Origin of the sequence: uncultured Capnocytophaga sp. (assembly GCF_938029845.1) — a bacterium.
In the GTDB taxonomy this organism is placed as follows: Bacteria; Bacteroidota; Bacteroidia; order Flavobacteriales; family Flavobacteriaceae; genus Capnocytophaga.
Genome location: NZ_CALHGG010000175.1, coordinates 1 through 52023, shown reverse-complemented (window position 1 = coordinate 52023; position 52023 = coordinate 1). Strand labels below are relative to the sequence as shown.

Genomic DNA, 52023 nt, shown 5'->3' with positions numbered 1-52023 from the left:
GCAATAAATTGTATCTATACACTAAGACGCAATAAATTGTATCTATACACTAAGACGCAATAAATTGTATCTATACACTAAGATGCAATAAATTATATTTCTACACTAAGACGTAATAAATTGCGTCTCTACACAAATACTGACTAAGATTGTTGTTTTTCACCATTGATTGACAAATCGACAAATTGACAAATCAGCAAATTGGCAAATCGACAAATCAGCAAATCGGCAAATCAAAACTCTCTTATAGGCAGTATTTTCTTAGGATTATTCTTCTCTGCTACATTTACTTTCGCATCCGTGGGGGCAAATAGCACATAATAAGCCTCGTAATAGTCTTTCTGGGTAGATGACCAATAAGCGGCTACGGGAAGCCTCAAGAGATTGCGATTATGTGCAATATTGGACAGCTCAACCATACTAGGAATAAACCAGTCGTCCTTATTGGCAGCACGGAAATGATGCCTTACATAATAGCTGGCAGAGGTATCGGAACAATCGTTAGCAATAAGAGTGGTATTGTCCCGCCCTGTGCCAAGGGAAGGACTCGTACTGTTTTGCGGCAGTGCACATCCCCAAACGTAGCCTTCTGTAGGCAAGTCGGTTATATTAGGAATAAGGTAACCATGTAACTGCCCTGCTACAAAACCTTCGTCCATAGGAGTAAACAGATAGGCTACTATACCGCCCTCGTGGGTATCACCTACACTAAGAATAGGCGTGGTCAACGACTGAGGATCTGAATAGGTAGTACCACGCTCATTGGTAGCAAAAGCCCTTACATAGTAAGTTTTATTTCGCTGCAATTGAGTGAGTTCCATAGAGAAATGACCTAAAATATTTTCTCCAAGAGAAACCTGTCCTGTATTATTTTCCAAAGTAGGTGTGGTATGATGCTGGCTATATACAAAGCCATATTGGAGTATCTTACCTCCTCCATTGGAAGTTATATTCCCTGTCAGCTTTACTCTGGTAGAGAATATCTCCCCTTGTGCAAAGGAAGCAAGCGTTGGCAAGGAAACATTCTGAGTATGTAGGGTAAGCGATTCACTATAAGAAGTACCGCGCTCGTTGGTAGCAAAGGCACGTACATAGTAACGTGTATCTACCGAAAGCCTACGAAGGGTAACTGAGAAATTACCTGCCCCATTACCTACCTCTACCCAGCTATCGTCCAAAGTAGGTTGAGGCTTCTCTTTGCTATAAACAAATCCTCGACGAGAGATACTACCGCCACCGTCCTCTCTCACTAAGGCACTAAGTGATATCTCACTCACTGAAGGAATGGCATAGATAATCTGCAAGGCGGAAGGAGTACCCATATCCTCAGTGGTAAAGGTCGCCACCTCCTCACTATAAGCAACACCAAATTGATTCTTAGCATAAGCCCTCACATAATACTGGGTACGTGGAGTAAGCCCCTGTATGGTAGTGGAGAAATTGCCTGCCCCTCCCTGAAGTCTCACTACTTGGGCAGCCTCTTGGGTAAGGCGTTCGCTAGAGGTATCATACACGAAACCTCTCTCGGTGATTACTCCTCCATCAGCAGCAGAGGCAACACTCCCATAGAGAGATACAGAGCGTTGTTGCAAATCCTTATAAATGACAAAATGTACTCCCTCAGGAGCCTCAGTAGGCAAGGTATGTAGCAGCAACTGCTCACTATAAACAGTACCTGCGGCATTGGTTACAAAGGCTCTCAAGAAGTAACGCTTGGCTGGAGCGAGACCTGTAAGTTCATGGAAGAATTTTCTTTCTATAGTATTCACCCCCAATACTTTGGTAGCTCCATTTTCCAAAGAAGGCATCTCTTGAGTACTACTATAAACAAATCCAGTTTGGTAGGTTGCCGCCCCTCCTATATGAGCCACTTTTGCCTTGACAAGAGCAGAGGTGTTGGTAATATGGGTAGGTGCTTCTATCTCTACTCCCAAGGCAGGAACCTCCCGAGAGGTGTTGAACTTGAGTACTTCTCCCAAGGCTTTGCCCTTCTGAGTCACCACATAAGCACGTACATAGTAGGACGTATTGGCTACAAAAGTCTGTAATGATAGTGTGAAGGTATCATTTCTATAAGAAGGGGTTGTTTTGGATACTACTCCATCGGCAGCCGAAGGTTGTTGATTGACCGTAGAATAGTAGAAACCATATTCGGTTATAGGGTAACCGCCTGTATCGAGTATGGCCCCTTTGAAGGTGATCTGGTAGTCTTTCACTTCTGGTTCTAGCGTACTAATGATAGCTGCTGTGCCCTTGAGAGTGGTAAACGATTGTATTTCAGCCAAAGCGGTACCCTGTCCATTGGTTGCAAAGGCTTGGTAGTAGTAAGTGGTTTCGGGGATCAGGTGCTTGAGCTGTACTGTATAGCTCCCTGTCCCAAAGGACGGATCCGTAGCCACTCTGCGTTCTCTAATATTGGCTAAGGCTTCTTTGGAAGTAGCATAGTAAAAGCCTCTTTTGCTAACCATGCTGTTATAGTCCTGCACTAGTGTTATACTAAGTGTGGCAGCGCTTTTGGTAACCTCCATTTCCTTTTGGTCTTTGAAGGCAGGAGCAAATACTTGCTTGAAATTATACTTTTCCTTGCTGCAAGCCACACAGACCAGCAAACATAATAGATATCTTTTCATAATTGTTCAGTTCATTGTTAGTGATTAGTGGCTGACGAGAGACCACTGTTTAAGGTTTATTGTAATTCCAAAAGTATATTCAGGGGCGTATAGTCGTTCTGTAAAGGCAATATAGGACATACCTCCTACTATATTAATCAGCTTAGTAATCCGAAATGTAGCTCCCCAATAACCAGGGATATAGCTCTTCCGCTCCAAAGTCTGCTCATGGGCATACTCATTGACAAAAGGGTAATGATGCCAACCTATGCCTCCTCCTACATTGAGATAAGCCCAATGGGTTAGCCTCAAGGAAGCTCCCCCTACAAACTCGGTTTTGTTGGCTGGGAAATCTTCTCTGGCATATTGTTCCAATTTGGAAGCCCTTCTAAGGGAGGAGCGAAAATTAAGGAAAGCACCTATGCGCTTATCACTCCCTCCTAATTCCCCTCGGATACCAAAGGGTGCAATCGTACCCCCTTCATAACCTACCGAGAAGAACCGCCCCCAATAGGCTGCACGCTCCGCACGCCGAGCCGCTCTATCCTGCTGCACATCAATGTCCTCTTGCTGAGCAAGAACAGGTAGCGTACAGAGCAACAGTAAGGTAAAGATATGTGGTTTCATCATTTCACTGATTTTATATAATCACGACAAAAGTATAAAATTTTTTTTAAAGAAATCGTAGTTCCTTGGAAATTAACAATATAATATATGAGCAAATTAAAAAATTTGCCAATTGATAATTAATTCTTATCTTTGCCCTGAAAAATATCAAATCAAAAAATATGAGTTTCTTTAGACATCTTTTAAATCTGCATGACGGAGAGGAAAAAAAGGAAAAGGTAATAGAAGATATTATCAGTAATATTTCCTTTCGTGGAGCCAACTTATGGATTCTAGCTTGTGCCATTCTCATTGCCTCTATTGGACTGAATGTCAATTCTACGGCAGTAATTATCGGAGCTATGCTCATCTCTCCCCTTATGGGGCCTATTGTGGGTGCAGGATTTGCCTTAGCTACCTATGACTTCGATCTGTTTAAGAAGACCGGACGCAGCCTATTGATAGCGACTATCGTCAGCCTATTGGTATCCTTTATCTACTTCTATATCAGCCCGTTCAAGGACGCCCAATCAGAACTGCTGGCACGTACCTCCCCCACTATCTATGATGTACTGATTGCCTTCTTTGGTGGTGTGGTAGGAGCTATCTCCCTTACCCGTCAGGAGAAAGGAAACCCTATCCCAGGGGTGGCCATCGCCACCGCCCTTATGCCTCCCCTATGTACCGCAGGCTTCGGCTTGGCAACAGGTAATTTAAGCTACTTCTTAGGGGCTTTCTATCTTTATAGCATCAACTGTTTCTTTATAGGAATTGCTACTTTTTTGATTATCAAATACCTAAAATATACGCCTAAAAATACAGGCAACGAGAAACTGAACAAACGTCTGCGCTATGTGATCACCTCATTGGTTATACTCATTGTTACCCCTAGCCTTTACTTGGCATATACCCTCTTCCAAGAAAAGCGTTTTCACGAGAATGTAGCCCACTATATCACCACTGAGTTTGAAAACAATGGTTATACAATCATCTACAAACGTATCCGCTACAATACTTCTCCTAAAACAATTGAATTGGCTTTCTTAGACAAAAAATTCAGCGAAGAGGAGGAAAAGAGCCTACAAAACAACCTCAAAAACTTCAATATCTCCAATACAGAACTTATTATCCGCCAAAAAGAATCGGATATAAGTCAAGAAATACTCTCTGAAATCAACAAGAATAAAGCTTCACTCTCCAGCAAAGACGTAAAGATAAAGCAACTTACCGAGGAGTTAGAAAAGTACAAGATAGAGGATTCCGATTTTGCCAAGGAAGTGAAGATTCTGTTTCCTAATATCAAGGATTTCTCTTTTGGTCGCCTAAATAGCTTTGTTTCTGACAGCCTTTCCACCACTACGCTGATGCTCTATACCCCTGTAAGGGAACAAGTCAAAGGCAAAGAAGTGGATAAAGAGGTGGATATAGCACGTCTCCAGCAGTGGCTTTCCCAAAAGTTTGCTGACAAAAATATCAAGATTATAAAGGAATAGCTCCTTTCTACCTATAAAGCCTACTGTTGTAGCCATGCCTCATCGGTATGACCACGGCGGTAGGCTTTTCCATGCTCATCTATCACAGCATGCCACTCCTGACAAGTCTCTAAGGAAACATCAGCCACCAAAGGCATACACTCTGCTCGCAGTGCCTTGTAGGTAGTTGCGGTGGTAAGCCCTAAGCGCGTAAAGAGACGAAGGGCATATTGGTCAGCAATAAACACATTCCTACGAAAAATATATAACAACATCGCATCGGCAGTCTCCTCTCCTACCCCCTTGATAGAAAGGAGTTTCATACGAAGCTCATCAGTGGCAATAGCTGCAAATTTGTCCAAAGAAGCTCCATGGGATACATACCAAGCCATCAATGCCTTGATATAGCTACTCTTCTGTTTGTAGAAACCTGCAGGACGAATAAGGGTTTGTAATTCTTCCTCTCCCATGGCATGTAGTACTTCCACTGAGAGTTTGCCTTCAAGGTTTGCCAAAGCTCGCTCTACATTGAGTTGGGTGGTTTGCTGAATGAGAATCATAGAAACCCAATCAACCAACCGATTGGAGTGGTTCCACCAATTCTGCTTGCCATAGTGAGTAAGGAGTTTATTTAGAACTGCACGTTTAGCTTGCATTCACTTAGGATTTTATATCCGCTTGGGGATTGTATTTTTTAATAATATCCTGCAAATGAGGATACACCCTCCCAGTCATACTGGTCATAAACCATTTGGGATGTTTTATCAGAACCGTTCTATTGTCTCCTTTGGACGACCAAGAACGCATTTTTTCTACTCGCTTAGGGTCTATTTCTCTGATAGTGAAAAAAGTAAAAAAAATACAATTTGTCTTTACACAGTATAAAAAAGGGAAAGTATTTTCTTAGCCAAGATAAATTCTTCTGTACCTTGAACAGATACTCAAAATCCTTATCACTCATCTCCTCTAAAAGCAGATGTTGCGCTTTGGCATTTCTCTTCACTACAGAGCTTAGTAAGTAATAGCCCCAAAAGAGAAATATAAGAGGAGACAATGCCCAAGAAGCTACCTGCATAAGCATCCAACCTTTCAGAATATCTAAGGCAATAAGATAACCAAGAGGGATTATAAATACAAGAGCAAAGAAAATAGCAAGTCCATTACAGATATAGCGCTTGTATTTTTCTACTTTTTCCAAGTATTGCTTACGCTCCACTCTTATCGCATGATAAGGTATATAGCGGGCTACACGCTGTTCAAATTCATTCTTGTGAAAGGCTGCAAAGTAGAGCAATGCTCCCATTAGCGCATAGTGGAAAACGCTTATCAAAAAGAAAATATCTATATCCATGATATTTTAGCTATTAATATTTTTTGTATCTTTGCTAGACTTTAGTATCCTTACCTTGTATTAAGATAGTACATACTTTTTAATCTTCATATCCTATGAAATTTCTCCTATTCCTCATATCATTATTGCCTTTATCTGTCAAGGCACAGCTATTTGAACCCTTGGACAAATGGGGATCACGTGTCGCTTATACTCATACCAATGGCAACCATAATTTCATTTTTTGGGGTATTTCACTCAATAGTATTGACGTAGATCCCAGCGGTCTGGCGGCTATTGGAGCTAAGGTATATGCAGGCTCCCACATAGGAAAACCTGACCACTGGCAACTCCTGCCTGAAATAGGAGCCGATGCTTTCTTTATCTTACCCATAGGTGCTGGTGTCTCCGCAAATACAGAGGCCATAACACCCCGAATAGGTCTTTCATTGGTCAATGCCTTTGAATTTTACTGGGGATATTCCTTCCCCTTCAAGGAAGGAACTAGCTTCAAAGGAAGTACTTTTTCATTTATTATCAACATATACGAGTTCTAATAACAAAGGCATTTCACACATAGCTCTCTTATATTCTTGAGTGCTAAAGCTCCCTAAAGTAGTAGCATGGCTTATAGCAGTTTCAAGATGAGGTTTTAGTTGCTTGTAAATGGCAAATGATCTCTTACTTTCAGAAGCAAGTCAAAGTCTTCATCACTCATTTGTTCTAAAAGCATGTACTGGGCTTTTTTTATTGTACTTGAGTACATAGTTGACGAGATAATATACCACAATAACAAGTACAAAAGTAAGCCGTATAATCATCTTCATGTCATTAAAGATAGCTACATATATTTTGCACATTTCCTCAATATCTCCTTTAAACATTAATAAAATTAGAATAATCAGAGGAAGATAAAATATCACCAAAAGTATGCTACTATCATACTAAGGAATTGATAAGTTACTACATATTTAGAGTTCAGGGATTAATTCTTAGAATCTAAGAACTAACCCCTGACAAATTGATCATTAACTCACTACATTGATAATCCTATTAGGTACTACAATGATTTTTTTAGGAGCTTTGCCTTGTAGTTGTTCTGCCGTTTGAGGATCGGCAAGAATAGCTTGTTCTATTTCAGCAATTGGCATATTGGTAGGGAAAGCGCGTTTGAAGCGTACTTTGCCGTTGAACGATACAGGATATTCCTTGCTATCCTCTTGCAAATACTTTTCTTCGTGGATAGGATAGGCCGCATAAGTTATACTTTCAGCATTTCCAAGCCTTTTCCAGAGCTCTTCAGCAATATGGGGAGCAAAAGGTGCTACAAGGACTGCCAAAGGTTCCAAAATAGCCTTGTGGTGACACTTAAGCGAAGATAGCTCATTGACACATATCATAAATTGACTCACCGAGGTATTGAACGAGAAATTCTCAATATCTTCATTTACCTTTTTAATCGTTTTATGCAGTGCTTTAAGCATTTCAGCCGTTGGAGCCTCGTCAGTTACTTGCCAACCGTTATCTGAGAAATACAAGCGCCATAACTTGCGCAAGAAATTATAAACCCCCGAAATACCTGCTGTGTTCCAAGGTTTAGCTTGTTCCAAAGGACCTAAGAACATTTCGTAGAGGCGCAAGGTATCCGCTCCATATTGCTCACAAATATCATCAGGATTTACCACATTGTATTTAGATTTCGACATCTTTTCTACTTCACGTCCTGTAATATACTTGCCGTCTTCTTCTAAAATAAACTCAGCATCGGCAAATTCTTTGCGCCACGCCTTAAATCTCTCAATGTCTAACTCATCGGAAGTATCTTTTAAGAGAGAAACATCTACGTGAATAGGTTGGATAATAGTATTAATTATTTTTCCTGAGAGTTTTTTCATAAACTCCACCCATTGAGGATATTTAGGGAAAATCTTCTCTAATAAAACAATCGCCAACTTATCATCCTTGAATTTCTTTGAAACAAATATAGGAGGAAAGTTATTAGATGAAAGCTCTTTTACTTCAACTAAATTCACTTCATTACCTTGCTCATCTTTCACTTCCCATAACACTCGGTATGCAAAGGCACTCATTCCCAATATCATACCCTGATTAATCAGTTTTTTGAAAGGCTCTTCGGTAGGGGCAAAGCCTCTATCCTTAAGGAACTTATTCCAAAAGCGTGAGTACAAAAGGTGTCCTGTGGCATGTTCGCTACCACCTACATACAGATCTACATTTTGCCAATAGTTGGTTACGGTTTTAGTAGGAAAGTCCACACGTTCCTCTTTTTCCATCATATACTCCAACCAATACCATGAAGAGCCTGCCCAACCTGGCATGGTGTTAAGTTCCAATGGGAATACGGTTTGGTTATCAATAAGCTCATTGCTCACTACCTTATGATTGGTAGTATCCCATGCCCAAATAGTAGCATTGCCCAATGGCGGATTACCCTCTTCAGTAGGGAGGTATTTCTCTACTTCGGGTAAGAGGATGGGTAAGTAAGTTTCCTCAATCATCTGTGGCAACCCATTTTTGTAATAGACAGGGAAAGGTTCCCCCCAATAGCGCTGACGAGAGAATACCGCATCACGTAGGCGGTAATTCACTTTGGAATTGCCTACTCCCTTCGCCTCCAAAGCTGCCAATACTTTAGGGAAAGCCTCCTTAAAAGAAGTACAACCGTCTAAGAAGTCTGAGTTTTGGTAGATCATGCCTTCCTTATCGGTAAAGGCATTTTCTGAAATATCTTTGTCAAAGATGTTAATCACTTCGGGCATTCCCTTAGCACCCTTAAAGTGCTTGGCAAAGGCATAATCACGTTCGTCTCCCGCAGGTACTGCCATCACAGCTCCTGTTCCATAACTAGCCAATACATAGTCTCCTATCCAAATAGGGATTTGCTTGCCTGTGAGTGGGTGTAGAGCATACGCTCCTGTAAAAGCCCCTGATACGGTTTTAGTATCTGCCATACGGTCACGCTCGGAACGCTTGGCAGTAGCTGCCATATAGGCTTCTACCTCAGCGCGTTGCTCCTCAGTAGTGATAAGGGGTACTAAGGCGTGTTCAGGAGCTAAAGTAAGGTAAGTAACCCCAAAGAGGGTGTCAGGACGTGTAGTGAAGACGGTAATCCCCCGTTCCCCCGAAGGGGGACAAACTTGAACTCCCCTTGTCCCAATAGTCTCTGATGATTGTTCTGCTTTATTTAATTCTTTGATATTAGGTAACAAAGAGAGTTTTTCCTCTATTTGATTAACAACTTCGTCAAGATTTCCTAATACTTCCTCATTAGTAAAACGAATTACTTCAAAACCTAGATGATTTAATATCTTTGTTCTCTGCTCATCTAAACTTTGTTGTGTATCATCATTATGGTAACCTCCATCTACCTCAATAATTAATCGTTTTGGAAGACAAACAAAGTCAGCAATAAAATCACCAATGACATGCTGCCTTCTAAATTTATCTCCTATATTTTTAGCTCCAAGTACCTCCCAAAGAAGTTTTTCAGCATCAGTCATATTATTTCTCATTTCTTTTGCTTTTTCTATTAGTAAATGAGAATTATTCCCTCCTGTCATATATCCAAATTTCCCATCTGAAATAACTTCTGAAATAATATCTATAGGATTATCCACTTCCCTTGAGGTTTGTCCCCCTTCAAGAGAACAATCATTCACTCCACTTGAGGTTTGTCCCCCTTCGGGGGAACGGGGGATAACTGCAAAATCAATAGACGCTCCTATTGACTTTCCTATCCAATTGCGTTGGCTTTCCTTAATACTCTCACTCCAATCGATGGTATCTAAGCCCTGCAAAAGGCGTTCGGCATAGGCGGTAATGCGCATACTCCATTGGGTCATCTTCTTACGGATCACAGGGTGACCACCACGTTCGGATACACCGTTTACAATCTCATCATTAGCGAGTACAGTACCCAAGGCAGGACACCAGTTTACTTCTGTCTCTGCCAAGTAGGTAAGTCGGTACTTAAGTAAGATTCGCTGCTTGTCAGCCTCAGAAAAGGCTTTCCACTCTTCAGCAATGAAGGAGGGGGTATCATCATCACAGGCAGCATTTATCTTGGCATTGCCTTCTTTTTCAAAGAGAGCAATGAGTGTGTCAATAGGTTCTGCCTTATCAGTTTCGTTGTTATACCACGAATTGAAAAGTTGAATAAATATCCATTGGGTATGGCGGTAGTAGGCAGGGTCTGAAGTTTTGACCTCACGACTCCAATCAAAGGAAAAACCTATCTTGTCCAACTGCTCACGGTAGCGGGCGATATTCTGTGCCGTGGTAAGGGCAGGGTGTTGCCCTGTCTGGATAGCATACTGTTCAGCAGGCAAGCCGAAGCTGTCGTACCCTTGTGGGTGTAATACATTGAACCCCTTATGTCGCTTGTAGCGCGCCACAATATCGCTGGCTATATAGCCCAGTGGGTGCCCTACATGCAAGCCCGCTCCTGAGGGGTAAGGGAACATATCAAGCACATAGTACTTAGGTTTGTTATAGTCATTTACTGACTTATAGGTTTGGTGCTCAGCCCAATAAGCCTGCCAATAGGCTTCTATTTCTTTGTGATTATAGGTCATAGGTATTAATTTATTGATTTGTCAATTAGCAAATTTGCCAATTATTTTGCAAAGATAGAAATAATTTGTCAATCCGCCAATGAGATAATTAGCAAATTTATAGAAATAAGCATTTTTTCTTATTTCTAATTGCTTATTTTCACTCATCGGCAAATTAACCCATTATCTCATTGTCAAATTGTCTTTTTTTCGTAAATTTGTAGTCAAGAAACACAAAAAATCTAATGACTAAGAATCTTTCTTCCTCCCAGCGGCTTTCTATCAAGAACTGGGCGGATAGTGATCGCCCACGAGAGAAGATGATTGCTCAAGGAAAAACAGTACTTACCAATGCGGAACTACTGGCTATTCTTATTGGTTCGGGCAATGCTACCGAAAGTGCCGTGGCACTGAGCCAACGTATCTTGGCATCGGTTAATAATAGCCTTACCACACTAGGCAAACAAAGTCTTCAGCAACTGCTCTCCTTCAAGGGAATAGGCACCGCCAAGGCCATCACTATCCTAGCTGCTACCGAACTGGGGCGTAGGCGTAGCGCAGAAACGCCTGAGCCTCTGCCTAAGATTGAGAGTGCCGAGGATGTTTTTGCTCTCATGCAACCTCTTATCGGAGAACTCCCTCATGAGGAGTTTTGGGCATTATATCTCAGTAGTGCTGCCCGTGTGATCCATAAGGTGCGACTCTCGGTAGGAGGTATTACTCATACAGTAGTGGATATTCGCTTGCTCCTGAAAATAGCCTTAGAACAAGGAGCTGTCTCCCTAATACTATCTCATAACCATCCTTCGGGGAGTACTATCCCTAGCAAAGAGGACTTACAGCTTACTCAGCGAGTAAGAGAGGCGGGGCAGCTATTGGATATACGCCTCTTAGATCATGTGATCATCACCGAAAAACAGTATAAGAGCTTAGCGGAAGAGGGCTTATGCTAATCCATCAATCGCAATACCATAGCAACATTACTACCTCCAAAGCCTGAGGCAGTCTTCAATAGGTGCTTTACAGTAGCCTCTTGCGTATGGGTAATGATATTCAGCGGCTGAGAAACACCTAAGGTATCAAAGCCCTCACACCTAAGAAGTTTTCCTTCTTGGGCAAGTGCCAAACTTACTACCGTCTCCAAAAGTCCCGAAGCACCCAAAGTATGTCCAAAATACCCTTTGTAGCTATTGAGGGGTACCTCTTGTAACCCTGCTCGAGAAAAAGCAATAGCTTCCATCTCATCATTATAGAGAGTACCCGTACCATGAGCATTGATAAAATCTATCTGGGAAGGAGTAAGTCCAGCTTCTTCCAAGGCTTTGGTAATACTCAGGTAAAGCCCCTCTCCTGTACGAGAGGGTGCTGAGATATGGTTAGCATCATTGATACTGCTACTGCCTAAGATCTCGGCTTGTGCCAAAAAATCTTCTTGAGTAAGAAAAACCGCCGCTGTAGCCTCACCAAGAGTAATGCCATCGCGTGCTTTATCATAAGGACGACAGGGACGACTACTCATTGCCTGAAAGGATTGAAAGCCAGAGATAACAAACTCAGAAATTTCATCACCTGCCAAGACCAGAGCATTGTCATAAACATCACTTTGTAACAGTCGGTCAGCTACCGAAAGAGCTACCACTCCCGATACACAAGCATTGGACACTACAATAGGCTCGGTAGTAATACCCAAGAATTTGGCTATCTTCTTGGCTATGAGGGTGAGGTATGGCAGGCTACCCCCTGCTTGCAGTTGGGATATATTCCCTTTGGTAGTGGAGAGTACCAAGGCGGTACGCTCCCCTATCTGCATCATAGGCAAAAGGGGTACCACAGCCAAAAGAAGCATCTTCTCTAGCCATGTAAGTTCCATATTAGTACTTACAAAGGGAAAACACGCCTCCGCCTGCTCTGGAGATACTTTGCCCAAATATACATCGGATATATGTCCAAAATGGGAAAAGTATTGTATCCCTGTGTGCCCTTGCAATAGGGCATCTATGTGATCTTGTATGGTAACTCCTAAGGGAGTCACACAATTGTAGGAACGAATGTAAGACAACTTAAATAATGATTAATGATTAATATAGGCGAATGGCAATTCGCCCCTACTACTGACGTGATTTAATTTCAATAAATTCAATAGAGGTAAGCTCTATATTACGCTCACGGAAAGCATTATAGATATTCTTAATCAGGTCAGACTTGATAATATACATATTCTGTGGCTCAAAAGTAACCGCATTGATCTCATAGGTAGCATTCAGCTCATTGAGCGATATGTGGTATATATAAGGAGTAATCTTGTCTGTTACGCCCTTAGTGGCTTGAGCAGCGGCAATAAGGGTAGCATCTACATCCTCCAAGCGAGCATCATAGCGTACTTTCACTTGAGTGGTAACCACCAGACCAGTGGTACGGCCTATGGAAGAAAAATTCATAGTGGAACAGGAGAGTATCATGGAGTTAGGGACGGTAACCTCTTCGTTATTAATCGTCTTCAGGCGAGTAACTAAGCTATCCCTATGTATAACCATACCTATATAATCCCCTACCTTGATCCAATCATTCTCCCGAAAAGCACGCATATAGGTGATAAAAATCCCTGCCATTCCATTGGAAATAGTGGAGGACGAACCCAAGGAAATCAGTAGCCCCAAGAAAATAGATACTCCCTGAAAGGCCGAAGAACCTGACCCAGGTAAGTAAGGGAAAGACACAATAAAAATAAAACAGAGAAACAAGATTCTCAAAATATTATAAGTAGGCTTTGCCCACTCCTTATAGAAGCCTTTTATCTTAAGCGCTCCCCGCTCTATCTCATAGAGAAAATACCGCATAAGCTTCAGTACCATACGTGCAATAAGAGCAATTATTCCTATGATAACAAGGTTAGGCAAGTAATCCATTATGGCATTGCCTATCTGGCTAAGAGGATCTAAAATGAGTTTCAAAAGCTTCTCCGCCCACATTTGTGTAGAGGGGAAAAGTTTCAAAGCAAAAGGAATACTTACGAAAATGATGATAAAAAAGATAACCAACTTCAGTAGAAAAAGTGTTTTACCAAGGATATACTTCATATTATCCTTGTTAAGCATTTGGTAGTTCTTGATTTTTACCCCTTTTTTGAAGAAAGATTGCTTGAGAAGTTGCCGTTCCAGTTTTCTAAAAAGAAGATTCAGTAGGTAGAAGAGTGTAACAATAGCTACAACAAATAGAAATAATTCCCCTATGCGCAACACACGCTTTTGCATACTGTGTTCCTCTCTATACTGGGTTACCGCCCGCAAAATATCCCTTTGTAAGGATTCAGCCAATTCCTCTTGAGAGAGATGTGCCAGAATAGCATCTTCCTCACTTATGGCCTGTATCCATTCTCCTTGGTAGGTTATCATAAGGAGATCGTTTTGAGATTTTATCTTAAGGGAATCCTGTTTAAAAATAGGTAATTCTACTAATTTGCGTAACTTTTTGAGGGTATATTCAGTTCGTTCCAAGGGAGAATAAAGCCCCAAACTAGCATGAACTGTATAGAGGGTATCATTCTCGAAGACTAGTGGAGATCCATTGGCTTTGGAATAAATACGTTTGATCTCTTCTTGTCGCTGTGCTTTGTAGATTGAATCTTTCTCCGTCTCTACACGGCGTGTATCCAAAAGCAATAAGGATTGTAATTCCTCACTAAGCACATTCACTTTTAGGGAATCTTGACTGCGTTGTATTCTCAGTTCCCTTATTTGTTGCTGTAATACTTGTAATAAGCTATCCTGAGCTTGTCCAAAAGCTGCTGCAGAGAAGAGCCCTCCCAAGAGAAAAAATAAACGTAAGTTCATAGTTTATTTGGTTTGAAAGGCAAAAGTACGAAAATTAATAAAAAATGACAAGCAACAAATGACAAATTATTAAACGAACTCACTCCAATACAAATTTTTTCTAACTTAGGAAGGAGCAGATAGGGCATAAAAAAATTGCCCCAATAATGAGGCAATTCCTTTTTTAACCAATAAATTCCAATATTATGAAACAGTGCAAAGGTACGTTTTTATTTGCAATTCATATATTATTTAATATATATTTAACTTTTACTTACAAGTAGTTGCAAAATTGACCTTGGACTTTCCTTCATTGTCCACATCTGTTTTTATATTATTTGCCCTACCCTTAAGCTTAGTAACTTGTGAAAATTCTGCTTTTACACAAGTAAGTTTGGGATTACCTGTAATATTGATATTATCTATAAGTTTAGGTGCTCTAGAAATATCCAAAGTCATAAGTCTGTTATTACTCAAGTTGATTTCTGTCAAAAGAGGTGCATTGAGAACAGCTATTGCAATTTTATTACCTGAAAAATCCGCTTGTTTTAAGCTAGTCATTTTTGACAATACGTCAAGGTTGGTAATACTCTTACCTGTGGCTACAAGAGTTTCTATTTGTGCCAATTCCCTATCCTGCAAAGTTCCATCATTATTCTTGTCATATCCATTTTTAAGAAGGTATTCGCTTAAGGTCAGCTCAGTAGCATTATCATCACTGGAAGCATTATCCCTTATCTTATCATAGTCTTTATTTTTAACTGTATTGGCTATCTTAGATTTATCACAGCTAAGCAAACACATAAGGCTAAGACCTAGTAAAAAAACTCTTTTCATATTTTCTCTATTTTCTTGTTAGTAAATTCACGGGGCAAAGTAAATCATTTTTTTTGATAAAATAATAGGTTTTAACACTTATTATTTTGTTAAAGTAAAAAGAGCGAGGAGTAAAAAATAAACAGTGAATAAAGCGCTCTATTATTCACTTTCTACTTTAAAAATTTGTTGATAACTCTACAACAAAAAACAGTAAAAAAATAGTCTTTTCTGAAAAAGTTGATTATATGCAAAACGCAACCAGAAAAACAATTTTATTTCTTAGAACTTATCAACCATTACGTAGCTAAAAATGGGGATTATTTTTTCGTTTTTTTATTCCATTTCATTTTAATAACAAAGAAATAAGAATGGTGAATAACCCTAATTATTATTTATATATCAATCTATTAGCTTTCCCATTAATTGTTGATAAGCGTTGATAAACTCTTTTACAAATACAAGTCAATGTTTTTCGCTTATTTTTCTACCAAAATTCACCGCATATTATCATCATCATTTTTTTTATATAAAAAAGAATATTTATTTTTTATGTATGAGTTGAATGTTGAAAATTTAGCGATGCGTCAATTTTTCAAAGACAATTGGAGACAAGGTAGTATTTTTGCTTTCTAAAAGTAGAGTGGTATAGTTCCAATTATTACAGCACAAAGGTACAGAAAAACCAAAAAAGAATCAAACGAAAAAAAGATTTATCTTTTTCAAAAATGTGTTTGCTAATACATTATTAGTTAATTGGCAAATTAATTTGTAACTTTGCGCGCTGACTGATAATGATGTATGACAAACTCACAAATCAAACAAAAATGAGTAAGAAAAAAATCAAACAAAAAAAGAAAAAAAACAAAGACTTTAGTAGGGATATTTTAGTCATTCTACAAAAGAATAGTAGTAAGAGTTTCTCTTGGAAACAGATAGCTGAAAAACTAAAAGCTACCTCTACGGAGATGCGGAATGATATTATTGCTTCTTTGGCCAAATTGGTTAAACAATCTCATATCAATGAGACCAGTCAAGGTCACTTCCAAGCGCAGAGCGCTACCTATTATCATCAGGGCGTAGTGGATATGGCTTCCAATGGTAATGCTTATGTGGTATGTGAGGACTTGGATCAGGATGTGTTTGTACCTAACAATCTGCTTAACAAGGCCTTACATGGCGATGTAGTGGAGGTGTATGTATTTCCTCGCCGTCGTGAGAAGCTTGAAGGGGAGATTACTCAGATTATAGAGCGCAAGCGTACAACTTTTGTGGGGATAGTGCAGATGCAGAAGAATTTTGCTTTTGTGATACCTACTGACCGACGTATGTATACGGATATTTTTGTTCCTAAAGCTGATTGCAATGGTGCTGAAGATGGGGATAAGGTATTGGTACGTATTGCTCAATGGACATCTCGTGCTAATTCTCCCTATGGAGTAGTAGAGAAAGTTCTTGGTAAGCCTGGGGAACATCATACGGAGATGCATGCTATCTTGGCCGAATATGGATTACCTCATGAGTTTCCTGCAGAGGTAGAGGCGTATGCACAAGGATTGGATACAACGATTAAGCAGGAGGAAATAGCACGCCGTAGGGATATGCGAGGGGTGCTTACTTTTACTATTGATCCACGTGATGCTAAGGACTTTGACGACGCACTTTCTTTCCAAGTGCTTGAGAATGGGAATTTTGAGATAGGAGTTCATATAGCTGATGTCTCTCATTATGTACAACCCAATACGATTTTGGACGATGAGGCTTATCAGCGGGCTACTTCAGTATACTTAGTCGATAGAGTGGTGCCTATGCTTCCTGAAGTATTGTCCAACTTTGCTTGTTCGCTACGTCCTGAGGAGGAGAAATATACTTTTTCAGCCATCTTTGAACTTTCTCCTAAGGCGGAGATACTTCATACTTGGCTAGGTCGTACAGTAATCCGTTCCGATGCACGTTTTGCTTATGAGGAGGCACAGGCAGTGATTGAAGCTTTTAGTACAGCTTCTGAAGCTACTGATTTTACAATGCCAGAGGAAATCTCTATTCGCCCAGAGGGAAGCTATACAGTTTCTAAGGAAATTGTGGAGGCAATTCTTTCGCTGAATGCCTTGGCAGCAATTCTCCGTGACAGGCGAATGAGAGCAGGGGCTATTTCTTTTGATAAGTTGGAAGTAAAATTTGTACTGGACGAGAATAATAATCCGTTGGGTGTCTATACTAAGGAAAGCAAGGAAGCCAACAAACTCATTGAGGAGTTTATGCTGTTGGCTAACCGAAAAGTAGCTGAATATGCTTCTAAGTTGCACAAGACTTTTGTGTATCGTATTCACGATGTGCCTGATGACGAAAAATTGTTACAGATGCAGGGTGTTATCTCTCGCTTTGGTTACAAGCTCAATCTCAAGGACAAAAAGAACATTGCCCATTCTATTAATCACTTATTGGAAGAGGTACATGGTAAGAAAGAACAGAACTTGGTAGATACTTTGGCTATTCGCAGTATGAGCAAGGCCGCTTACTCCACACACAACATAGGACATTATGGTTTGGCTTTTGATGATTATACCCACTTCACTTCCCCTATTCGTCGTTATCCTGATGTGATGGTACATCGCTTGCTCCAACGTTACTTGGATACAGAGGCTTCAGCCAATGAAGCAGAATACGAAGAAAAATGTAAGCATTCTTCCCAAATGGAGAACTTGGCTACTTCGGCTGAGCGTGATTCTATCAAGTACATGCAGATTAAGTACATGGAAGAGCACAAGGATCAGGAGTTTTTAGGAGTGATTTCAGGGGTTACCGAATTTGGTATTTATGTAGAAATCATTGAAAACAAGTGTGAGGGTATGGTACGTGCTCGTGAAATGAAGGATGATTATTATGTATTTGACGAAAAGGCATACGCGCTTGTAGGTGAAGTAAGCAAGCAACGCTATACCTTGGGCGATGAGGTGATGATACGTGTCAAAAGTACTGACTTGGTCAAGCGCTATCTAGATTTTGAATTAGTGAACTAACTAAAAAAACTCCGAACGAAAAAGTTCGGAGTTTTTTATATAAGCTATTTTCTACTATTTATTTTTGTTTGGTATATACTTTATAGTTGTTTTCAGTGTCATAATTATGGTAGATGGTCAGTTGGGTATTGTTATTTTCAAGAGTAATTTTTTGATGCATCATATAGGTTTTTCCTTTTACTTCTATTTCTAAGTAGAGTTTGTTTTCCTCTTTTTTGTATTCATAAGTAGGATATACCTCTTTTTTACTTCTACATTCTAAATTATTATTGTAAGGGTTGAATTTTCCCTTTTCGTAACTTTCATTAATAGCTTCTTTCTCTTGGAAGACAAAAGTTTCATTGGCATCACAATCGCTATAGAGTTCTTTTATTTCACCATTTACTACTTTTTTAGTAATCTTCCAAGTACCTAAAAGTACCGATTTAGGTGTATCATTCTTTTCTTCTTTTTTGCAGTTACAATCATTATTTTTACTGCAAGATAATGCCAAGTAGGCGGCTGCAAAGAGTAAAATAATTTTTTTCATATTGCTAGTATTTTAAATTCGTGACAAAGGTAATAAAAATATTTGTTTTCCTACTATTTTTTATTAATTTTGTTGCTTATTATTAGCTATTTAATTTGTTCCACGTGGAACAATTAAGTGAGAAGTTAATAGTGAATAATGAAAAACTGATTGATACTATTTACCCCAATGCTCAGCTTTAAGTATTCACTATCTTTTTTTTCACTTTAAATTTTTAACTTATTATGGTTCCTCCTATAACTGATAACTTACTATTGGGCAGGCAGTTGCGTTGTCCTGAAGGAGCACTCGCTAAGGAAATGGGTGCTTATATCTTTGCCTCCAACCGAAATATGATAGAGCGTACTATAGACTGCTTACCTCTTTTGCAGACGAAGCAGCTATTAGAAATAGGCTTTGGCAATGGAGCACATCTCCCCTACCTCTTTGCTAAGGCTCCTTATATACACTATACAGGAGTGGAACGCTCCAAGCAAATGACTATGGATGCTACAGATCTTAATCATGAGCTTGTAGCACAAGGAAAGGCTGTTTTTTTGTATACTCCTACTGAAAGTCTACCTCCCCTACCCTATGAGAGTTTTGAGGTATGTTTTTCGGTTAATACGTACTATTTTATTACAGACCTTAAGGCTTATTTTCATGAAATCTATTCCCTACTTAGGCAGGGAGGTAGCTTTGTTTTGGGTGCTATAAGCAAAGAATTTGGTGAGCGTATGCCTTTTACCAAGGAGGTATTTACTTTCTATACTCCTGAGCAGCTTCGAGAACTGTTGCTTCTGGTAGGTTTTACAGCTTTTGACTTACAGACTTTTACGGAAGAGATTCCCACTAAGCATGGAACATTGCTCACACGACCTTTTGAAGTAATAACAGTGAGAAAATAAAGTTTTTGTTTTTCTTTTATAGTTTCTATTTTTTCAGTATATTTGCTTTTTCTTTTAGCAATGATAGAAACTATTTTTATAGCAATTTCCTTAGGGGTTATTTTAGCTTTCACTATAGGTCCTGTATTTTTTATTTTGATAGAAACGAGTATTACCAAGGGAATACGTTCAGCTTTAGCTTTTGATATAGGAGCTATTTCTGGAGATATATTTTTTATAGTTTTGGCTTATTGGGGCACAAGTAAGTTGTCTGCTTATATAGAGAACAACCCTAATTTGTTCCTATATGGAGGCTTACTCATCATAGTATATGGTTTGTTTTCTTTTTTCAAGGAACGCCGTGATTTTCGGTTAAATCCTCCACAGGCTCGGATAGTAGCTATTAAGGAGGGAAATTATTTTACTTTTTTCTACAAAGGTTTTTTTCTCAATGTGATTAATGTAGGAGTATTTTTCTATTGGTTGGCTACTATTGCTACCTTTTCTGCTCGCCCTGGTATGACTCCAACACGTGTATTATTTTTCTTAGCTACTATATTACTGACTTACCTCTTGACCGATATAGTAAAGATTCTTATAGCCAAGCGCTTACGTCATCGCCTCACCCCTACTAATATTCATAAGATAAAGCAAGGTATCAATATATTTTTGGTTATTTTTGGAGTGTTTTTGCTTCTCAATGGCTTCTTTCCAAACCTTATTATAAGTAGAAAATAAAAAGTAAAAGGTAAAACAGTATCCTTGTTTTACCTTTTACTTTTTGTCTTTTTATAAAAAAGTGTTCCACGTGGAACACTTTTTTAATCAAATAATAAATAAACTTAAACAACGAGTAAAGTAATAATTACTTTTTTTCATTGAGAGCTTTCACTATATCAGCAGTGATATCTTTGTCTGCTTTTCCATAGTGTACACTACCGCCGTCGTTAGCACCCAAAATGAAGTCATAATCATGTTGTTTGCCATAATCTTTGATGAAGTTTTTTACCTTTTTCAGTAGAGTATCCATCTTGGTACGGCTTTCTTCTTGGATAGCTTGTTCTTCTACCATGAGTTGTTGTTGTAGAAGTTGGCTTTCTTGTGCCAGTTGGCTGTATCTTTGTTGTGCTACTGCAGGGGCTAAGCTCTTAGCTTGTGCTTCGAAAGCCTGTGCTTTCACTTGGAAGGCTTGTGAGATACTATCACGCTTAAGCTGGTACTTGTTGATTTTTCCTTTGAGCAATTCTTCCAAATCCTTTTTCTCTTGATATTCATCTAAGAGCTTGCTGTTATCTACATAAGCGATTTTTTGACCTTGCTGACAAGCAGCTAGACTCAATACGAATGCGACACCTAAGATAACTTTATTCATAACTATATGGTTTTTTCTTTATTTTTCAAATACAGGCACAAATGTACGAAAGATAATGAAGATTCTATTCTTTTTTAACAAAATAAATAGGAAATGAATGGATATTTAACTTTTCACGAAGTTTGATAGAGCAAAAAACAATCTAAAGTTAAAAACTCAACTAACAAATACTTTGAAATTGGATATCTGAGTGAAGAATGAAAACTTGTAGATTAGGTATATAAGTTTTTACTTTTTTCTAGATTTACTCTGAAATTTTTGATTTCATAAATATATCAAATTTCTATTTTCTTTTTATTTTAATATAAATACTCATTAGGTAATAAAATCATTTAAATTTTACTATTTAAATTCATTTTTCTATTTAAGAACAAGAATTTGAAGTGAAAAATTGTAGTTAAACAGAAATAGTTTATAAAAATGAGTGTTAGTAGGGTTGTATTAGGATTTACTCTTCAAAAGGAGTAATCTTAATTATATTTTCTATTTGTATTTTAAGTATGAAAAGATAAAAGTGTTCCACGTGGAACACTTTTATCTTATGTTGAGTTATATACTTATTAGCTTTACTTTTTACCTTTTACTTTTTACTTTTAAAATGTATATGAGTGATGAGTATTCTCCTGTTCGTAGGGCAGAGAGATTAGAACGTAATCCATGATAAAATCCTTTGAGAAAATTCATTTTTCCTGATTTATATTTTTCAGATAATAGACTTACATAGAAAGCATCAAAAGGCATAGGTTTTACTCCTATAAGCTCAAATCCTTTTTCCTCGAAAAGCAAGCGAATGCTCTCTTGTGAGAAATGCCATAGGTGTCTGGGAACATCATAGGCAGCCCAGTAGGAACCATAATGTTGGGCATCTTTACTCCGATAGTTAGGTACTGCAATAATCAAAACTCCTTCATTTTCTAAGTGATTTTTCAGGAAAAGGATTTGTTCTTCTAACTGAGGGATATGTTCTAGAACATGCCAGAGAGTGATAGCATCATATTTTTCAGTAACTTTGTTTTGGTTTTCATATAGGAAAATACCCTTCTCCCCTGCCCTATCGCGAGCTTTTGCTTCGGGTTCTACTCCTGTAGCATACCAATCTTTTTTCTTTGCAGTACGTACAAAATCCCCCGTTCCTGCTCCTATATCAAGGAGTTTTCCTTGAGATACATACTGCTCCACAAGGTTCATTTTCTTACGTAGTGTATAGTGTTTTACCCATTGGTATAGTTTTTCAAAGAAACCTTTTCTCCCATCAGTATGGGAAATATAGGCTTCACTTTGGTAGTATCTACCTAAGTCTTCAGGGATAGGAGTGGTACGATATAGTTTGTAGTGAGTATCATATTCCAGTACGAACTCTTCCCCACTTACACTATGGTCAATTACTTTCATAAGAATTATAAGGTTATACAAATAAAGAGTTACACTTTTTGTTCAATTGTTCCACGTGAAACATTTTTTATGTTTCAATAATCATATTAGTGATTATTGATATATTCTGTAACAAGTAAAAAAGAATATATAATAGTTGTACTTACAAGTTTCATTATATTTTTATATCATTACTAATAAGCCTTCCCTACTTCATATTGTGAGAAGGAATATGAATTGGATATCTTTACACCAACTACAACGTATTTTTTTGATATAGTAAGTATTTTAATGAAAAAGAATAAAAAATCAGATTTCAGAAACCTATCAAATTTCTATTTTCTTTTTATTTTAATATAAATCCTTATTAGGTAATAAAATCGTTTAAAATTACTTATTTAAAATCGTTTTTTATTCTTTACTCTTAGTTTTTACTCAATTGTTCCACGTGAAACAGTTAAGTGAGTAATGAATAGTGATTAGTAAATAATGAAAGTACATGTTAGCTTTATTTTTTATTTTCACTGTTCATTCTTTGCTATATAAAATTCTTTGAGGTAGAAAGGTTCAAAATAGGCTATGTCTTCAAACTGTCTCTTTTCATATAAGCTCATGGCAAGCTTACCCATCTGCCCAGCAGATGGGTATTGGTCAGTTACAAATACAGCATTAGCGTGAGAGCAAATAGTGGCAAACTTACTGGCTCCATCTCCTAAAAAGAGTGTTTTCCCTTGATCAAGATAGGAAGTAAAGGATGTCTCTGTAAGAATCTCAGCATGGGCAGCTACCTCGGTGGTAAAATCGCTACGATAGATAGAGGTGAATACTTCCATTCTACGAGCGTCAATCATAGGAATAATATACTGAATATCAGTAAGATAATCGGATGCTCTCTCAGCTAAAATGCGTAAAGTAGGTACAGCTATCAGTGGTATATCCCAGCCATAACATAACCCTTTGGCTGTGGCAGTACCTATACGCAAACCCGTATAAGAACCAGGTCCCGCACTAATGGCTATAGCCTTGATAGCCTTAGGCTGGAGGTTGCTTTCCTTGAGTACTTGCTCTATGAAAACATGTAGGTTTTCCGAATGTGAAAATTGTTCTGTATGCACCTCTCGAATGCTTACCAATTGTAGACCTTCAAAGAGTGCTACCGAACAGTTCTTCCCAGAAGTTTCTATACATAACAGCATTATAGTTTTGAGTTTTAAGTTCTAAATTTTAAGTTGCTAATTATATGGTTATCTTAGCCAGTGCTTAGGTAGAGACGCAATTTATTGCGTCTTTATTATTTATTCTTCACTAGCATCATCCCGCAAAAGTACAAAAAAAACAGCAAGTAGGTTATACTTACTGTGATTTTTTATCTTTAGAATTGATTGTTCCACGTGAAACAATTAACGAATAGTGAAAAGCGACTAATGAAGTCAACGACTACTCTTTTTACTTTCCAAGAATGTCATCAAAGAACAATAACATGTGTTTGGTATAGTATTTTCCGTATTTGTTGAAGGTTTCTTGGGTTTCTTCATCGGGTTTCCAATCAAGGAAAGCATGGTCAGCACCCCCTACTTGTAAGTATTCTACCCTTTGTCCTGCTTTGATAAGGGCTTTAGCATAGTTCTCTACCTCTTCGTTTTTGATAAGTTTGTCCTCTGAACCGCGTAGTAAGAAATGAGGTACTGCCCTATCCTCTGGAATGTAGTTGATAGGAGCTACTTCACTTAGAAAAGGATAATCAGTAAAGCGCTGGCTAAGCATCTCAGCACTGAATACCCCATAACTAGGAGCTACTCCCTTGATACTTTGGGCAAGTTTTTGTTTGATTTCTTCTATACTTTTCCCTTTAGGCATATAGGTAGGAAGAAACTGGAATGTATTGTTTAACTTGTTAAAACCTTTATCCCCTATTCTGTCTATGAAATTAGCCACTGAGGTGCATAAGTGTCCTCCTGCACTATCTCCTGTAAGGAAAATGGAACTGCTATCTCCTCCGTATAAGGAGGCTTTTTCCATGATATGTACTACGGCTCCATATACATCTTCAATGATTTGGTGTAGTGCAGTAGGCTTTTTGTCTCCATCGAGCTTATCCATCCAGCGGTAATCTACATTGAAGACTACATAACGCCCACTGTTGGCCAACTCACGAGCAAAACCACGCATTACCTCTTCGCTGTTAGAACTCCAACCGCCCCCATGAATGATGATAATACACGGGAGTCTGTCCTTACCTTTGGGAGAATAAATATCATATTTCAGTGCCTTGACTCCTGGTTTAGCATAGACAATATCCTGTATTACTCTAAGATTCTCTTCGGCTTCTTTTCTGACAAATGAGTATCCTATGTTCATTTCCTTATCCACTTTTATGGTAAAAGAGGAATGCATAGTCTCATGATACTGTACATATCCGTCACGTATAGTAGCGTAGTAGCCTCCATCGGGTATATACCCCTCATTAGCAGTGGCTTTGACAGTCAGGATAGTTCCCTTTTTTACAATACCATCTTGAGGAAGTTTAGGAGTTACTGTATAGGAACCATTGCGTGCTTCATCAAGGGTTATTTTGAACTTCCTTTGTGCCTGTAACTCCGTACAGAAGAGCACCATTACGCTAAAAAATAAAATTTTCTTCATTGTTTTTGTAGTATTTATTTTTTCACTTTTTCGATCAGCCCACAAAGTTACAAAAAAAACAGCAAATATTAAGAATATCTGCTGTTAAAAATTATTCTTTTAGTAAAATGAATTCTTATAGATTAGTTTTTACTAACCATTTGTCATTAGTCACTAATCACTATTTAAGTACATCATCAAAGAAAGCAAGCATCTGATGGGTATAGTATTTACCATATTTTTCAAAAGTATCTTGGTTTTTTTGGTCAGGTTCCCAGTCAAGAAAAGCATGCATAGCACCCCCTACTTGTACATATTCCGCTTGAGCCAATCGACTCTCTGTGTATTGTTATAGAATAGTCTTGGGCTATGATAGAAATAGTTATCATAGAAAGCATAGAAATGGCTAAAATTTGCTTTAAAATTGCTTTTATGTATATTTGAGTATCTACTTATTGAATAGTTGTAATTTTGTATAGAAATTCTCTAATAGTAATTGGGATTATTTGAAAAGTGATTGTGGTTAGTTTTCAGTGTCTAACCACTAATAACTAACCACTAACTACTGTTTGCTAATTTCGTTTGTACTTAGCTGTACGGGCATCCTTGATAACGCCTTTCCAGTTGAGCCCAAAGCCAAAATCATATACATTGCCTTCGCTGTCCTTGTGGCACTCCATGTCAAAAGGTACATCCTCAAACTGTTGCTCTACCGTCTTCATGTTGGCAGGCATTTGAGTGGGGAGTAAGGCAGAAGGCTCTACCTTTCCAGAGAGAATTTCCAAAAGAGCTTGTTCGGAAGTACCGAAGTTAAGCAGAATACCATCTACCATAGGTTCAAATTCGTGGAATACCATAGGACGAGAAGCGGTGATGGATACGATTACTGGTTTGCCTTTCATCCTCTCCTTGGTTTCCAAGATGTTGTATAGGTCAGTGATATTGGAGGCATTGGCTGTCTTTCCCTTATAACTGCGATCGGTTATCTGTGGAGCAATCACCTTATCCCCTGCGGCTATACTATGCTCACGTGCATACTCAGCGGTGTAAGTGTTGTATTGTAGGGAGATAGGAATGTATCCATTCTCTCCTGCCTTGAAGAGTTCGTCGTTGTATCCTGGGTGGTTTTGAGTAGGGCTCTTAACAAATACAATAGCAAGGTCGGCTTTCTGAGAATCATCAGTTACGTTGAAGTACTTCTTCACATTCTCTATATTCACAGGGTAAGCTATGTTGCCTTCGGTATATACACCCCACCAGTTGCGTTGAGGTTCGTTATACACTTTAGGAATATAGACGGTTTTCTTCTTGTCAATAGGCAATACCTGTCCTCTGTTTTTGAGCATGATGATAGACTTTAGTTGAGCATCATAACCTGCTTTCATAAACTCAGGATTTCCTACAATCTTAGCACTTTCCTCAGGGTTGAGGTAAGGGTTTTCAAACAGACCTAAGCGGAAGATATTGCGCAATAGGCGTACAGCTGATTGTTCCAAACGCTTACGCATATAGTCCTCTCCGTGCTCTTTTACCCCTATCTTATAGGCTTCTACCACAGGAGCTACCATATTGTTTCCTCCAAATTGGTCTACGCCTGCTTCTAAGGCTTTGTAGTGGAGCTGAGGTAAGTCTAAGTCTTCTACCCCCCAAGGCTTACCAGCAAATCCTCCTGGGGTACCTGGTTCTTTGGCAATGATGAGCCAGTCGGTACATACCACCCCGTCAAAGCCATACTTGTTACGCAATAGGTCGGTTACTATGTATTTGCTAAAGCCATTACCTACATTCTCGTGGTTTTTGGTATCTTGGTTGTAGGAAATAGTATAGTAAGGCATCACTGCAGAGGCGGATTTGGTCTTTCCATGGAGCTTAAAGGCACCTTCGGTAAAAGGTTTTTGGTGCATCTCAAAGTTCTTACCTGGGTATACTGCATACTTACCATAGGCGAAGTGAGCATCACGACCGCCCTCGCCAGCACCCCCTCCTGGGAAGTGCTTGCTCATAGCATTGACACTCTCGTAGCCCCATCCGTCTTTGATTTCCGCCTTACCTGTGGAGGTTTGGAAACCATCTACATAGGCACGTGCCATGTCGGTAGTCAGCTCAGGAGACTCGCCAAAGGTGAAGACCATACGATTCCAGCGAGGTTCCGTACCCAAGTCTATCTGAGGGGAAAGGGCGGTAGTGATACCCATAGCACGGTATTCCTTGGCAGCTATTTCACCAAACTTCTGTACCACAGCAGGGTCAAAGGTGGCGGACATAGCCAATCCATCAGGCCAAAGAGAGATACTTCCTCCTGCTCCTGCATTGTATTCGGCGGTTACCAAGGTGGTATGACGTGGATCGGAGGAGATATTCACGGGAATTCCCAGAGGTAATTGCTCGCTGGTACGTTGTAGATTGTTGCTCCATATAGCAGCATCCTTAGGCGAGGAAACAGTGGTAATCAGTACATGGCGTACATGGTCACGATCCAAGAAAGTTTTCTGTTGGTCAGTAAGGTCGGAGGGCTTGGCTCCACTCTCAGCAAAAGGCTTACCTCCATAGCTACTCTTGCGATAGCCATCAGGAGGACCTGGTACGGCTTGGTGGTTACTATAAAGCATAAGCCCTGCTATTTCCTCTATGCTCATTTGCTTGGCAAGGTCTTTGGCACGCTCATCTACCGGTAGGCGCCAGTCCTCGTATTTGTCTAACTTGCCGTTTTTGTTCAGGTCTTTGAAGTGCTTACCTCCTATGGTAAGGATTTTGACACCTGAGGTAGTACTGTAACCCAAGGTAGCTCCTTTTTTGTTAGTTACATACTTGATATCAGCGTCTTGTGCAAGGGCACTCATTCCTACACAGAAGCCTAAGGCTAAAAGAATATTTCTTGCTTTCATAGGATGACTAAAACCTAAAATTCAATTGTAGTTCAAAGGTAAGTGGACGTATGTAAGAACCTGTAACTAAGCTACCTTCAGCATCTTGTATGTTATCATAAGGGATTTCTGAATTGGCAATACTGGTGGAGGCTCCTGTCTGGTTGAAGATATTCACCACATTGAAACCAAGGTTTAGGTGCTTATTGATCTCATACGAAGAGGAGAAGAAGGATTCCCAACGGGGTTCTACAAAGAACTGGTTGGTAGGGCTTACATATTGTTTGCTGAAATAGCGGAAGTTAAGTCCAAAACGGAACTTATTGATGCTATACGAAGGGTCTATTTCCATCAGTACCTTGGAGATACCTGTTACGATATTGTTGTTATAGCTGATAGCACGCCCGTTGAACGGATTCGTCCAGCCATAGTTGTTATACTCAGGGTTTTGCAAGGTAAGTAGGTAGTGCAATTGGAAATTATCAAAAGGCTTGAGTACCATATCGGTAGTCCAACCCACAGTCTTGATGTCGTAATGTACAGAAACCACTTCAGAACGGGGGCTATTGCGGTCGGAGATACTTAGGCGGGTTTGGTAATTGTTACGTGTAAGGGTAGATACTTGTGATACCAAGCTAAGCCATTTGTTGTTATAGTAGATACCTCCTGCTAAGAAAGGTGTTTTAGTCTTAGCAAAATCAGGTGTATAGGCACCTGAGTAGTTTTCCAATTGGCCGTGTTTTTCCTGATAAGTGAAGTTAGCCAATAGGCCAAACTCAGGGGTGAGTTTTACCACCGCGCGTAAGTCTCCGTTGAGGTGATACCAGTCGTGGTTAAAAGTAGTAAAAGGTTGGTTTAGCACTACATTTGCTCCGCGAGGTTGCAGGCTATAATCACCTTCGAGCTTGTGGTACTGGAAGTTAGCTCCATAAGAAAGGTCTAGCCAAGGGGTTGCATTCCAGCTGTCGGAGGCATAGGCGGTAATCTTAGTTTCATACCCATCGTGGTATTCTGCTCCCACATTGTAGTCAAAGAAAGGATCGGTAGTACCATTTCGGCGCAAGATACGAGGTTGCTTCTCTACAGAGTGGAAGAGGAAAGAACGGTCTTGGTGGTAGTTATCTTCCTTGTAGTACTGACCCAATACCCCAAAGCGCCACTGGTGGTTGTCCGTCTTTTTCTCTGCCCATAGGCGGGTCATCCAAGTAGTGGTAGGGGTTTTAGGAGAAAGTATAGCGAGCATACGCTGTACATAATCTCCTGTGTAAGGGGTGCCGTCAAGGTAGCTATAACTATCGCTGCCCCTTTTTACAGAGCCTGCTGGTAGTGGAATAAGGGCAGAAGATTCTGCATAACGAATGCGAGTGGAGTGCTTAAAGAACCAATCATTGCCTAAGTCATTCTTACCAAATAGGTCAAAGGTATGAGAGAAAGACCAAAGCGGGGAATCATTGCCTGTATAATTGGCGCGATAAGGCTCACCTGTAAGGACATTCTTGAGGACGATATACCCATCGCTGATCATATACGAGTCGGTACCAATGCCTATGCCATTGTGTTCGCTTACCTTACCGTCGGTATGATAAATAAAAGGGGCGTAATGATTTATCATTTTTGAACGAGCAAACTTATAACCAAAGTTAATATCGCTTTTCTCATCAAATTGGTAAGTCAGTACGCCTCTGAATATTTGAGTATCATCAATAAGTCGGGAGCCTTTGTGCTTGGCTTCTCCTGGGTCGCCAGTAACCAATGCTCCTATAGCATAGTGCCAATGGCTTTGTCCAAAGCGACCGTTAAGATTCACGTCGCCTAAGTAATAACCATGGTGGTTGCCCTTGAGCAGACCCTCTATCTGGGTCTTGTCACCCCCTGTCTTGGTATAACTATTAACCGCATAACCAAAGTCCCCAATGGTAAGGGTGGATTCGCCTACCGAGATAAGCCCACGCATATTTAAGCTCTGTGAGGGGCGCCAAGTACGGGAAGGCAACTCAGGCCAAAAATAATATACCACAGGGAGGTCATTCTCCAATACGGTAATCCCCCCTACAGAAGATGGTAGCCCTATATTTACTTCGCGAGGCCCTGAGTTGGAGGAGGCATTGAGCATCACATTACGGTTTTCCTCGGTATCAGGTGTCTTTTGTTTGGTAGATAAACTGTCTTTCTCTTGAGCCAACAGTGGAATCCCCATAAGGGCAGTGGCTAATAAAAAATAATTACGTTTCATACATTAAAATTTTTATATTTGACCTCAAAAGTACAACATTTTTTTGGAATGAAAGAAAAATATACAAAAAAAATTTGCATAAAAAGGAGTTATATGTATGAAATTAGTAACAAATGGTATTAAATAATGACTAATGGCAAATTCTATTGTGGTATATTAGTTGTTAGTTATTTGTCACTTGTCATTCGTCATTATTTCCCTATCTTTGCACTCAAAACAAATCATATTATGCAAACAAATCAAGCTACGTCCCACAATCTTACTAAGGCTTTTGGAAAGGGAGCTTTTATTGGGCTTATTGGGGCTTTTGTTAAGTGGGGTTGGGAAGTGCCCTTTCCTCCACGTAATCCTCATATAGGCTTTCCTTACGAGGGGATGACAGGTGCTGTGGTCAATAATGGTGTCTTGGAACGGGTTACTCCCCCACAAGTATTCTTGGAGCAATTGGGACTGCCCCACGACTGGACTTATACTTTCTCAGGAATGGAGTTGCCCTTGTCTATCTTTATCGTACATATCCTCTTCTCGGTAGTCTTTGGAGTAATCTATTGTGTAGGAAGTCTGTATCTGCCTATGATACGTATGTGGTATGGGGCGGTATTTGCTGTGGTCTCTAATGTTTTGGCACATGTAGTGGTTATGCCGCTTATAGGTCTAGTACCACCTCTATCTGAGATTCCCTTTGATGAGAACCTCTCCGAAATGCTTGGTCATATCTTCTGGGTATTTGTCATGGAAATGGTACTACGTGGAATGGAGAAAAGTGAAAGGTAAAAAGTAAAAGGTAAAAAGTAAAAAGTAATTAGCACATTGACACATCGACTCATTGACAAATTAGCAAATTGGCGAATCAGCAAATTAGCCTATTGGCTCCTTCTTCCGCTGCTCTTATGGGGTGGGTTTCATCTCTTTTTCTATATAGATACCCAAGAGGAAGAGCGACAGGTGGCCAAAAACAAAGACCGCATACGCCTCTCCCCTACCCAATTGGATTCCCTTCAGCAAGGGGATATCATCCTTAGGCGTGGATATGGCTTTTTTAGTGATATGATTTCTCAAAGGCTCAACAAAGGTAAGTTTGATGTTACTCATTCGGGGATTCTCTACCGTAGACAAGGTCAGTGGTGGGTGATACACTCCCTCTCCTCCGATGTGAGCGAAACGGACGGCATGCAGCAGCAACCTCTTGCTACTTTTCTTAATTACTCCATGCCAGAGAAGCTACTCGTGGTGCGTCCCCAAGGGCTGACTTCGGAACAAGGTCTCAAAGTAGTGGAGCGTGCCCTCTATTATCTACAAAAAGGGGTGCCCTTTGACCACCGAGGCGTGATAGATGACCCTTCCGAACTCTATTGTACGGAACTGATCTATCAGATATTGGAGAATGACCTCCATTACCTCACTTTCCCCCAAGACAAAGACCAACGAAAGGATGCTTTCTACTCCATGACCACTCTCTATAACCCTAAGTATTTTAGGATTGTGATAAACACCTATAAGGAAAGTAAAAAGTAAAGGGTAAAAAGTAAATATTACAACCTTTTACCCTTTACTTTTTACTTTTTACCTTACAGATAGTTCCAACCAGCGGTTGCCTTTTTCCTCCAAGAGGCTAAGAACGTCGCTAAGGGTTTGGGATTGTTCTTGTAGTTCTTCGTTGGAGAGAGTGGCTTCGGTAAAGAGCGCCTCAATCGCTTGTTTCTGCGCTTCCAACTGGGCAATTTCCTTTTCCAAACGCGCTAATTCGCGTTGCTCACTTTGAGAAAGAGGGCTATTGGCACCACGCCAAGAGTTCTTTTGGGTGGGGGCTTTTTCCTCAGTTTTGACGGTTTCCTTAGGGGTAGATTGCTCGTAAGCAAAATAGTCGGAGTAGTTGCCAGGGAAATCCTGTACCTCACCTTCGCCCTTGAACACAAAGAGGTGATCCACAATCTTGTCCATGAAATACCGGTCGTGGGAGACTATCACCAAGCACCCCTCATAGTCCAAAAGAAACTCCTCCAAGACATTGAGCGTAACGATGTCAAGGTCATTGGTTGGCTCGTCCAGAATGAGGAAGTTAGGGTTCTGAATTAGGACCGTACATAGGTAAAGGCGCTTGCGCTCTCCCCCACTGAGTTTTTCTACATAGTCATATTGTTTCTTACGGTCAAAGAGGAAACGCTCTAAGAGTTGGGCAGCTGAGAGGGTACGCCCCTTGAGTAGTGGAATATATTCGCCGTATTTCTTAATCACATCAATGACCTTTTCCTGAGGATTAATTTCGATACCCTGCTGGGTATAGTAGCCAAATTGTACCGTCTCCCCTATGATAATCTTCCCTGCATCGGGGGCAATTTTCCCTGTGAGTAGGTTTAGGAAGGTACTCTTGCCCGTACCATTCTTGCCCACTATACCTACCCGTTCGCCTCGCTTGAATACGTAGGACAAGCGGTCTAGAATCGTTTTTTCAGGAAACTTCTTCACCACATTGTGCAGTTCAATAATCTTGCTCCCTAGGCGTTGCATGGCGATTTCTAGCTCTACTACATGCTCGCGACGGCGCTTCTGGGCTTGCTCCTTGATGATGGCAAAGTCGTCAATACGCGATTTGCTCTTAGTGGTACGTGCTTTAGGCTGTCGGCGTATCCAATCTAATTCGCGTACATATAGGTTTTTTGCCTTTTCTTGGGAGGCTTGCTCTTGCTGTAAGCGTTGCTCCTTTTTCTCCAAAAAATAGCTATAATTTCCTTTGTAGCTATAAAGCGTACCCTCGTCCAATTCCACAATCTCATTGCAAACGCGCTCCAAGAAATAACGATCGTGGGTAACCATGAAGAGGGTCATTTTCTCCTTGGCAAAGAAATTCTCCAACCACTCAATCATTTCCAAGTCAAGGTGGTTGGTAGGCTCGTCAAGGAAGATAAGGTCGGGCTTACTAATGAGTACATTGGCTAGGGCGAGCCTTTTGCGTTGTCCTCCTGAGAGGTGCTTAATAGGCAAGTGCAGATCAGTGAGTTTCAGCTGAAAGAGGATTTGCTTGTATTGGGTCTCGAAGTCCCAAGCCTCATGCCGCTCCATAGCCTCAAAAGCCTTTTGGTAGGCTACTTCGTCTTCGGGGTGCTCTAGGGCATGTTCGTACTGCTGAATCACCTTCAGAATAGGGTTTTCCTCTTGGAAGATATAGTCTTCTATACTCAAATCCTCAGGTAGCGCCGGTTCTTGAGAGAGAAAGGCAATTTTCAGTCCCTTGCGAGAGACTACCTGCCCTGTATCGGGTGTGTCCTGCCCTATAAGGATTTTTAGCAGCGAACTCTTCCCTGCCCCATTCTTAGCGATAAGGGCTATTTTTTGGTCTTTGTTGATACCAAAAGACACATTTTCGAAGAGCACTCGCTCCCCATAGGCTTTGGATATGTTTTCTACAGATAGATAATTCAAATTGAGGGTATTTTAAGTGTTTGTTATTAGTCTTTGAGGAAGATTACTTCGTCTTTTACAGGGATATGTTGTTCTATAAAATAGGCTTTTAAGGCTTCATAATCCTTATATTCAATCCACAGATGTAGTATGCGACCTTTTTCTTTTGTGAATAAGTCTAAGAAGGGCTTACTCATTTTATATCTCTCCTCTGAGAGGTTGAAAAAATAAGCCATTTTGATAGCATCTTTCTCCAAAGAATATAAAATCTGTTCTTTATAATGTATTTTTAGCCTCTCCCCACGGATAACGAGGGTGTATAGGGTGTACTTGTACTCTTTAAAAATCATTATGAGTATATAAATGATTATCGAAGCGGTAGCTACTACCAAAAGAATACGTAACAGAAAACCTATTGGGTCAAGAGTGTCTGCTAGAAAGCTATGACTTACGCCACTAACAAAAAAAGTCGTTAGCATGAGTAGTAATATTCTGTTTCCCCATTCCATAGCAGTAAGGCTCCTTCCTTGTATAGTTAGGTGAGTCATAAGTTTCTAACTTTTTGAAAGAAGTTGCTTGGCGTGTTCCCTTGCCGATTCGGTAATATCCTTTCCTCCAAGCATCTGGGCGATTTCCTCTATGCGCTGCTCTGGGCTAAGCTCTTGGAACTGGGTAGTGGTACGTCCTGCGATGTCGGTTTTGTATATCTTGATATGTACATCACCTTTGCTAGCTACCTGTGGCAAGTGAGAGATAGCAAATACCTGTCGGCTTTGGCTCATCTGCTTCATGATCTCTCCCATTTTGTGCGCTATTTCTCCAGAAACTCCTGTGTCAATCTCATCAAAGATAATGGTAGGCAAGGCAATCTTGGTAGCCAGCAGGTGCTTGATTGCTAGCATAATACGAGAAAGTTCCCCTCCAGAGGCAGTTTTCTTAAGCAACCCAAAATTACCCCCTTTGTTGGCAGAAAAGAGGAAAGAGAGACTATCATTTCCTTTTGCCAGATACTGCTCGGTAGGCGTTAGGCTGATTTGGAATTGGGCATTGGGCATCCCCAAGTCCTTAAGAGAGGCCTGTAGGCTCTTGGTGAGTGCGGGGATTACCTTTTCACGCACCTTATGGAGCTTCTGAGCAAGAGCACTGAGGGCTTGGAAGGTTTTATCTACCTCTTTTTGGGCAATCTCGATATCCCCTTCTATATTTTCCATTTGGGCTACCTTCGCCTCCAAAGCTTCTTCAATAGCGATGAGTTCCAATACGGTGGAGACCTTGTGCTTCTTTTGTAAGTCGTAGAGCTTTTGGAGTTTCTTCTGTACGCGGGCGAGTTTCTTGGGGTCAAACTCCACATTCTCCGCCAAGTCATACACCTCACGAGAGAGGTCGTCCAGTTCTATATACACCGCATCAATACGTTCATAGAGTTCGTTATATTGGGGCGAATAGCTGCTTAGAGTGGAAAAGAGAGAGGAGAGATCACGCATTTGAGTTATGATGCCTTGTTCTTCTTCAGCAAGCAGATTGGCTCCCTCGGTAAGGTTGTCCCTAATGGTTTCGCTATTGGAGGCTTGCGTATAGAAGGCTTCTAGCTCTTCCTGCATACCTTCCTCCAAATCAATCTCTTGCAATTCGCCCAAGACAAAGGTGTTATAATCGTGTTCCTTCTGGGTATTCTCTTGGAAGTCCTTGAGTTCTTGGAGCTTTTTGCTTTGCTGTTTATATACTTTCAGAGCGGCTTGGTATTCCTGCAAGAGCGGTGTGTTCTCTGCTAAGGAATCTATGAGAAAGAATTGGAAATCTTCCTCGCTAAGCTGTTGGGTATCATGTTGGGAATGGATATCAATCAGTGCCTTAGCTAGCCCAGAGAGTACATCCAAGGTAACAGGGCTGTCATTGACAAAGGCGCGTGACTTACCCGAAGGAAGGATTTCCCTACGGATAATGGTTAGTGGTTCGTAGTCCAATTCCTCCTGCTTGAAGAAATCGGTCAAGGCATAGTTCTCTATGGCAAATTCTGCCTCCACTACGCACTTTTCTTCAGGGTTTCTCAGGGCACTGAGGTCAGCCCTACGGCCTAAGACCAAGGCAAGCGCATCCAAGAGAATAGACTTCCCTGAGCCTGTCTCTCCTGTGATAATAGTAAAACCCTTAGAGAAATGAATCTTGATATCCTCAATAAGGGCAAAGTTCTTGATAGCTAATGATTGTAACACGAATTCAATGATTAATGACAAGTGACTAGTGACAAGTGACTAATAATTGGTAGTTAGTCACTTGTCACTAGTCATTAATTAAGGTTTCCTATAAAAAATATCCCATAGCACTCTTGGTTTTCGCTAAGGTGCAAGAAGTCCTTGAGCTTAGGTGCGAAGGCAGGGGTACCCCAGTAGCAGCCCAGCTCGTAGGCGGTACATAGCAAATACATGTTCTGTACAGCCATAGCCACAGCGGCAACTTCCTCCCATTGGGGTACCTTACCGCTGAACTCTATTGAGATAGAGATGATGGTATCGGTCTTGGAGACCTTTTGGGCAAGAGTGTTGTAGGTATCTTCGGAAAACTTATCCGCAGTTGCATGTTCCTTATAGAGGCGTTGGAGTTCAGCTCCTAAGGCGGTTTTCTCGGCTCCTCGGAAAGCCTTTAGGCGCCAAGGCTTGGTTTTCTTATGGTTAGGAGCATAGGTAGCGATGTCTAGAATATCGTCTATCACCTCCTGAGGAATCGGCTCCCCAGTATACTCCGCAGGGAAAATACTCTTACGAGCTTTGATGATGTGCTTTACTAAGGTTGCAGTAGTATTCATGATAATAAGGTTTTTTAATGAAAAGCAAGGGCAAAGATACAAAAATTAATGATTAACGACCAATGATTAATAATTAAATTTTCAATTAAGAAACATAGAATCATAGTAGTATAGGGCTTTTTGAGAGTACTATTCCACCTATTACTTGAGGAGGTAACGTGCTCCTATACAATTATTTACAAAGATATGACGAATGATAAGAGGAGATAATAATCGTTCTAAAGTAATGATTGAACTTTAAATTCTGATTTTCAGTTATTTATCTTCTAATTTACATCTTTTTTATCCTTATTTATTTTAAATACAAATAAAAAACGTATCTTTGTGCCTTATAAGTATTAACATATTAATTTATTGAACCATAAAAAGACGTTTTATGAAAAAATTTCTTCAACAAACCTATCATCTATGGCTCTTTGCTATACTGATAACCTTGGTAGGATGCAAGAAAGATGAGCTTTCCCTTTATGGGGAGAGTTTTGAGCTGAACAATCCTGAACTTACCGCAGCACTCAAGGCAAAAGGATTCTCCTTTGAAGGGAATGCTATTGTAATTGATGATAAGTTGTGGAACCTCACTTCTCTTGACCTTTCAGGAGCAGGACTCAAGAGTGTAGCAGGAATTACTATCTTCAAGAACTTGCAGCAGGTAAATCTCTCCAATAATGCTTTAGGGAAGGCCTTTGACTTCTCTCTACTTCCAGAGGATATCCAGCAGGTAAATCTAAGTGGTAATCCAATCTATGAGTTCAAGAACTTGCGTCCTTTGCAAAAACTTATCCTTCCTATAACTGCCCAATATGATATGGAAAGCCTTCCTGCTTATGCCAAGGCTGCTAAGGCGGATATCCAAATAGCGAGTAAGGATGGCTCTCTAAAGAAATATACCACCCTACGCGAGGTGCCTGACCCTACCCTGCTTGAGCTGTTCAAGAGACTATTCCCCAGCCTCATAGTGGGAGATAAGATAGATATCAGTAAGCCCATGCGCACAGCTGAAATCTCTAATCCTATAGTCATAGGACAATATCACTATGACCCTACAGGCTTAGAGGTGGATAAAAGTAAGATAGAAAAGCTCGACGGATTAGAATACATCATCAACCATCCGCACTATGCAGGAAACATACAGATAGAGATGTCCGAAGAAAAAGAAAACACCTTACCTTATCTAAAAATAGGCAAATATACGGAATCAGTCTATTTCAAATGGGTGAATACACCTGTCTTAGACCTATCCCAAGCAGAAAATCTCAAAATTTTGGGACTTTCACATAATAAAGCTATCAAACAAATAGACCTTTCTCATAGTAAAGTATTCCTACAAAGGGGAGAGAAGAGTATTCTCTCAGGATTTGGAGGAGATGTACTTAGCTTGGGAGATTGCTCTGCCTTGGAGAAAATAACCTTACCAGAGCTAAGCAAGGCTAAAAATCCTATTGGAGTATATATGATTTCCTTGGTAGCACTTCCTAAGCTACAAGCTTTTGATATGAGTAAGCTACAGGTTATCAATACACTTACTTTGGGTGGCTTGCCTGTGACCAAGATTACTTATCCCTCCCAGTTGGCTTATTTTACACATAATGGAGAAAGAGATGACGATGCAGGAGAACTCAATTTCTCTATAACTCAACAGATCTATGAACTCCCTCAGACAAAAGCCTTTATCCAAAAATATAATGGGAAGATAACCCCTAATAATAATGACCTTTCCGACTATGGATTAGAGGACTACGACTGGGTACAAGCTCAAGAAGACCAAGATGAAAACTAACTTTCTAAAATACCTGACGATGAAAAAAATAATATCCCTCTTATGTATAGCTTCTTTTGTAATAGGAGCTTTCTCATGTAAAAAAGAAGAACAACACCAAGAAATTATTCGGGAAGATAATAGAACGGCTAAGGTAATTCAGCAGCTCAACAGTACAGTTATATTAGGTCAAGATGTGAAGATGGCTGGCGTGGATAAGAGCCGCCTCCCAGGAGGAGTACCTACCAAATTCCGATTCCGCTGGAAAGAAGCAGAAAAGAAAATGGAAATCCAAATCGTTAAGATACAGCCTGGTTCTATGCCTTTTGCTATTGGAATGACCGCCAATGCAACCCTAATGGAACTCTCCTCTTGGGAAAAGAACGAATATCCTGAAGCAGGCTGGATAAAACTCTTTGATGACAAAGGAGAGGTTACCCCCTACCTTAAGGATGATGATCCAGCTAAGCCTAAGCCAGATGGGGCAGTACTTTTGGTAGGATTCTACAATGTCAATACACAGCAGATAGAGTTGTCTATTAACTACAATATGATGAATGTAGTAGGCCATGTCTTCCGCCAAAAGATAGATGCGGCTCGTCTGAAAAATTTTGATGAGGAATACGACGCCTACGAAGAAGCTCTTGCCGAATGGAAGTTAGACCATGGTGACGAACAGCTACGCGGTAAGACTTACCAATATACCGTGGAGTTCCTCGGTGAAAGCAAAACCCTACCTGCCACTACCCTCTCCTACGAAGGGAAAACCGCTCAAGTGGATTTGCCTATCCATTTCCAATGGAAAGGAGGCACTGAATATACCAATGTTACCAAGCGTATGCAAATCACCTTACCTAAAACCTTGGTAGCGGCTTATAATGTACAGATTTCCTTTGATGCAACGGCTCGTTTTGCTTATCCCACCACCAAAACTGAACAGGAATTATACCAAAAAGCAGGAATAGAGGGAGAAACTTTTTCTCATTACGTCTTTACCAAATTTAAAGCAGTGAATGTAGCTACCACTATTTGGAATGCGGAAGGTACCCAACAGCTAAAGACCTCTAATAAGGGGGAGGTACGTATCATTACTCGCTTGAAAAAGGGCGGTGCTTCTATTCGCTTGGCTTATATTAACAAAGAACTGGGATTATATATCACCTCTCCTATCACTCCTTTGCAAGGAGGCTATGATTCTTTTTGGTAAAAATGAAATATACAACATTCTTATTTCTCTTTGCTATGTATTGGCAAAGTTATGGGCAACAAATACGGCTACGGGTGCTTGATGAAAGCACCCGAGAGCCTGTAGTGGCAGCAGTGGTAAGCTATACGGAACCTGCTTATAGTGATAAGTTACAACACAGTGTAGCCGATGACAAAGGGTTTGCTATCCTGAAAAAGCATAAGGAGGGTACATTGTACTACCAGGTGCAGTCATTGGGCTATAAGGAAAAGAAAGGAACGCTTTCTCAAGGGCAGGATGTAACTGTATACCTCTCTCAGGAGATGACAGCCCTCGCAGGTACTACCATTACGGCCAAGTCAGTCACTCCCCTACGCCCTATTAAGGAAACCCCTACGGTGGTTCAAGTGATCACAGGACAGGAACTCATAAAAGCAGGTTATAGTAATATACAGCAAGCTCTCATGCAGGAAACCCCTGGTATGAATATCCAGAAGGTAGGCTTTGGCAATGAGATAAGTATGCAGGGACTGGATGCACGCCATATTCTCTTTCTGATGGACGGTGAGCGTATGACAGGTGAAATGGCAGGGAATCTCGATTACGAACGCTTTAATCTACACGCCGTGGAACGTATAGAGGTGATGAAAGGTGCCTCCTCTACCCTCTATGGATCGCGGGCAGCAGGGGCAGTGATTAATATCATTACTAAGAAAACAGATAAGCCCCTAAGCATTACCGTAGGCTCTCGCCATGCCGAGATGAACGAGCGCAACTATCATAATCCACAGCCACGAGATTTCCTCTATATGTTTGAGAAAAATGCAGACAAACCCAACCTACAATCATGGGTATCTGCAGGGGCTAAAATAGGGAAATTCACCACTCAAACCGATGTGTGGTTCAGCAGTCAAGATGCTTATTATCTCTACCAGAGGGAACCCGATCGCAAGGTCTATACCCGTGAAGCCAATCCATTTTTGCCCAAAGATACCATAGTACAATCCACCTTCTCACGCCCACCAATGGGTATTGAGGGAGTGGAACACTTATCGGCTTCACAAAAGGTCTATTTTGAAACGAAGGATTTTAGCTTACAGCTCTATGGTACGGGCTTTCTGATGAATTCCTATGATATGGTACAAGACCTGTATTTCTCACAAACGAAAGACTTCACAGGAGGGCTGAAACTCTCCTACCAACTGAAAGACTACTTTACCCTGCAGGGTACCTTTCATACGGATTTTTATGAACGTTACAAGCGCCACGAACGTCGTGATGTGGATAAGAAAGTGTATGACTCTAGGATTATGCAACCTCGCCTGACGCTTACCTCGCGATACTTCAAGAAGCATGACCTTATTCTGGGGATTGACTATTTCCAAGACGACCTCACCAGTGACCGCTTTGCTGCCAATCGTATGCTTACGCGAGGATTGAAGGAATGGGAGTTCTTCTTCCAAGATAGCTATACAATCACCCCTAAATGGCAAGTAGAAGCAGGATTGCGTACCAATTATAGTCTGCAATTTGGACTAATGGCACTTCCTAAGGTAGCGGTGAAATTTTCTCCTACGGAAGCCCTTTCATATCGCCTGAATTACGCCAAGGGTTACCGCTCGCCATCTATCAAAGAGTTGTTTTTCAATTGGGATCACTTAGGGATGTTCCAGATCGTAGGTAATGAGATGTTACAACCTGAAAAAAACCATTACTTTTCAGTAGGGGCGGAGTATGCCGTACCTAACTTCTTTATATCAGCAAATGCCTTTGTCAATCAGTTTAAGGACAAGATAGAGGGGATCTGGAAGATTTACGAATTTCAGTATAACTTCCAGTATATGAACCTCTCCCAGCAACGATTATTGGGCTTTGACCTGCTCACTCGCTGGAAGATAGTACCTGCCCTCGCGCTGAACGCTTCCTATTCGTATGTGGATGTGAGCAAAACAGAGGGATTGCGCATTAACACTACCTCTCCTCATGCAGCCACAGCAGGGCTTGAATACAAGTGGTATCGTGAGAATTATGATCTGTCGGCAAACCTGACAATGAGTATGATGGGTAAGAAAACCTTCGATGTACAAGATCGTATCACGGTGAAAGAGGAAATACCTCTCATAGGAGGAGGTACCCGTGTGCGTCCTGTGAGTAAGGAAGCTTATTTTCGTTGTGAATTGCCTGCCTATGCATTATTTAACTTGAATGTGCAACAGCGATTTTTGAAACATTACAAGGTGAATATTGGGGCAAATAATATTTTCAATTACATACCTTCGACCTTGGGTTCTGGTGTGACTATGTTCAATATTCCTGCTACTGCTGGACGCAGATGGTTTGTGCAGGTAGAAATTGATTTTTAAATTAGTAAATCAAAAAAATCTTTATAAAAGATGATTCAAATAATCCATCAAACAAAAAAATGCTTGCTTGCACTGGCGCTCTTATCGCTAGGTGCTTGTAGCAAGTCTGACGATGGCGATACCCCGCCTGTCAATGAAGCCAAACCAGTGCAGAGTGAGACACTCCTCACAGCACTTAAAGCCAAAGGATTCTCCTTCGAAGGAAATCGCTTGGTAGTGGATGACAAGGTGAAGAATACCACTTCCCTTGACCTTTCAGGTAAAAACCTTACAGATGTTACGGGACTTGCTTCGTTCCCTAACTTGAAAGAGGTGAACCTTTCTAATAACAAGTTTGCAAATGTATTTGACTTTGCCCAGTTGCCCAAATCGGTAACTTCAGTAAATCTCTCTAAGAACACTATCTATGAGTTTGAGCACTTGGCACAGTTCAATTACGAGGAAGATGCTGCTGAGAAGATAACGCTTTTCCACTCTTTGGATCGTTTGATTCTTCCTCAAAGTGCGAAATACAATATGCTTAACATACCTGCTTTGGTGAAGTTGTTGCCGAATGCCGATGTGCAGATAGAGAATGCCACAGGGAAGGTAGAGAAATATACTACCTTGCGCTCCGTGCCCGATGCTATCTTTAGAAAGATACTCAAGCGCCAATATCCTACGGTGTTTGAAGGGGATAAGATAGATATCAGCAAGCAGATGACTATGGAGAGTGCCTCTTTGGCAGTGATTATCAGTCAGGGGGCTCGCAATCCTTCTGAGCCATATGTAGATGAGCGTTATGATGTAGTAAGCATTGAGGGGGTAGAGTATATCATTAATCACCCACAATTTGCCGGTAATATAATCTTGGAGATGAGTGAAGAGAAGCGTTATACCTTACCTTACTTTAGGATAGCTAAGAAGACAGAATTACTTTCTTTACACTATGTAAATACAGGATATATCAATTCCTCTGAGGCACAAATCTTGTCGGATATTACTATTCTCTACGATAACACTATCAAGAGTCTTGATCTTTCGGCTTCTAAACAGATGTGCCAGATACTCAGAAGCAGACAGAGTCCATTCTGGAGTGCAGATAGGTTGGAGCTTATAGGGTTGCCTAAGTTAGAGAGCTTGCAACTACCTAACTTTTCTCAGTCTAAAAACCCTCTTACTTTCTTCATTTTCCATTTAGAGTCCTTACCTAAGCTAAAGGCTACCTTAGACCTTAGTGAGATGACAGCAGGAAATGTTTTAGCTTTTGGCAAAGTGCCAGGGGTAAAGGTTATCTTCCCTAAAAAGATACTTTATGGCTTTGACATTCTGGGAGAAGCGGTGAAAGAAGGTCATAGCCTATGGAAAGAGTTGAAGCGAGATTTCTTTGGCGATCCTGATAAATGGGATGCTTCAGCGGGGGCTTTTATTCTTTCGGTAACACCAGACTTCTACAAGCGTCATCCCGATATCAAAGATTTTGTGAACAACCGCAAGCGTGTAGAGCGCATTCTCTCTTTCAGTCTTTTCCAGGACGATACGCTTGACTTTGTAGAAATTAAAAGAGGGGTACTCCAAGAACCTACTAATAATAACTAAAGATTTGTATCCATGAAAAAGTTTATATACACCAGTGTGCTCGCCGTACTTACTTTAATGACGGCTTGCCAAAAAGAAGAACAAAATAGCCCTATATCAGAGAACTCTGACAAAATAGCCCAACTCAAGAAAGACCTTTCAGGGTATGCCATCTTGGGGCAACACGTAAAGCTGGCAGGAGTGGACAAAACACTGCTCAAAAGCGGTTGTCCTACGCAGTTCACTTTCAAATGGGACGAGGCTACCCAGAAAATGGGAATACTTATCTCCAAAACACAACCAGGAAATATGCCTTTTCCTATTTCGGTAGTGATGCGTGCTAACGTAATGGAACTTAACTCTTGGGACAAAGACCTTTACAAAGGAAATTGGGTAAAACTCTATGATGACAACGCCGTAACTACTACCTACGAAGACGAAGTAAACTACAAGGGCGACAAGCCTGTACGCGGAGGTAACAGTATGGTAAAAGCCTATTACAACCTCGACACCCACGAGATAGAGATGAACTTGAACTATAACATTATGAATGTTACCGGCTATGTATTCAAGCAAAAGGTAGTGGGTAATCGTACCGAAGCTGAGTTCGAGGAAGCACTCTTTACTTATGAAGAAGCCTTAGCTGAAGAGAAACTCAAGCAAAACCTACAAGTATTTAAAGTTAATCCACAAGATGCCATCGATAGCTTGGGTACCCAAAAGACTTTCAATGCTACCGTAACCTATGAAAAGAAGGCTACTAAAGCACAATTGCCCCTTAGCTTCTCTTGGAACGGAAAAGAAGGTCGTGACCCTGCAGGACGCCTTACCGTTACCTTAGCTAAAACTCAAGTAGGCAACCAGCAAATAGAGCTGAAGGCAGTAGGACGTTTTCATGATATCATCACCAAGCGTGAGTTTGCTAAGTATGATAATATTGTCACTGGCGGTACTTGCAAGCTCAAAGCGGTAGAGGTAACTTCTACTATATATAGTGCGGATGGAAAAACGAAGTTAAAAACTTCTACTAAAGGGGTGTTGCGTATGTATATCAATGCAAGAAAGAATAACGCAATCCTTGCTTTCCTAGACCCTGAGACAGGGTTGCTGATAGCTGCTTCTTTTGGATATGAACATTAGTCATTAGGGGTTAGTCGTTAGGGATGAGTCTTTTAGTCGTTAGTAAGCGACTGGCTAAGGACTCATCTCTAACGGCTAATTTCTTTTTAAGACAAACAACAATATCATGAGAAATATAAAGAAATATTTATATACTACCCTGATAGCCTTCTTGTGTATAGCTTGTGTGAAGTATGAGGCGCTCCCCTTTACGGGGAAGGTGCTTCCACGTCGCTCTGGGTATGTCAATGAGGTAACTAACGACTGGATATACTACAACCTACGTACAGGAGAAATATTCAATGCTTATCAGGTAAATAGTGATATCAGAGAGGGAGAGCAAAAAACACGGACAGACTGGGATTTGGCTTTCTGTGGGAACAAGCTGCGTACCAACAGTGGTACTAGTGGCAATGGGCGAGGTGGAGTAGCCGATATGGGATTCCAAGGCTATGACCGATGGACTAAGAAGTCACAAATACCCCACAATGTAGAATGGGTGACGGATATGGATAATATATCCATTACGATGTCACAACGTGAATGGGTGAGCTATACCGTAGCTAATAACATCACAGGAATACCTTGGTTTGACCCCAATAAAGGACCTCAGCAAACAAAGACCAGTGCGAGTCCGCTTTTGAATAAGGCGTTGGTATTTTCAGGACCTCCACCCTCATACCTTCCTTCATTTCACACCTATGTCATTCGCACTGCCGATGGGGCTCATTATTTCAAGCTGCAAATTGTCAGTTGGTATGACGAAAGTATTGAGATAGGCGAAACGGGAGGGCGTATTAGCTTCTATTGTGATGAGTTAAAGTAAAATCCTACATTTTTCCCAAGCACTGCTAAAATAACTAAAAACTAAAAACTAAAAACTCAAAACTTTTCACTTTTCATTTAAAATGTTGTACCTTTGCACTTGTCTTAGTTGTTAGACATTGATAATTAACAATTAACCATTAACAATTAGAAAAGATGTTATCATACAAAAGAAGCAGTGCGCTCTTTCAAGCAGCGCAACAGGTACTTCCTGGAGGGGTGAACTCTCCCGTACGTGCCTTTAATTCCGTAGGGGGAAATCCTATTTTTGTGGAATATGCCAAAGGGGCTTATCTGTACGATGCTGATGGGAACAAGCTCATTGACTATATTGCTTCATGGGGACCGCTGCTCTTCGGTCATGCCTATGCCCCTGTGATAGAGGCGGTTACCGAGCGAGCCAAAAAAGGTACTTCCTTCGGGATGCCTACCGAGATAGAGACGCTGATTGCAGAAAAAGCGCTCTCCATGGTGCCTCATGTGGAGAAAATCCGCTTTGTCAATAGTGGTACAGAGGCCTGTATGAGTGCTATTCGCTTAGCACGTGGCTATACCCAAAGGGAAAAAATTATCAAGTTTGCAGGTTGCTACCATGGGCATTCGGATTCTTTCCTTATTGCCGCAGGTAGCGGCGCCACTACTTTCGGGGTGCCTAATAGCCCTGGGGTTACTCAAGGTACTGCCAAGGACACCCTATTGGCAACCTATAACGATATTGATTCAGTAAAGGCGCTTTTCGCGGCGCACCCCAAGCAGATTGCGGCTATTATTGTAGAGCCTATTGCGGGAAATATGGGCTGTGTATTGCCTAAAAAAGGTTTCTTGGAAGCACTTCGTGCGCTTTGTGATGAACAAGGTACGCTCCTTATCTTGGATGAGGTGATGACAGGCTTCCGCTTGGCAAAAGGAGGCGCTCAAGAGGCTTTGAATATCAAGGCAGACTTAGTAACTTTTGGTAAGGTAATCGGAGGCGGACTCCCTGTGGCTGCTTTTGCTGCTCGAGCTGAGATTATGGATCACTTAGCCCCTACAGGAGCCGTATATCAGGCAGGTACCCTCAGTGGTAACCCACTGGCGATGAGCGCAGGATTGGCGATGCTTACCGAAATAGAAAAGCACCCAGAGGTATTTGAGAGCTTAGCGAAGAAAACGGCTTACCTACACGCAGGCCTTGAGAAGGTATTTGCTGAGGCAGATATTCCTGTACAGATCAATCGCTTTGGTTCTATGTGCTCTGTGTTCTTCACTCAAGAACCTGTAACCAACTTTATCAGCGCACAGCGTGCCGATCACGGACGTTTTAAGAAGTATTTCCATGCGCTACTCTCACGTGGTATCTACTTGCCACCAAGCGGCTATGAAAGCTACTTCCTCAACGATGCCCTTTCCTATGCCGATTTGGATACGACTATCGCTGCCCTCAAAGATGCAGTGGAGAAAGGAGAAATCTAAATTAGGAATTCAAATAGGATAATAACAGAGAAAACCTTATATTGTCTAATTCATTAAAACGCAACAAATTGCGTCCCTACAAAAGACCATGCTAAGCAAGGAATTGTCTTAGCCAACGCTTCTGTAGAGACGCAATTTATTGCGTCTTATAGTCATCTAAATTTATTGCCTCTTATAATTATCTATTAGTCGCAATATACTGCCCTCTGTCTACTGTCTTCTGTCCTCTGCCCACTGCCCTCTGTCTACTGTCTTCTGCCCACTGTCTTCTGTCCACTGTCCTCTGCCCACTGCCCTCTGTCTACTGTCTTCTGTCCACTGCCCGCTGTTCACTGCCTTCTGCCCGCTGTTAAACACTTAACATATTTTTTTATTGTATAAATTCTTACTTCTCGCAAGCCTTTTCCTTGACTTTGCCCTTTGTGATATCGTAACTTTGCCCCAGTTAAGTGAAGAGTGAAAAGTGAATAATGAATAGAGTTACTTAGCCATTCGTTTTTCACTTTTAATTTTTCACTATTCACTATTCAGGTGTCAGTTATAGAGTACAAAAGTCATCAGCCATTAGTTGCAATAGACTGAGAACTGACTTCTGACTACTGAAAACTTTTAAATTATGGAGGAGGCATTAGAAATACTTTGGACATACGCACGTCGTCAGCCGATAGAGAGCAATGGAAAGACCGTAGTGGCTTCCATTAGCCAAAGCATCGCGGCTATTCGTATCATCATGCGCTTAGAAAGATGGCTGCAGAAGAGTAAAGAGCGAAAAGTAAAGCCAAGCGAAAACTTGGAGCTTGGGTATGTGGGTCGAAAGCTACCTTGTATGGAGTATGCTCGTCCAACGCCTGCTCATAGCGACAAAGTATGTGAGAACAAAGTATGTGAACCATTCAGCCAACATGCTGGTGCGAGCTTGCAGCTCGTACCTACAAGCGATAGAGCTTGTAGCTCCTCCCGCTGGTGTGGGCTTATAACTCGTACTCCTCATAAGTTGGCAACTCCTACCTATACCCCTGAACCTTTATCCCTCCCCTATCATGAGGTACTCGCCCATTTTGCTTCCAGCAAAGCGATTAAGTCCCGTAAGCCTTATCGCATAAGCCTAAGAGTGCAGGTGGCAGATCTAAGTATACAAACCACTTGCAAACAAAAAAAGCAGCGCCGTAACGCTGCTTGTAAGGCTAAGGAACGCAAAAGCGCATATAACCCTAAAAACTTCATAGTGGCAGCCCCTATGTACGATAGAAACCGTATAAGACCGCCATGTTATTTGCTTTAAAATTTCGGAGCAAAAGGTCTATCAGTGGAGAATATTTGTATACCCTTTTGTGCCCATTCCTTGTAGAGATGGTCACCACGAGCTTCAGCACGCTTGTCTAAGTTACCAAGAGTACCAAGGATAGAAGGGATTCTCAGTTCATTGAGCTTTTTGTAGAGGCTATCATCTGCCAAGTGTACCCCCGTGAAGGCAACAAGTTTCTCGCGTTCAATACCTGTTTCCAAAATACGGTCAAGTTCGCTCTGATTGCGTATGGTTACCGAAATAAGCATCTCGGGGGCTACACGATAGAGCGCCTTGGCTTGTTCTACATTGTAGCTGATAAGCACCACTTGGGCTTGCATCTGCTCGGCACGTACCAGTTCGGCTACCTTGCTGTAGGAGATTCCTTTTTTGAAATCCAACATCAAGTAAGCGCCATGTTGCTTACACCAAGCCAATACATCCTTGAGCAGAGGTATTTGGAAGTCGGTTTCTTTGCCAAAATCATCTTTGAGGCGTTCCTTGAGCAGTGCCTCAGTGCTCATCTGCGAAACAACTCCTTGTCCAGTGGCGGTACGACCGAGTTTGTCGTCATGCATGAGCATAAGGTCACCATCAGTACTTTCGAAGATGTCTATCTCAAAGCTGTGGATACCCTTTTTGGAAAGGTACTGAATCGTTTGCAAGCAGTTCTCTGGATAGCCTGCGATGCCCTTGCCTGCACGGTGAGCAGAAACAATGGGTTTTTCAGCGAAATAAATCTGATTGGTAATTACATCCTTCTGAGGGGTAATTTGTCCTGTAGAGGAGTTCTTACAAGCTACTACTCCCAAGAGTAATAGAAGTGATAATAAGAAAGTCTTTTTCATGGTTTTTTTAATTAAAAAAAGGATACAGAACTTTCTGTTAGAAGTCCTATATCCTTACAAATATTTATAAACTATTATGCACTAAGTAGGTGTTGGGTAAAGCCCGATTTGGTGAGTTTATCCTCAGCATAAGCACGGGTAACTACCAAGCTCTTTTCCCCTGTACCAGGTAGGGAGAACATCGCATCGGTGAGGATACTCTCACAGAGCGAACGCAATCCACGCGCACCAAGCTTGTATTCTAAGGCTTTTTCTACTATGAAATTTAGCGCATCTTCCTCGAAGGAGAGTGTGATATCATCCATAGCAAAAAGTTTGATATATTGCTTTATAATCGCGTTCTTAGGTTCGGTGAGTATCATGCGGAGGGTTTCCTCATCCAGTGGGTTCATATAGGTAAGCACTGGAAGTCGGCCGATGATCTCAGGGATAAGTCCATAATCCTTTAGGTCTTTGTGAGTAACATATTGGAGTAGGTTCTTATCATCTACACGAGTCTCCTTGGAGGTATTGTAGCCTACAGCTTGGCGATTCATACGCTTAGCGATAATCTGCTCTATACCATCGAAGGCACCTCCTGCGATAAAGAGGATATGCTCTGTATTGACTTCGATGTATTTTTGGTCAGGGTGCTTGCGCCCTCCTTTGGGTGGTACATTCACTATGGAACCTTCCAAGAGTTTTAGCAGCGCATGTTGTACCCCTTCGCCAGAGACGTCTCGGGTGATAGAAGGGTTATCTCCCTTGCGGGCAATCTTGTCTATCTCATCTATGAAGACAATACCGCGCTCGGCTCTATCCACATCGTAGTCAGCCGCTTGCAAAAGGCGGGTAAGGATACTTTCCACATCCTCCCCTACATAACCTGCTTCGGTAAAGACAGTGGCATCTACTATCGCCAAAGGTACATTGAGCATCTGGGCAATGGTACGAGCCATAAGGGTCTTACCTGTCCCTGTCTGCCCTACCATCACGATATTACTCTTTTGGATTTCTACCTCATGCTCATCACGATCTTGCAAAAGGCGTTTGTAGTGGTTGTATACCGCCACAGAAAGCACTTTCTTGGTAGCTTCTTGACCAATGACATATTCATCAAGGAAGCCCTTTATTTCAGTAGGTTTTTTCAGCAAGAGATCTTTGTTTAGCGCCATGATCGCTTTTTTCTTGTTGTTCTCTATCTCGGAACGCCAGATACTTGCGGCCTGCTCTATACAAAAATTACAGATATATACATTACTCTCTACTCCGCTAGAAACCAAGAAAACGTCTTTTCCTGAGTGCCTACCACAGAAGGAGCATACTTCAGTTGTTGTACTCATAACATTCGAATTTTAAGGGGTTATTTTTGACGATTTAGCACCTCGTCTATCATACCGAAGTCTTTAGCTTCGCTAGCAATCATCCAGTAGTCGCGATCTCCTGTACGGATTACCTCTTCAGTGGATTTGCCTGTGTGTTTTGCAATGATAAGGGCTAATTCCTCTTTTATCTTTAGGATTTCACGAGCAGTGATTTCTATATCGCTGGCTTGTCCTTGGGCACCTCCCAGTGGTTGGTGAATCATCACTCGGGAGTGTGGTAAGGCGGAGCGCTTTCCTTGTGCTCCAGCACAGAGCAATACAGCAGCCATGGAAGCAGCCATACCTGTACAGATAGTGGCTACATCGGGCTTGATGAACTGCATGGTGTCATAGATTCCCAAACCTGAATACACCTCACCCCCTGGGGAGTTGATGTATATTTGGATATCTTTGTTCGCATCTACACTCTCAAGGAAGAGTAATTGAGCTTGTATGATATTGGCTACATGCGAATTAACTTCTGTCCCTAGGAAGATGATTCTATCCATCATAAGGCGGGAGAACACGTCCATCTGAGCTACATTCAGTTGGCGTTCTTCCACAATATAGGGAGTCATGCTGCTAACGATGGTATCGTAGTACATACTACTGATACCCCTATGTTGGGTAGCATATTTCTTGAATTCTTTTGAATAATCCATTTCTTGTCAAAAATTAGTGGTGATGTTGGTGTGAATAGAACTTTTCAATGAAAGAATCTATATCGATCTCTATTTTGTTTAGGTTGGCTTTTTCTTTGTAGAACTGAATGAGCTTGCCTCCGGTGAGTTCACGGTGAATGCGTTCTACCTCAGCACGTTCTTTAAGGGTATTGTTTACAAAGTTGTCCAACTCTTTTTTGCCTATTTCGAACAAGCCAAAGCGTGCCATCTGAGCACGGATAGCGTTTTCTGTGAAATCGCGTATTTCTTGGTAAGATACTTGTAGGTTGTTCTGTTCTACAATCTTACCTTCTATAAGCTGATAACGCAAGCCTTTTTCAGAGTTTTTGTAGTCTTCAGCAGCTTCTTCTTCAGTGATAGGGTTCTCACTAGTAGCGCGAATCCAACGTTTAAGGAAGTCGGCAGGTAGGTCGAACTTAGTTTTTTCAATAAGCATTTCAGTAGCATCATCCAAGAGGCGTACATCACAGGAGTGATCAAAATCTTCTTTGATACTCTTGGCTACCTTCTCGCGGAAATCCGCTTCAGTGGTAGTATCAGGATATACTTTTTGGAAGAACTCTTCGTTCATATCGGCCAATACCTGATCTTCTATTTTTTCAATAGTGAAGGTTACCTCTATGTCTAGGTCATGTACCACATCATGTGGTTTTTCGAGCGCTTGCATAAGCATATGAGGATCTTTGAAAAGTCCTTTGGTAGAGAGGCTAAGTTGGTCACCTACTTTTTTGCCTTTGAGTGCTTCAAATGCTTTTTCGCCTAATTGTTTAGCGGCAAAGGTGAAGAACTTATCTACTTGTTCTGCTTCATTGAAGAAAGTACCTGAGATTTGGCTTTTTTCACTGATACTCTCACTTACCTCATAGGTTCCAAAGTGACCACGGAGGTGTTCTATCTGAGTATCTATTTCCTTGTCAGTTACTTTTATATCGTAGTAGTCAATAGGTTGGCTAAGATCAACGGTGAATTCAGGTTCTAAGCCTATTTCGAAGACAAATTTGTGGTGATCTCCTAGGAAGTTGGCATCAGAGCCTTCTTCTTTAGGAATCGGTTGACCTAATAAGCGAAGCTTTTCATCTTCGATAAATTTGTTCAAGGACTCGCTAATGAGTTTGTTAAGCTCATCAGCTTGTATAGCCTTTTCGTATTGTTTTTTAACCATTCCCATAGGTACATGTCCTTTGCGAAACCCTGGGATAGAAGCATTCTTGCGATAATTGTTCAGTGCTTCTTCTACCTTTCCTTGGTAGTCAGATTTGTCAATCTCTAAGGTAATTACGGCATTAAGCGCGTCTATTTGTTCTTTGCTAA

The 52023-nt window shown here is 40.9% G+C and carries 41 protein-coding genes; 16 read left to right on the top strand and 25 right to left on the bottom strand.

Features of this window, described 5'->3' with window-relative positions:
* Positions 1–233: 233 nt before the first annotated feature.
* Positions 234–2630, bottom strand: a complete 2397-nt coding sequence (locus Q0625_RS13910; RefSeq protein WP_298828549.1) for a DUF1566 domain-containing protein — start codon at positions 2628–2630, stop codon at positions 234–236.
* Between the two features lie 24 nt (positions 2631–2654).
* The gene (locus Q0625_RS13905) at positions 2655–3239 is read right to left on the bottom strand and encodes a hypothetical protein (RefSeq protein WP_298828547.1); all 585 of its coding nucleotides are present in this window, start codon (positions 3237–3239) and stop codon (positions 2655–2657) included.
* Between the two features lie 158 nt (positions 3240–3397).
* Here Q0625_RS13905 and Q0625_RS13900 point away from each other — a divergent pair, with 158 nt between their 5' ends.
* Positions 3398–4708, top strand: a complete 1311-nt coding sequence (locus tag Q0625_RS13900) for a DUF389 domain-containing protein (protein WP_298828545.1) — start codon at positions 3398–3400, stop codon at positions 4706–4708.
* A gap of 20 nt (positions 4709–4728) precedes the next feature.
* Here the strand turns inward: Q0625_RS13900 and Q0625_RS13895 are convergent, their stop codons facing one another.
* Together Q0625_RS13895 and Q0625_RS13890 are read right to left on the bottom strand one after the other, a co-directional pair.
* Entirely contained in the window at positions 4729–5343 is a 615-nt protein-coding gene (locus Q0625_RS13895) for an endonuclease III domain-containing protein (protein ID WP_298828542.1), read from the bottom strand.
* Positions 5344–5507: 164 nt separating this feature from the next.
* Positions 5508–6038: a hypothetical protein gene (locus Q0625_RS13890; RefSeq protein ID WP_298828539.1), complete on the bottom strand. Its 531-nt coding sequence runs from the start codon at positions 6036–6038 to the stop codon at positions 5508–5510.
* A 95-nt stretch (positions 6039–6133) separates the two neighbouring features.
* Here Q0625_RS13890 and Q0625_RS13885 point away from each other — a divergent pair, with 95 nt between their 5' ends.
* The gene (locus Q0625_RS13885; RefSeq protein ID WP_298828536.1) at positions 6134–6574 is read left to right on the top strand and encodes a hypothetical protein; all 441 of its coding nucleotides are present in this window, start codon (positions 6134–6136) and stop codon (positions 6572–6574) included.
* A gap of 471 nt (positions 6575–7045) precedes the next feature.
* Here the strand turns inward: Q0625_RS13885 and Q0625_RS13880 are convergent, their stop codons facing one another.
* Entirely contained in the window at positions 7046–10612 is a 3567-nt protein-coding gene (locus Q0625_RS13880; RefSeq protein WP_298828533.1) for a DUF559 domain-containing protein, read from the bottom strand.
* 224 nt (positions 10613–10836) lie between these two features.
* Between Q0625_RS13880 and radC the strand changes: the two genes are divergently transcribed.
* Positions 10837–11544: a DNA repair protein RadC gene (gene radC / locus Q0625_RS13875; protein ID WP_298828531.1), complete on the top strand. Its 708-nt coding sequence runs from the start codon at positions 10837–10839 to the stop codon at positions 11542–11544.
* Here the strand turns inward: radC and Q0625_RS13870 are convergent.
* The 3 genes from Q0625_RS13870 to Q0625_RS13860 all read right to left on the bottom strand — a co-directional run bounded on the left by Q0625_RS13870 (position 11541) and on the right by Q0625_RS13860 (position 15237).
* Positions 11541–12650 (bottom strand): beta-ketoacyl synthase N-terminal-like domain-containing protein, encoded by a 1110-nt coding sequence (locus tag Q0625_RS13870; RefSeq protein ID WP_298828529.1) that lies wholly within the window; start codon positions 12648–12650, stop codon positions 11541–11543. The genes radC and Q0625_RS13870 overlap by 4 nt on opposite strands.
* 49 nt (positions 12651–12699) lie before the next feature.
* The gene (locus Q0625_RS13865; RefSeq protein ID WP_298828527.1) at positions 12700–14421 is read right to left on the bottom strand and encodes a mechanosensitive ion channel domain-containing protein; all 1722 of its coding nucleotides are present in this window, start codon (positions 14419–14421) and stop codon (positions 12700–12702) included.
* Positions 14422–14670: 249 nt separating this feature from the next.
* A complete protein-coding gene (locus Q0625_RS13860) occupies positions 14671–15237 on the bottom strand; it encodes a hypothetical protein (protein ID WP_298828525.1) in 567 nt (188 codons plus the stop codon).
* An 806-nt stretch (positions 15238–16043) separates the two neighbouring features.
* Between Q0625_RS13860 and rnr the strand changes: the two genes are divergently transcribed.
* On the top strand, positions 16044–18236 hold the full coding sequence (gene rnr / locus Q0625_RS13855; RefSeq protein ID WP_298828522.1) for a ribonuclease R: 2193 nt from the start codon (positions 16044–16046) through the stop codon (positions 18234–18236).
* Between the two features lie 58 nt (positions 18237–18294).
* Here the strand turns inward: rnr and Q0625_RS13850 are convergent, their stop codons facing one another.
* Positions 18295–18765 carry a lipocalin family protein gene (locus Q0625_RS13850; protein WP_298828519.1) on the bottom strand — a complete coding sequence of 157 codons (471 nt, stop codon included), beginning with the start codon at positions 18763–18765 and terminating at the stop codon, positions 18295–18297.
* 224 nt (positions 18766–18989) lie between these two features.
* Between Q0625_RS13850 and Q0625_RS13845 the strand changes: the two genes are divergently transcribed.
* A complete protein-coding gene (locus tag Q0625_RS13845) occupies positions 18990–19652 on the top strand; it encodes a class I SAM-dependent methyltransferase (RefSeq protein WP_298828516.1) in 663 nt (220 codons plus the stop codon).
* A 60-nt stretch (positions 19653–19712) separates the two neighbouring features.
* Positions 19713–20369, top strand: a complete 657-nt coding sequence (locus Q0625_RS13840; RefSeq protein WP_298828513.1) for a LysE family transporter — start codon at positions 19713–19715, stop codon at positions 20367–20369.
* Positions 20370–20496: 127 nt separating this feature from the next.
* Here the strand turns inward: Q0625_RS13840 and Q0625_RS13835 are convergent, their stop codons facing one another.
* The 7 genes from Q0625_RS13835 to Q0625_RS13805 form a co-directional block, all read right to left on the bottom strand.
* Positions 20497–21003: an OmpH family outer membrane protein gene (locus Q0625_RS13835; protein WP_298828511.1), complete on the bottom strand. Its 507-nt coding sequence runs from the start codon at positions 21001–21003 to the stop codon at positions 20497–20499.
* A gap of 573 nt (positions 21004–21576) precedes the next feature.
* Complete coding sequence (locus Q0625_RS13830; protein ID WP_298828509.1) at positions 21577–22395, bottom strand: class I SAM-dependent methyltransferase; 819 nt, start codon at positions 22393–22395, stop codon at positions 21577–21579.
* Between the two features lie 500 nt (positions 22396–22895).
* The gene (gene tsaB / locus Q0625_RS13825; RefSeq protein ID WP_298828507.1) at positions 22896–23570 is read right to left on the bottom strand and encodes a tRNA (adenosine(37)-N6)-threonylcarbamoyltransferase complex dimerization subunit type 1 TsaB; all 675 of its coding nucleotides are present in this window, start codon (positions 23568–23570) and stop codon (positions 22896–22898) included.
* Positions 23571–23820: 250 nt separating this feature from the next.
* Positions 23821–25017, bottom strand: coding sequence for an alpha/beta hydrolase (locus Q0625_RS13820; protein WP_298828504.1), 1197 nt, complete (start codon positions 25015–25017; stop codon positions 23821–23823).
* Positions 25018–25177: 160 nt separating this feature from the next.
* On the bottom strand, positions 25178–25327 hold the full coding sequence (locus tag Q0625_RS13815; RefSeq protein WP_298828502.1) for a hypothetical protein: 150 nt from the start codon (positions 25325–25327) through the stop codon (positions 25178–25180).
* A 241-nt stretch (positions 25328–25568) separates the two neighbouring features.
* Positions 25569–27881 (bottom strand): glycoside hydrolase family 3 N-terminal domain-containing protein, encoded by a 2313-nt coding sequence (locus Q0625_RS13810; protein WP_298828500.1) that lies wholly within the window; start codon positions 27879–27881, stop codon positions 25569–25571.
* Positions 27882–27888: 7 nt separating this feature from the next.
* On the bottom strand, positions 27889–30093 hold the full coding sequence (locus tag Q0625_RS13805; protein WP_298828497.1) for a TonB-dependent receptor: 2205 nt from the start codon (positions 30091–30093) through the stop codon (positions 27889–27891).
* Positions 30094–30321: 228 nt separating this feature from the next.
* Between Q0625_RS13805 and Q0625_RS13800 the strand changes: the two genes are divergently transcribed.
* The gene (locus tag Q0625_RS13800; RefSeq protein WP_298828494.1) at positions 30322–30867 is read left to right on the top strand and encodes a DUF1440 domain-containing protein; all 546 of its coding nucleotides are present in this window, start codon (positions 30322–30324) and stop codon (positions 30865–30867) included.
* 36 nt (positions 30868–30903) lie between these two features.
* Positions 30904–31608, top strand: coding sequence for a YiiX/YebB-like N1pC/P60 family cysteine hydrolase (locus Q0625_RS13795; RefSeq protein ID WP_298828492.1), 705 nt, complete (start codon positions 30904–30906; stop codon positions 31606–31608).
* A 48-nt stretch (positions 31609–31656) separates the two neighbouring features.
* Here the strand turns inward: Q0625_RS13795 and Q0625_RS13790 are convergent, their stop codons facing one another.
* From Q0625_RS13790 to Q0625_RS13775, 4 genes are all read right to left on the bottom strand, one after another.
* A complete protein-coding gene (locus tag Q0625_RS13790; RefSeq protein ID WP_298828489.1) occupies positions 31657–33513 on the bottom strand; it encodes an ABC-F family ATP-binding cassette domain-containing protein in 1857 nt (618 codons plus the stop codon).
* 26 nt (positions 33514–33539) lie between these two features.
* Positions 33540–34040 (bottom strand): hypothetical protein, encoded by a 501-nt coding sequence (locus Q0625_RS13785; RefSeq protein WP_298828484.1) that lies wholly within the window; start codon positions 34038–34040, stop codon positions 33540–33542.
* Positions 34041–34046: 6 nt separating this feature from the next.
* Positions 34047–35705, bottom strand: a complete 1659-nt coding sequence (recN, locus tag Q0625_RS13780) for a DNA repair protein RecN (protein ID WP_298828481.1) — start codon at positions 35703–35705, stop codon at positions 34047–34049.
* 74 nt (positions 35706–35779) lie between these two features.
* Positions 35780–36295 (bottom strand): nitroreductase, encoded by a 516-nt coding sequence (locus Q0625_RS13775; protein WP_298828478.1) that lies wholly within the window; start codon positions 36293–36295, stop codon positions 35780–35782.
* Between the two features lie 376 nt (positions 36296–36671).
* Between Q0625_RS13775 and Q0625_RS13770 the strand changes: the two genes are divergently transcribed.
* From Q0625_RS13770 to hemL, 7 genes are all read left to right on the top strand, one after another.
* Positions 36672–38072: a leucine-rich repeat domain-containing protein gene (locus Q0625_RS13770; RefSeq protein WP_298828476.1), complete on the top strand. Its 1401-nt coding sequence runs from the start codon at positions 36672–36674 to the stop codon at positions 38070–38072.
* Between the two features lie 19 nt (positions 38073–38091).
* Entirely contained in the window at positions 38092–39258 is a 1167-nt protein-coding gene (locus Q0625_RS13765; protein ID WP_298828474.1) for a DUF4903 family protein, read from the top strand.
* Between the two features lie 2 nt (positions 39259–39260).
* On the top strand, positions 39261–41600 hold the full coding sequence (locus Q0625_RS13760) for a TonB-dependent receptor (protein ID WP_298828471.1): 2340 nt from the start codon (positions 39261–39263) through the stop codon (positions 41598–41600).
* 30 nt (positions 41601–41630) lie between these two features.
* Positions 41631–43178: a leucine-rich repeat domain-containing protein gene (locus Q0625_RS13755; RefSeq protein WP_298828469.1), complete on the top strand. Its 1548-nt coding sequence runs from the start codon at positions 41631–41633 to the stop codon at positions 43176–43178.
* 12 nt (positions 43179–43190) lie between these two features.
* Entirely contained in the window at positions 43191–44297 is a 1107-nt protein-coding gene (locus Q0625_RS13750) for a DUF4903 family protein (protein WP_298828467.1), read from the top strand.
* A 106-nt stretch (positions 44298–44403) separates the two neighbouring features.
* Positions 44404–45102: an HmuY family protein gene (locus Q0625_RS13745; protein WP_298828464.1), complete on the top strand. Its 699-nt coding sequence runs from the start codon at positions 44404–44406 to the stop codon at positions 45100–45102.
* A gap of 155 nt (positions 45103–45257) precedes the next feature.
* Entirely contained in the window at positions 45258–46553 is a 1296-nt protein-coding gene (hemL, locus tag Q0625_RS13740; RefSeq protein WP_298828461.1) for a glutamate-1-semialdehyde 2,1-aminomutase, read from the top strand.
* A 210-nt stretch (positions 46554–46763) separates the two neighbouring features.
* On the opposite strand, the gene Q0625_RS13735 is transcribed toward hemL, so the two are convergent.
* Positions 46764–46910, bottom strand: a complete 147-nt coding sequence (locus Q0625_RS13735; protein WP_298828458.1) for a hypothetical protein — start codon at positions 46908–46910, stop codon at positions 46764–46766.
* A gap of 259 nt (positions 46911–47169) precedes the next feature.
* On the opposite strand from Q0625_RS13735, the gene Q0625_RS13730 reads away from it, so the two are divergent.
* A complete protein-coding gene (locus tag Q0625_RS13730) occupies positions 47170–47835 on the top strand; it encodes a hypothetical protein (RefSeq protein ID WP_298828455.1) in 666 nt (221 codons plus the stop codon).
* Here Q0625_RS13730 and Q0625_RS13725 read toward each other — a convergent pair.
* The 4 genes from Q0625_RS13725 to tig all read right to left on the bottom strand — a co-directional run.
* Positions 47832–48686, bottom strand: coding sequence for a glycerophosphodiester phosphodiesterase family protein (locus Q0625_RS13725; RefSeq protein WP_298828452.1), 855 nt, complete (start codon positions 48684–48686; stop codon positions 47832–47834). The two genes, Q0625_RS13730 and Q0625_RS13725, sit on opposite strands and share 4 nt — an antisense overlap.
* A 74-nt stretch (positions 48687–48760) precedes the next feature.
* Positions 48761–50008, bottom strand: a complete 1248-nt coding sequence (gene clpX, locus Q0625_RS13720; RefSeq protein WP_298828450.1) for an ATP-dependent Clp protease ATP-binding subunit ClpX — start codon at positions 50006–50008, stop codon at positions 48761–48763.
* 20 nt (positions 50009–50028) lie between these two features.
* Positions 50029–50691, bottom strand: a complete 663-nt coding sequence (clpP, locus tag Q0625_RS13715; RefSeq protein ID WP_298828448.1) for an ATP-dependent Clp endopeptidase proteolytic subunit ClpP — start codon at positions 50689–50691, stop codon at positions 50029–50031.
* A gap of 13 nt (positions 50692–50704) precedes the next feature.
* On the bottom strand, positions 50705–52023 hold a 1319-nt coding region (gene tig / locus Q0625_RS13710), incomplete at its 5' end, for a trigger factor (RefSeq protein WP_298828444.1).

What these genes read in the sequence shown, in the direction of transcription:
- hemL (WP_298828461.1), top strand. Translation starts at nt 45,258, where the DNA reads ATGTTATCATACAAAAGAAGCAGTGCGCTCTTTCAAGCAGCGCAACAG.
- Q0625_RS13850 (WP_298828519.1), bottom strand. Translation starts at nt 18,765, where the DNA reads ATGAAAAAAATTATTTTACTCTTTGCAGCCGCCTACTTGGCATTATCT.
- Q0625_RS13910 (WP_298828549.1), bottom strand. Translation starts at nt 2,630, where the DNA reads ATGAAAAGATATCTATTATGTTTGCTGGTCTGTGTGGCTTGCAGCAAG.
- Q0625_RS13830 (WP_298828509.1), bottom strand. Translation starts at nt 22,395, where the DNA reads ATGAAAGTAATTGACCATAGTGTAAGTGGGGAAGAGTTCGTACTGGAA.
- Q0625_RS13880 (WP_298828533.1), bottom strand. Translation starts at nt 10,612, where the DNA reads ATGACCTATAATCACAAAGAAATAGAAGCCTATTGGCAGGCTTATTGG.
- Q0625_RS13890 (WP_298828539.1), bottom strand. Translation starts at nt 6,038, where the DNA reads ATGGATATAGATATTTTCTTTTTGATAAGCGTTTTCCACTATGCGCTA.
- Q0625_RS13775 (WP_298828478.1), bottom strand. Translation starts at nt 36,295, where the DNA reads ATGAATACTACTGCAACCTTAGTAAAGCACATCATCAAAGCTCGTAAG.
- Q0625_RS13895 (WP_298828542.1), bottom strand. Translation starts at nt 5,343, where the DNA reads ATGCAAGCTAAACGTGCAGTTCTAAATAAACTCCTTACTCACTATGGC.
- Q0625_RS13730 (WP_298828455.1), top strand. Translation starts at nt 47,170, where the DNA reads ATGGAGGAGGCATTAGAAATACTTTGGACATACGCACGTCGTCAGCCG.
- rnr (WP_298828522.1), top strand. Translation starts at nt 16,044, where the DNA reads ATGAGTAAGAAAAAAATCAAACAAAAAAAGAAAAAAAACAAAGACTTT.
- Q0625_RS13765 (WP_298828474.1), top strand. Translation starts at nt 38,092, where the DNA reads ATGAAAAAAATAATATCCCTCTTATGTATAGCTTCTTTTGTAATAGGA.
- clpP (WP_298828448.1), bottom strand. Translation starts at nt 50,691, where the DNA reads ATGGATTATTCAAAAGAATTCAAGAAATATGCTACCCAACATAGGGGT.
- Q0625_RS13820 (WP_298828504.1), bottom strand. Translation starts at nt 25,017, where the DNA reads ATGAAGAAAATTTTATTTTTTAGCGTAATGGTGCTCTTCTGTACGGAG.
- Q0625_RS13840 (WP_298828513.1), top strand. Translation starts at nt 19,713, where the DNA reads ATGATAGAAACTATTTTTATAGCAATTTCCTTAGGGGTTATTTTAGCT.
- radC (WP_298828531.1), top strand. Translation starts at nt 10,837, where the DNA reads ATGACTAAGAATCTTTCTTCCTCCCAGCGGCTTTCTATCAAGAACTGG.
- Q0625_RS13750 (WP_298828467.1), top strand. Translation starts at nt 43,191, where the DNA reads ATGAAAAAGTTTATATACACCAGTGTGCTCGCCGTACTTACTTTAATG.
- Q0625_RS13770 (WP_298828476.1), top strand. Translation starts at nt 36,672, where the DNA reads ATGAAAAAATTTCTTCAACAAACCTATCATCTATGGCTCTTTGCTATA.
- Q0625_RS13785 (WP_298828484.1), bottom strand. Translation starts at nt 34,040, where the DNA reads ATGACTCACCTAACTATACAAGGAAGGAGCCTTACTGCTATGGAATGG.
- Q0625_RS13745 (WP_298828464.1), top strand. Translation starts at nt 44,404, where the DNA reads ATGAGAAATATAAAGAAATATTTATATACTACCCTGATAGCCTTCTTG.
- Q0625_RS13835 (WP_298828511.1), bottom strand. Translation starts at nt 21,003, where the DNA reads ATGAATAAAGTTATCTTAGGTGTCGCATTCGTATTGAGTCTAGCTGCT.
- Q0625_RS13845 (WP_298828516.1), top strand. Translation starts at nt 18,990, where the DNA reads ATGGTTCCTCCTATAACTGATAACTTACTATTGGGCAGGCAGTTGCGT.
- Q0625_RS13885 (WP_298828536.1), top strand. Translation starts at nt 6,134, where the DNA reads ATGAAATTTCTCCTATTCCTCATATCATTATTGCCTTTATCTGTCAAG.
- Q0625_RS13805 (WP_298828497.1), bottom strand. Translation starts at nt 30,093, where the DNA reads ATGAAACGTAATTATTTTTTATTAGCCACTGCCCTTATGGGGATTCCA.
- clpX (WP_298828450.1), bottom strand. Translation starts at nt 50,008, where the DNA reads ATGAGTACAACAACTGAAGTATGCTCCTTCTGTGGTAGGCACTCAGGA.
- Q0625_RS13865 (WP_298828527.1), bottom strand. Translation starts at nt 14,421, where the DNA reads ATGAACTTACGTTTATTTTTTCTCTTGGGAGGGCTCTTCTCTGCAGCA.
- Q0625_RS13900 (WP_298828545.1), top strand. Translation starts at nt 3,398, where the DNA reads ATGAGTTTCTTTAGACATCTTTTAAATCTGCATGACGGAGAGGAAAAA.
- Q0625_RS13760 (WP_298828471.1), top strand. Translation starts at nt 39,261, where the DNA reads ATGAAATATACAACATTCTTATTTCTCTTTGCTATGTATTGGCAAAGT.
- Q0625_RS13725 (WP_298828452.1), bottom strand. Translation starts at nt 48,686, where the DNA reads ATGAAAAAGACTTTCTTATTATCACTTCTATTACTCTTGGGAGTAGTA.
- Q0625_RS13755 (WP_298828469.1), top strand. Translation starts at nt 41,631, where the DNA reads ATGATTCAAATAATCCATCAAACAAAAAAATGCTTGCTTGCACTGGCG.
- tsaB (WP_298828507.1), bottom strand. Translation starts at nt 23,570, where the DNA reads ATGCTGTTATGTATAGAAACTTCTGGGAAGAACTGTTCGGTAGCACTC.
- Q0625_RS13810 (WP_298828500.1), bottom strand. Translation starts at nt 27,881, where the DNA reads ATGAAAGCAAGAAATATTCTTTTAGCCTTAGGCTTCTGTGTAGGAATG.
- Q0625_RS13860 (WP_298828525.1), bottom strand. Translation starts at nt 15,237, where the DNA reads ATGAAAAGAGTTTTTTTACTAGGTCTTAGCCTTATGTGTTTGCTTAGC.
- Q0625_RS13800 (WP_298828494.1), top strand. Translation starts at nt 30,322, where the DNA reads ATGCAAACAAATCAAGCTACGTCCCACAATCTTACTAAGGCTTTTGGA.
- Q0625_RS13905 (WP_298828547.1), bottom strand. Translation starts at nt 3,239, where the DNA reads ATGATGAAACCACATATCTTTACCTTACTGTTGCTCTGTACGCTACCT.